Below are 43,701 nucleotides of genomic sequence, written 5' to 3'. Positions count from 1 at the left end.
CCCGCTTCGGCGGGGTTTTTGTTTTGCGGCTGGGAATGGGGAGTGGGGAATCGGGAATGGGCAAAGGCGCCTCCCGTGAACTCGCCCTGTCCTGGTTGCGTCAGGCAATGCAGTGATGGATTTTGCCGATCTGTGGCTGCGACATAGAATCGTCGCCGCGGCGATGGCTCGCTTTTCCCATTCCCGATTCACCATTCCCCATTCCCGGTTGTTATCCATGAAACTCGTAGACGAAGCGGAAATCCAGGTCACGGCCGGCAATGGCGGCAATGGCTGCATCGGCTTTCGCCGCGAGAAGTTCATCCCGCTGGGTGGGCCCGACGGCGGCGACGGCGGCAATGGCGGCAGCGTGTGGCTGGTCGCCGACGAGAATCTCAATACCCTGGTCGACTTCCGCCACCAGCGCGCGTTCCGTGCGCAGCGCGGCGAGAACGGCATGGGCCGGCAGATGTACGGCAAGGCCGGCGAGGATCTGACCATCACCGTGCCGGTCGGCACCGTGGTGATCAACGTCGAGACCGACGAGGTCATCGGCGACCTGGTCGCGCACGGCGACCGCCTGCTGGTCGCGCAGGGCGGCAAGGGCGGCCTGGGCAACATGCATTTCAAGAGTTCGGTGACCCGCGCGCCGCGCAAGGCGACGCCGGGCGAGGAGGGCGAGGAGCGCACGCTCAAGCTGGAGCTGAAGCTGCTGGCCGACGTCGGCCTGCTCGGCTTCCCCAATGCCGGCAAGAGCACCTTCATCCGTGCCGTGTCCGCGGCGACGCCGAAGGTCGCCGACTACCCGTTCACCACGCTGTATCCGAACCTGGGCGTGGTCAGCGTCGAGGCCTATCGCAGCTTCGTGATCGCCGACATTCCCGGGCTGATCGAGGGTGCCGCCGACGGCGCCGGCCTCGGTGCGCAGTTCCTGCGCCACCTGCAGCGCACCCGTCTGCTGCTGCACCTGGTGGATCTGGCGCCGATGGAGGGTGGCGTGGATGGCGTGTCGCCGACCGAGCAGGTGCGGGCGATCGAGCGCGAGCTGCAGAAGCACGACCCGGAGCTGCTGGCCAAGCCGCGCTGGCTGGTGCTGAACAAGGCCGACCTGATGTTCGAGGACGAGGCGCGTGCGCTGGCCGAGCAGGTCGTCGCCGAGCTGGGCTGGACCCAGCCCTGGTACCTGGTCTCGGCGCTGGGCCGCGAAGGCACCTGGCCGATCATGAAGGACGTGATGGCGTTCTTCGACCGCCAGCGCGAGGAGGCGCTGGAGGCGGCCGCCAATGCCTCCTGAGCGTCGCGCCGTCCCGCGGCGCGCGGGGCAGGGCGACGCGCACACGAAAAACCCGGCCGAGGCCGGGCTTTTTCGTGGTGCTGCCGGAAGCGTGGGCGCTTCCGGCGTCGACGGCGGCCGATCAGGCGGCGGTCTTGATCGCCTTGATGCGGGCGCTCAGGCGGCTCTTGTGACGGGCAGCCTTGTTCTTGTGGATCAGGCCGCGCGAGCTGAAACGGTCGAGGATCGGCTGGGCGATGGCGAAAGCGGCTTCGGCGCCGGCTGCGTCGTTGGCGTCCAGGGCCTTGATGACCTTCTTGACGGCGGTGCGCAGCATCGAACGCTGAGCCGTGTTGCGCGCGTTGCGCACGACGGTCTGCTTGGCGCGCTTCTTGGCGGACTTGATATTGGCCACGGTGGTGGTTTCCTGGAAAGCTGTGTGGTGGATAAAAACAAGCGGGAGAGTATGAAGCGTCCGAATATTCGCGTCAAGTCAATTGTCAAGAGGGCTGCCGCATGAGCCAGCCGCGCATGCTCCGCGGGCTGCTCTCCTTCAGCAGCATGACCATGGTCTCGCGCGTGCTGGGACTGGTGCGCGACCAGGCCATCACCATTTCCTTCGGCGCCAACGCCACCACCGACGCGTTCTGGGTGGCGTTCCGCATTCCCAACTTCCTGCGCCGGCTGTTCGCCGAGGGCTCGTTCGCCACCGCGTTCGTGCCGGTGTTCACCGAGGTGAAGGAAACCCGCCCGCACGCCGACCTGCGCGCACTGATGTCGCGGGTGTCCGGCACCCTGGGCGGGGTGCTGCTGCTGGTCACCGCGCTGGGGCTGATCTTCACCCCGCAGGTGGCGATGCTGTTCAATCCTGGCGCTACCGACGACCCGGCCAAGTTCGGGTTGATCGTCGATCTGCTGCGGTTGACCTTCCCGTTCCTGCTGTTCGTGTCGCTGACCGCGCTGGCCGGCGGTGCGCTCAACAGCTTCCACCGCTTCGGCCTGCCGGCGCTGACCCCGGTGATCCTCAACCTGTGCATGATCGCAGGCGCACTGTGGCTGGCGCCGCGGCTGCAGGTGCCGATCCTGGCGATGGGCTGGGCGGTGCTGGTGGCCGGCGTGCTGCAGTTGCTGTTCCAGTTGCCGGCCTTGCGCGGCATCGACCTGCTGACCCTGCCGCGCTGGGGCTGGCGGCATCCGGACGTGCGCCGGGTGCTGACCCTGATGGTGCCGACGCTGTTCGGTTCCTCGATCGCGCAGATCAACCTGCTGCTGGACACGGTGATCGCCTCGTTCCTGTACGCCGGCTCGCAGAGCTGGCTGTCGCAGGCCGACCGCTTCCTGGAGCTGCCGCTGGGCGTGTTCGGTGTGGCCCTGGGCACGGTGATCCTGCCGGCGCTGTCGCGGCACCACGTCAAGACCGATCGCGCGGGCTTTTCCAGCGCGCTGGACTGGGGACTGCGCACGACCTTGCTGATCGCGGTGCCGGCGATGCTGGGGCTGATGCTGCTGAGCCAGCCGTTGGTGGCGACCTTGTTCCAGTACGGCAAGTTCACCGCCTTCGACACGCGCATGGCGGCGATGTCGGTGTTCGGGCTGAGCTTCGGCCTGCCGGCGTTCGCCCTGCTCAAGGTGCTGCTGCCGGCGTTCTATTCGCGCCAGGACACGCGCACGCCGGTGCGCGCCGGCGTCGCCGCGCTGGTCGCCAACATGGCGCTGAACCTGTTGTTCCTGGCGATCCTGTACCAGTTGTGGGTGCCGGCGGAACTGCGCGCGCAGGGCGTGCGTGCGGCGCTGGCGGCGGTGCCGGGCCTGCACCTGGCGCTGGGCCTGGCCAGTGCGGTCGCCAGCTATCTCAACCTGTCGCTGCTGTGGCGCTGGCTGCGCCGCGACCAGGTCTACCAGCCCAAGCCGGGCTGGGGCGGTTACCTGCTGCGGCTGGGCCTTGCCTGTGCGCCCATGGTTGCGGTGCTGCTGCTGGGTCAGCATTGGCTGCCGGCGTTCACCGGCATGGACAAGTGGCACCGTATCGGCGGCCTGCTGCTGCTGGTCGGCGGCGGCGGCGCGGTGTACCTGCTGGCCTTGCTGGCGCTGGGGTTCCGGCCGCGGGATCTGCGCGAGCATTGAAGCCGGGGTTCGGGACCCGGGACCCGGGACCCGCGAGTGCCAAGCGCTTGCGATTGCATTGTGGGAGGGGCTTCAGCCCCGACGGGCCTTCCCGGGAAAGCCCGTCGGGACTGAAGTCCCTCCCATAGAAAGTGATCACTTTGTTTTTGCCGGATCGCCTGGCGGCGGTCTGGCTCCGCACGCCGATGCTGCCGTCCCGGGTCCCGGGTCCCGGGCCAAGCCCCCACCCGCTATACTCGACGGTTACGCATCATCGACCGGCGCTTCCTGCGCCGGCGCTTCGGACCGAGGAATGAGCAGGCTGTTTAGAGACGTCGAGGGCGGGACCCTGTTCCCGCAGGGAAGCGTGGTCTGCATCGGCGCCTTCGATGGCCTGCACCTGGGCCACCGCGCGCTGGTGCGGCAGGCGATCGCGCGCGCGCGCGAAGCGGGCGTGCCGGCGGTGGCGCTGAGCTTCGAGCCGCTGCCGCGCGAGTTCTTCGCCCCGGCCGCGCCGCCGCCGCGGTTGACCCTGGCCCGGGCCAAGGTGCAGGGCCTGCTCCAACTCGGCATCGACAGCGTCGGCCTGCTGCGCTTCGACCGGCGCATGGCCTCGATGAGCGCGGAGGACTTCGTGCAGCGCGTGCTGGTCGAGCGCCTGCGTGCGCGCGAGGTCTGGATCGGCCCGGCGTTCCGCTTCGGCCACAAGCGCGGCGGCGACATCGCGCTGCTGCGTGCGCTGGGCGCCCAGCATGGCTTCGCCGCCGACGAGATCGCGCCGGTGCACCTGCGCGAGGAGCGCATTTCCAGCACCCGCATCCGCGAGCTGCTGGTGGCTGGCGAGTTCGCCCATGCCGCCGAACTGCTCGGCCGCCCGTATGCGATCGGCGGCCGCGTGGTGCGCGGCAAGCAGCTCGGGCGCACGCTCGGCTATCCCACCGCCAACCTGCGGTTCGCCCGCACCCCGGCGCTGTCCGGCATCTACGCCACCTGGGTGCACGGGGTGGCGGCGCAGCCGTGGCCGTCGGTGTCCAGTTTCGGCACCCGCCCGACCGTGCAGGGCGTGGAGCCGCTGCTGGAAGCGCACCTGTTCGATTTCCAGGGCGACCTGTACGGTCGCCACATCGAGGTGGAGTTCGTCGCCAAGCTGCGCGACGAGGAAACCTTTGCCGATCTGCCGGCGCTGACCGCGCAGATGCACCGCGACGCCGCGCTGGCGCGGCAACTGCTCGCTGCGCCTGCTGGCGCGGGCCTGCCGCCCGTGTCCGCCGCCCCGCGCGCGGATCTCCCCCTGAAGACCACCGACCGGTAACTGCCCGTGACCCAGGACTACAAAGCCACCCTCCATCTGCCGGCGACCGAGTTCCCGATGCGCGGCGACCTGCCCAAGCGCGAGCCGGACATCCTGGCGCGCTGGGAGAGCGAGGGCCTGTACACGCGGCTGCGCGACAACGCCCAGGGCCGGCCGCTGTTCGTGCTGCACGACGGCCCGCCGTACGCCAATGGCGCGATCCACCTCGGGCATGCGGTCAACAAGATCCTCAAGGACATCATCGTCAAGTCCAAGTACCTGTCCGGCTACGACGCGCCGTACATTCCGGGCTGGGACTGCCACGGCCTGCCGATCGAGATCGCGATCGAGAAGAAGTTCGGCAAGGTCGGGGTCAAGCTGGATGCGGTTGAGTTCCGGCAGAAGTGCCGCGAATACGCCAACGCGCAGATCGACATCCAGCGCCGCGACTTCAAGCGCCTGGGCGTGATCGGCGACTGGGACAACCCGTACCGCACGCTGGACTTCCATTTCGAGGCCAACGAGATCCGAGCGCTGGCGCGGATCGTCGAGAACGGCCACCTGACCCGCGGCGTGAAGCCGGTGCACTGGTGCTTCGACTGCGGTTCGGCACTGGCCGAGGCCGAGATCGAGTACGCCGACAAGCAGTCGCCGACGGTGGACGTGGCCTACACGGCACGCGACGGCGCGGCGCTGGCCGCCGCATTCGGTGCGACCCTGCCGGACGGTGCCGAAGTGGCCGTGCCGATCTGGACCACCACGCCGTGGACGCTGCCGGCCTCGCTGGCGGTGTCGCTGGGGCCGGAGCTGGTCTATGCGCTGGTCGAAGGCCCGGCCCGCGACGGCCGCCGCCGCTGGCTGGTGCTGGCCGACGCGCTGGCCGAGCGCGCGCTGCAGCGCTACGGGGTGGATGAGGTGGTGGTGCACGGCCGCGTCGCCGGCGTGGCGCTGGAACACCAGGTGCTGGCGCATCCCTTCTACGACGAGCGCGACGTGCCGGTGATCCTCGGCACCCACGTGTCCGACACCGACGGTACCGGCGCGGTGCACACCGCCCCCGGCCACGGCCAGGAGGACTACGTGGCGGTCAAGCCGTACGGGCTGCTGGAGCGCTACGGCGCGGCGCAGATCAACCCGGTGGATGCGCGCGGCGTGTACCTGCCGTCGACCCCCGCGGTCGATGGCACGGAACTGGCCGGGCTGCACATCTGGAAGGCCAACGACGTCATCGCCGACCTGTTGGCCGCGCGTGGGCTGCTGCTGGCGCGCGCCAGCATGGTCCACAGCTATCCGCATTGCTGGCGGCATAAGACCCCGATCGCGTTCCGCGCCACCCCGCAGTGGTTCATCTCGATGGAGCAGGCCAACCTGCGCGCCGAGGCGCTGCAGGCCATCGAAGGCGTGCACTGGTACCCGGCCTGGGGCCAGGCGCGCATCGCCGGCATGGTCGCCGGGCGCCCGGACTGGACGATCTCGCGCCAGCGCACCTGGGGCGTGCCGATCGCGCTGTTCGTGCACCGCGAGACCGGCGAGCCGCATCCGCGCAGCACCGAGCTGATGCGCCAGGTCGCCGACCGCGTCGAGGAGGGCGGGGTGGACGTGTGGTACGCGCTCGACGCCGCCGAACTGCTCGGCGACGAAGCGGGCGACTACGAGAAGATCACCGACATCCTCGACGTCTGGTTCGATTCCGGCGTCACCCATGAGGCGGTGCTGACCGAACGCGGCCTGCCCAAGCCGGCCGACCTGTACCTGGAAGGCTCCGACCAGCACCGCGGCTGGTTCCAGTCCTCGCTGCTGACCGGCGTGGCGCTGGACCACGCGGCGCCGTACCGGCAGTGCCTGACCCACGGCTTCACCGTGGACGAGCACGGCCGCAAGATGTCCAAGTCGATGGGCAACGGCATCGAGCCGCAGGACATCATGAAGACCCTCGGCGCGGACATCCTGCGCCTGTGGATCGCCTCGGCCGACTACAGCAACGAGATGTCGCTGTCGCAGGAAATCCTCAAGCGCAACGCCGACGCCTACCGGCGCCTGCGCAACACCGCGCGCTTCCTGCTCGGCAACCTGCACGGCTTCAACCCGGCCGTGCACCTGCGGCCGCTGCCGGAACTGGTGGCGCTGGACCGCTGGATCGTGCACCGCGCCTACGAGGTGCAGGAGCAGATCAAGGCCGCCTACGCGCGCTATGACTTCGCCGCCATCGTGCAGGCGCTGCTGAACTTCTGCAGCGTGGACCTGGGCTCGCTGTACCTGGACGTGACCAAGGACCGGCTGTACACGATGGCCGAGGACTCGCTCGGCCGGCGCTCGGCGCAGACCGCGATGTTCCATGTGGCCGAGGCCTTCGTGCGCTGGATCGCGCCGATCCTGAGCTTCACCGCCGACGAACTGTGGGGTTACCTGCCGGGCGCGCACCTGGGCAACGTGCTGTTCGCCACCTGGTACGAAGGCCTGGCGCCATTGCCGGACGACGCGGCGCTGAGCGCGGCCGACTTCGAGCAGTTGCTGGCGCTGCGCGAGCAGGTGGCCAAGGTGCTGGAGCCGATGCGCGGCAACGGCGTGATCGGCGCTGCGCTCGAGGCGGAGATCACCGTCGCCGCCGACGCCGCCACCGCGGCGAAGCTGCAGCCGCTGCAGGAAGAGCTGCGCTTCCTGTTCATCAGCGGCGACGTGGTGGTGCGCGAGGCCAGCACCGACGAGATCTTCGTCAGCGCCCAGGCCACCGAGAAGCCCAAGTGCGTGCGCTGCTGGCACTACCGCGCCGACGTCGGCGCCGATCCGGCGCACCCGGAACTGTGCGGCCGCTGCGTCAGCAACATCGAAGGACCGGGCGAGGAGCGCCGCTGGTTCTGAGTCCCGTCCCCGGCCACGCGACTGCGTCGCCGGGGCCAGCGGCGGTGCCGTGGCTGCGGCGCCGGCCGTCCTCCCTTTCCTTCTTCGCCCAAGGCGGACTTCCCGCATGACCGCACGACCCAACCCCTCCGCCCTGATCTGGCTGCTGCTGTCGGCCGCGGTGATCGGCCTGGACCAGTGGAGCAAGGCCTGGGTGCTGTCCAGCCTGCCCGAGTTCACCGCCGTGCCGGTGATCCCCGGCTTCTGGAACTGGTACCGGACCTACAACACCGGCGCGGCATTCAGTTTCCTGAGCCAGGCCGGCGGCTGGCAGCTCTGGTTCTTCACCGCGCTGGCGGTGGGCATCAGCGCCCTGCTGGCCTGGTGGCTGGCGCGCACCCCGCGCGGCGAGTGGCGCAGCGCGCTGCCGTACGCGCTGGTGATCGGCGGGGCGATCGGCAACGTGATCGACCGGCTGATGCACGGCCACGTGGTCGATTTCATCCAATGGTACGTTGGCGAGCACTACTGGCCCTCGTTCAACATCGCCGACTCGGCGATCGTCGCCGGCGCCATCGGCATCGCCCTGTTCGGCGTGTTCGACGGCAAGGCGAAGCGAAAAGCGGGATAATCGGTGCCACTCTCCCTGTCGAAGCGCCTGGCCCCCTGCGGCCGGCGGATCTAGCCAATGGATGTCCTGCTCGCCAACCCCCGCGGCTTCTGCGCCGGCGTCGATCGCGCGATCGAGATCGTCAAGCGCGCCATCGAAACCCTGGGCGCGCCGATCTACGTGCGCCACGAGGTGGTGCACAACCGCTTCGTGGTCGACGACCTCAAGCAGCGCGGCGCGATCTTCGTCGAGGAACTGGACGAGGTGCCCGACGGCAACACGGTGATCTTCAGCGCCCACGGCGTGGCCCAGGCGGTGCGCCAGGAAGCCGAGCGGCGCGGGCTGAAGGTGTTCGATGCGACCTGCCCGCTGGTGACCAAGGTGCATTTCGAGGTGGCCCGGCACTGCCGCGCCGGCCGCGACGTGGTGCTGATCGGCCACGCCGGCCACCCCGAGGTGGAAGGCACGATGGGGCAGTGGGACCGCGAGTGCGGCACCGGCCGCATCTACCTGGTCGAGGACATCGAGCAGGTCGCCACGCTGGACGTGCAGCAGCCGGAGAACCTGGCCTACACCACCCAGACCACGCTGTCGGTGGACGACACCCGCGGCATCATCGAGGCGTTGCGTGCGCGCTACCCGGCGATGCAGGGGCCGAAGAACGACGACATCTGCTACGCCACCCAGAACCGCCAGGACGCCGTGCGCGACCTGGCCAAGGAGTGCGACCTGGTGCTGGTGGTCGGCTCGCCGAACAGCTCCAATTCCAACCGGCTCAGCGAGCTGGCGCGGCGCGACGGGGTGGAGTCCTACCTGATCGACGGCGCCGACGAGATCGATCCCGCCTGGATCGCCGGCAAGCGCCGCATCGGTCTGACCGCCGGCGCCTCGGCGCCGCAGGTGCTGGTGGACGGGGTCATCGCGCGGCTGCGCGAACTCGGCGCCGACGGCGTGTCGGAACTGGCGGGCGAGCCGGAGTCGATGGTGTTCGCGCTGCCCAAGGAACTGCGGTTGCGGCTGGTCGACTGACGGGGCGTTCGGTCGCGTGTTCGTACGCTGGATGGGCGTATCTGTCGCGGCGCGCGTAGGAGCGGCTGTCAGCCGCGACGGGCGTTCCCGGTAAAGCCTGTCGCGGCTGATCCCCGAAAAGGGGACAAGAGCCGCTCCTGCGAGATGACGTGATGTGGTGCTGCCGCGTGGCAAGCGCCACGGCTTACTGGCGCTGCATGCCCTGCGGCCGCCCCTGCGCATCGAAGTCGATGCCCACGGTCACGCGATCGCCTTCCACGCCATCGGGCATCCAGCGCAGGCGGCCGCGCCGGCCCACCAGCACGTACACGTGATCCACCTTCTTCGGCTCGGCCTGTAGCGCCTCGCCCTGTTCCTGCAAGGCCGTGGCCACCCGGTAGGCGCCCTCGAAATCGATGTCCTGCAGCGCGGCGGTGTCGGTCGCCGGCTTGAGGAACGGCCCGAACATGCGCGGATTCACTGGCGCATCCTTGTGCCAGGCCTCGTCGTGGAAGCTGTATTCGTCCACGTGGTCCGGCTGCGCGGGGTCCAGCAGTTCGAGTCCGATCCGGTTGTCGTAGAAATGCACGGCATGGAACACGCGCAGGTCGTGGCCCTGCAGATCGGGCAGGGCCGCCAGTGCCTGTCGCGCCGCGCGCAGTCGCTGCGGGTCGAACAGCAGGTTGCCGCGCGGTGCCGGCGTCGGTTCCGGCGCGGTGTCGGCAGCACGGGCAGTCGGGGTCGGCGCCGCCAGCGATTGCGGCCTGGAGGGGGCCTGCAGGCCAGTCCCTGGGCCCGCCGCCTGCAGGGTGGCGCGGATGGTGTCCCAGGCGCCGCCGGCGAAGGCGAGGCCGCCGAGCAGCAGCACCACGCCGGCGAAGACCAGTGGGGTGGGCGGCGTCTTCATGGCAGCTCCAGGTCGGCGCGGGTGGGGTGTTGCGGGTCGTACAGCACCGACACCGTCTCGCGCGGCAGTTGTCCGATGTCGAGCAGCGACACGAACCGCCGCATCGTCGCCTCGTGCGGGTTGCCCGACGCGTCTTCGAACGCCACGCGGAATTCCACCTGCGGCTGCTCGTTGAGGGTGGTGCCGGTCTGGCGCACGTCCAGCACCCGCGCACGCGCGCGCAGGCCGCGGTACTTCAAGGTCTCGTCGGTGGCGTTGCGGCGGATCACGCGCAGGATCACGCGCAGCGCCAACACGTAGCCGTTGAGCACCAGCGCACTCATCAGCAGCGGGTGGTTGAAGGTCAGGAAGGTCCAGCCCAGCCCGCGGTTCTGCAGGCGCCAGGCCACGACGTAGCCCGCGCCAACCAGGACCACCAGCAGCACGGCGCCGGCCGCACGGCGGCACAGGCTGGCGCGGTCCAGAGCCGGCTCGGCGTCCTCCAGCACCAGGTTCGGGGTGGTTCCCGGCGTGGTGCTCAGCCGCAGCGGCACGGTGCGTCCGCTCTCGAAGCGGCGTTGCGCCGGCTTGCGGTCCACGATCAACACGGTGTCGCGGATGGGCGTGCCGGACAGGTTGTCGAAGGCCAGGGTCAGCGACAGCTGCGGCCATCCCTTGACTTCGACCCCGCTCGGGGCGGCGCGTTCGATCACCGCCTCGCGGCGCACGCCGTGGGCGAGCAGCTGGCGCACGCGGTGCAGGGCGCGCCCGGGCATGAGCAGCAGCGTGTCCAGGTAGGCGTAGAGCAGGTGCAGCCACAGGCCCAGCGACAGCGCCAGCAGGGTCAGAGCCCATGCGGGCGTGCTGGGCTGGGCCAGCACGCGTGGCCAGTCGCTGGCGAAGTAGAGGATGCAGGGGAAGGGGATGGCGAAAAACAGCAGGAACGCGAGCCAGAACCAGGCGAACAACTTCACGATGAGCAGGGGGATGGGACGACGGGGGCGGGAGGGTAACCCACCGATTGCGGCGCGCGCGCGAAGGCCCGGGCAGCGATTGACCCCGGCCCGGGCCGACGCCTAGAATTGCCAGTTCCGCCGGAATAGCTCAGTCGGTAGAGCGGCGCATTCGTAATGCGTAGGTCGCAGGTTCGACTCCTGTTTCCGGCACCAATTGCATGAAAAGCCCCGGCCTTGGCCGGGGCTTTTCTTTGTGTGGTGTTGGAACTCATTGACTGGAAAGGGATTTGCGCCGAACTAGGTGCTTGCCAGCTTCATTGCCGCTTGGCACGGATGGTTCGCGTTCTTGAGGTGCATCCGAGGAACTGCCAGCAATTCGGCTTCGGGGGAGCTTTATGGCGTGCATCACCAGCAGTACTATTTAATCGGCAGCGCTAGAGTTGATCCGCGATCAGAGGGCCAGGACGTATGCCTGCTAAAGCGATTTGGCGACCGGCAAAGGCCAAGGACTATCCCGCTCTTGGCGTATGCGTCTATTGTGGCGCGACAGAGCAGTTAGAGAACGAGCACATTTTGCCAGAGAGCCTCTCGGGCGACGCGCTGGTTCTACCGAAATCAAGTTGTAGGCAATGTGCTGTGATGACAAGTGCCTTTGAGGGACGTTACACAAAGCAGTGCATCCGCATCTTCCGCGAAGTTATTGGCGCTCCGACAAAGAGGCCAAGAGAGCGCAAGGACCACATAGGGCTTTGGCTCGCCGATAGGGAGGACGGAGAGATTCGTCCATTGGGGCGCAAGCAAGAATTTGACGTCGAAAGTGTCCCGGCAGTCTACATCGCACTCACTATGCCACTTCCAACGATCATCAGTGGCGTGGAGGATACTCCGGCGCTTGAGTTTCAATTGTGGGCTTGGGGGAGTTTTGATCCAAGACTCTTCACTGAATTCCAAGGAGGGGGCAGTATTCATCTCGCTTCTATTCATCCTGAATCGTTTTTGAGGATGCTTGCGAAGATTGCACACTGTTTTGCAATAGCCGAGCTTGGCGTCGGTTCGTTCGCGCCGCTCTTGCTTGACATCATCAAAGGTAAAGAGCTTTTGTCTAACCGGCTGATCGGTTGCTGGCACGAGGATGTACCGCCAAGCGATGCACTTCACGAGATTCGGGTCGATTGGGTGGATGGGGAGGCAGGGCGAATACTTGTTTGTTCACTTCGATTGTTCTGTGCGACAGGGTCGCCACGCTACTTGATAGTCGTGGGTAGTGAGATGATCAAGCATGATTGATATGTCCTGGGAGTAATCGATGTGTTGTACTTCGAGCCGTGGGTAGGGGAGGATTATCAGGCAGGCGGGAACCTGCGGTGTCGCTTGCTGCTTCTGGGCGAGTCTCACTATGGAGTCGCTGAGGACTATCTGCCTAGCTTCACCATTTCTCGCGTCAAAGAGTTAGGTGTCGAGCAGGGTGGGCACTTCTTCTTCAATCGAGTGCAGAAGACGATTCAGGGGCCAAGTGCGCCCACCTTCGATGTGGCTGCAAGGTCAGCGTTTTGGGAAGGCGTAGCGTTTGCGAATTTCATACAGGAGTTTCCTGGTTCAGCCCACAATGTTCGGCCAACTACGTCTCAATGGAAGGCTGGGCGATCTGCTTTGCCTCAGCTGCTGGGAATGCTCAAGCCCGACTACATGGTCGTGTTTGGTAAAGGCGTTGGCCATTGGCTTCCGGATGTTAATTGCGCTTGCACAGTCATTCGCCATCCATCTTCTCGCGGCTTTAGTCCGTCTACGTGGCATCCGGTTGTGCGAAAGGGCTTGGATACCTACATGGAAGGCAGATGAGATGCGTTGGATCTTACTCGGGGGGATAAGTGTGTCTGTTGATAAAGTCTTGTGGGAAAAGCTCGTTGAGCTTGCGAGATCCCGTTCCTTGGCAACCTATGGGGATGTTGCCCCGTTGGTCAGTTTGGACATGGGCAGAGAAGAAGATCGTGAGGAGATTGCACGCAGACTTGGCGACATTGTTATCTTCGAGCATGCGAATGGGCGTCCAATGTTGACCGCACTGGTGGTTCACAAGGGGGGCGACAACAACCCCGGTGAGGGATTTTTCTCAGCTGCTGAGGGAATTGGGGCCTTTAGCGGGTCCCGGCAGCAGATCAAAAGGCTTACCTTCTGGGTCAACCAAGTGACGCTGGTTCACAACTATTGGTCTGGAAGCGCTTAGTCCCTATTCAAAGTTGAGATTGGTTGCGGACGATCCCCATCTAATTGGCGCCTCGCAAACTGTCCTAAATTAGTCTCATCGCCACTTGGACCACGATCAATGTGGTCGCCGGTTATGCTAATCGAATCGTCGTGCGGCATAGCCCCACCCACGAGCGCCCTACGAACCAGGGCGATCAAGTTCGCGGACTGATTCTGTGTGCAGCGCGCTGAGCAAGGCTTGGATGGTGCTGATCGTCGGGAGGCGTCATAAATTAGAACTCAGTCCAACAGTTGACGATTGATCGTGCTCGGAACCAAGTCCGCCAAATTTTTGCTGAATACGTTCAGTCGGATTTTTCAGTGCTCCCGAAGTTCAAGTCCAGTACCTGCACAGACGGAACGCTGCTTGACAATCACCTTAAAATCTGGGTCTTAGCAGTGCGTCAGTACCCTGATCGCATTCAATCAATTTCCCGTGGCTGCTGCTCCTTGGGAGCATCGAGATCTGCGTGCTGACAATGGAGCTTTGGTGGCGCTTTGTGCGACGCAGGTCCGTGCGCGCAGCGGCCTGCGACGCCGTGTCGCAGGTGGGTGCGGCAATGTGTCGCACATAAAAACGCGGCCTGGCGCCCGCCCGGGCTTGTCAATGACTTCCGGAGTTGCCGCACGGCAGCATAAAATGCGTCGTTGATCGCGCATGCCGGCCCGGATGCCGCGGCGGACGCGGGACAGCCCACTCTACGGCGCCCCGCCTCACGCTCCCGCGCGGTTCGCATCCCCTACGCAATTGGATCGTTCGATGATTCCGTTGAAACAACTCCGGCGCTCGCTGCGCTCCGGTCTGTTGCTGCTGGCCGCACTGCTGTTGGCCGGCTGCAACTCGGCCATCCTCAACCCCAAGGGTCAGATCGGCCACGACGAGAAGACGCTGCTGATCACCTCGGTGGTGCTGATGCTGCTGGTGGTGATCCCGGTCATCGTGATGACCCTGGCCTTCGCCTGGCGCTACCGCGCGTCCAACACCAAGGCCCGCTACGAGCCGAACTGGTCGCACTCCACCGCGATCGAGGTGGTGGTGTGGTCGATCCCGTGCATGATCATCCTGGTCCTGGCGGTGCTGACCTGGCGCTCCTCGCATGCGCTGGATCCGTACAAGCCGCTGGATTCCAAGGTCAAGCCGATCACCATCGAGGCGGTGGCGCTGGACTGGAAGTGGATGTTCATCTACCCGGAGCAGGGCATCGCCACGGTCAACGAGATCGCGTTCCCGGTCGACACGCCGCTGAACTTCAAGATCACCTCCGACACGGTGATGAACTCGTTCTTCATCCCGCACCTGGGCACGCAGATCTACGCGATGGCCGGCATGGAGACCAAGCTGCACCTGATCGCCAACGAGCCGGGCGAGATGTTCGGCCTGTCGGCCAACTACAGCGGCCACGGCTTCTCGAAGATGGGCTTCGCCGCGCATGCCACCGACCGCGCCGGTTTCGACGCGTGGGTGGCCAAGGTCAAGGCCTCGCAGAAGACCCTGGACCAGGCCGAGTTCCAGGTGCTGGCGGCCAACCGCAACGACAAGGCCGCCTACCCGGTGACGTACTACGCCTCGGTGCAGGACGGCCTGTTCAAGTCGTTGATCGACAAATACATGATGGGCAAGGGCCACAAGATGGAAGGCCACGACGCTCATCCGGCATCGGCTGCTGAGCCGGTCGCCATGTGCACTTCTGGAGACAAGTGATGCTAGGCAAACTCACGCTCGAGGCGGTTCCGTACCACGAGCCGATCATCATGGCGGCCCTCGGCGGCGCCGGCCTGCTCGGCCTGCTGGTGGTGGCCGCGGTCACCAAGTACAAGCTGTGGGGCTACCTCTGGAAGGAGTGGTTCACCTCGGTCGACCACAAGCGCATCGGTGTCATGTACATCGTGGTGGCGCTGGTCATGCTGCTGCGCGGCTTCGCCGATGCGGCGATGATGCGCACCCAGCAGGCGATCGCGCACGGCGGCAACGAAGGCATCTTCCCGCCGCACCACTACGATCAGATCTTCACCGCGCACGGCGTGATCATGATCTTCTTCATGGCCATGCCGTTCATGACCGGCCTGCTGAACCTGATCGTGCCGCTGCAGATCGGCGCGCGCGACGTGGCGTTCCCGTTCCTGAACTCGCTGAGCTTCTGGCTGTTCGTGGCCGGCGCGGCGCTGGTCAACATCTCCCTGGGCGTGGGCGAGTTCGCGCAGACCGGCTGGCTGGCCTACCCGCCGCTGTCCGGGCTGGAATACAGTCCAGGCGTCGGTGTCGACTACTACATCTGGGCGTTGCAGATATCGGGCCTGGGCACATTGCTCACCGGCATCAACTTCTTCGTGACGATCATGCGCATGCGCGCGCCGGGCATGACCCTGATGCGCATGCCGATCTTCACCTGGACCGCGCTGATCACCAACATCCTGATCATCGCCGCGTTCCCGATCCTGACCGTGGCGCTGGCGCTGCTGGGTGCGGACCGCTACCTGGGCACGCACTTCTTCACCAACGACGGTGGCGGCAACGCCATGATGTACGTCAACCTGATCTGGATCTGGGGCCACCCGGAGGTCTACATCCTGATCCTGCCGGCGTTCGGCATCTTCTCCGAGCTGATCGCCACCTTCAGCCGCAAGCGCCTGTTCGGCTACACCTCGATGGTGTACGCGACCTCGTGCATCGGCGTGCTGTCGTTCATCGTGTGGCTGCACCACTTCTTCACCATGGGCTCGGGCGCCAACGTCAATGCCTTCTTCGGCATCACGACGATGATCATCTCGATCCCCACCGGCGTGAAGATCTTCAACTGGCTGTTCACCATGTTCCGCGGCCGCGTGCACATGACCGCACCGGTGCTGTGGACCATCGGCTTCATCATCACCTTCGTCATCGGCGGCATGACCGGCGTGATGCTGGCGATCCCGGCGGTGGACTTCGTGCTGCACAACAGCCTGTTCCTGATCGCGCACTTCCATAACGTGATCATCGGCGGCGTGGTGTTCGGCTACCTGGCGGGCCTGACCTACTGGTTCCCGAAGGCGTTCGGCTTCAAGCTCAACGAGAAGCTGGGCAAGGCCTCGTTCTGGTGCTGGATCATCGGCTTCTTCATCGCCTTCATGCCGCTGTACGTGCTCGGCTTCATGGGCATGACCCGGCGCATGAACAGCTACAACCATCCGGAGTGGGCGCCGTGGCTGATGGTGGCCGCGGTGGGTGCGGCGATCATCGGTACCGGCATCTTCCTGAACCTGGTGCAGATCGGCTACAGCATCTGGAAGCGCAAGGAGAACATGGACCTGACCGGCGACCCGTGGGATGGCCGCACCCTGGAGTGGGCGACCTCCTCGCCGCCGCCGTTCTACAACTTCGCGGTGCTGCCGCACATCGACGACCGCGACCAGTTCTGGGAAGACAAGCTCAAGGGCAAGGGCTGGCCGCGTCCGGCCAAGTACGAACCGATCCACATGCCGCGCAACACGGCGGCGGGCTTCTGGATCGGCGCCTTCAGCATCGTCCTGGGCTTCGGTCTGACCTGGCACATCTGGTGGATGGCGGCGATCGGTCTGGTCGGCATGATCGGCAGCTTCATCGCGCGCACCTTCGATGACGACATCGATTACTGGGTCCCGGCGGAGGAAGTGGAGCGCATCGAGAACGCGCGCTTCGCCCTGCTGGAACAGCAACACGCGGCCAACGCCGCAAAGGCGGTCTGAACCATGGCTTCCACGACGCTCGATTCCCACGCCGCCCACGCGGGCGGCCACGACCACGACCACGAACACCACGACGCGGGCGGCAACACCGTCTTCGGGTTCTGGGTCTACCTGATGAGCGACTGCCTCATCTTCGCCGGCCTGTTCGCCACCTATGCGGTGCTGGCCGGCGCGACGGTGGACGGCCCGACCGCCAAGGAACTGTTCGACCTGAAGTTCGTGCTGGTGGAAACCTTCCTGCTGCTGTTCAGCAGCCTGGGCTTCGGCCTGGCGATGATCTCGGCGAACAAGCGCAGCATGGGCGGCCTGTACGGCTGGCTGGCGGTCACCGCCGCGCTGGGCCTGGGCTTCCTGGGCATGGAGCTCTACGAGTTCCACCACCTGATCGAGGAGGGCGCCGGCCCCGGCCGCAGTGCGTTCCTGTCGGCCTTCTTCACCCTGGTCGGCACCCATGGTCTGCACGTGGCCTCGGGCCTGCTGTGGATGACCGTGCTGGTGATCCAGATCGCGAAGAACGGCCTGACCCCGCGCAACATGACCCGCCTGGCGTGCCTGAGCCTGTTCTGGCACTTCCTGGACGTGATCTGGATCGGCGTGTTCACCATCGTCTACCTGCTGGGAGCGCTGTAATGGCCAACCATCATTCCTCCGACACGCACGCCGAGCACGGCCACGGCGGCGGCCTGAAGTCCTACCTGGTCGGCTTCGTGCTGGCGGTGATCCTGACCGTGATCCCGTTCGGCATGGTGATGAGCGGGGCGTTCCCGCGCGGCGTCACCGTCATCGTCATCGCGGTGCTGGCCGCGGTGCAGATGCTGGTGCACCTGATCTACTTCCTGCACATGGACCGTTCGGCCGAACAGCGCTCCAACGTGCACGTGGGCCTGTTCTCGCTGCTGATCATCGGCATCGTGGTGGTCGGCTCGCTGTGGGTGATGCACAACCTCAACGTCAACATGATGCATTGAGGGCGGCACCGCCGCAGGTTCGCGAAGGCCGCCTCCGGGCGGCCTTTTGCGTTCTACGGTCCGGTGCGGCCGCCCTGGAAGTTGCAGATGGCCGATGGGCGCGCCGCCGTCAGCTGCGGTCCGAGCCGAGCGTCGCGGAGAGTTTCAGCAGGACCTGCGCGTCTTCCGCGCTGAGGCGGTCGAGCAGCCAGGTTCTGACCGCGGCGGCGTGGATCGGCCGCGCCGCGGCGATCTTCTCCCGGCCCAGGGCGGTGATGGCCACCGTCACCACGCGCGGTTCGGCGTCGCTGCGGCGGACCAGGCCGCGCGTCTGCATGCGCGTGAGCTGATGCGACAGCCGGCTCTTGTGCCACCCCATGGAATCGGCGAGCGCCTGCTGGCGCAGCTCGCCCTTGCCCAGGTCCACCAGCCGCGACAGCACGCCGAAGTCGCTGCCGGTCAGGCCGGCGTGGTCGGCCAGGTCCTTTTCGACGGCGGCCATCACCGTCTGGCCCATCTGCTTGAAGGCGTGCCAGATCGCCAGTTCGCCTGCGGAGAGTCGTGCGTGTTTCATGCGGTCACCATAGGCGGCGCTGGTTGACATGGCAACCCGAAGAGCGTACTTCTAGGTTGACGTGACAACCTTTGCGTGGCCGCTGGCAGGCGTGCGATGCCAGCCGAGCGGACACGCGCTTCCTGGAGGCGATGGCGATGTCTGCAATGACGTTCGCAGGTGTGGATGTGGTGATGACCGGTGGCAGCGACGGTATCGGGTTCGGCCTCGCGCGGCGCTTTCTGGCCGCGGGCGCAAACGTGCTGGTCACAGGCCGCGATGCAGGCAAGCTCGACCGCGCGGCCCAGGCCGCGCCCGGTCTGCAGACCCTGGTCAACGACATCGGGGTCGCCGAAGAGCGCGAGCGACTGGCGCAGTACCTGCGAGCGCGGCATCCCGGGCTGCGCGTGGTCGTCAACAACGCCGGCATCCAGCGGCGTGTCGCGCTCGCCGACGACCAGGCGCCCTGGGCCGAGCGCCAGCGCGAGATCGACATCCTGTTCGCTGCCGTCGTGCATCTGAACCATTTGCTGGTCCCGCTGTTGCTGCAGCATGGCGAGCCTGCACTGATCGCCAATGTCTCCTCAGGCGGCGCCTTCGTTCCGCAGCCGTTCGCCCCGGTCTACAGCGCCTGCAAGGCCGCGCTCCACAGCTATACGCGCAATCTCCGCTTCGCGCTTGCCGCGACGCCGGTCAGGGTCGTCGAGATCATTCCGCCCGCGGTCCGCACCGCGCTGGCGGGCCCGGGCATGGCCCATGGCGCGGACCTGGACGACTTCTGCGACGCCATCTTCGCCGGCCTCGCGGCGGGGCAGGCCGATGAGCTCGGCTTCGGAATGACCGATTCGGCGGAGTTTCGGCAGCGTCTCGACGTGGAGCGTGCCGTGTTCGATGGATTCTCCGGGCGTTTTCCCGTTCGCAGGTACTGAAGCGGCGGCGCCGGTGCAACCGGCGCGCCGGGGTGGTCCCGCTCACGCCATGCAAGGCGCGTCGGTGAGTTCGCACAACGGCAGCCAGGTCGCCACGCCGTCGCTGTTGCGGATCAACAGGCCCAGTTGCCCATGTTGCTGCAGCGGCTGGGCGTAGACCGGCGCGATACCGGGTGCCGCGTGGGTGGGCGCCGCCGCCGTTGCCGGGAAGGCGCTGGCCAACAGGGTCTGCGGCCGTGCCGCGCGCAAGGTGGCGACCAGGCCGGCCGGGTCGCCATGCAGCAGCGCGTGGTGGCATAGCGCAAGCAGGCAGCCTTCGTCCTCGCGTGGGGCGGCGACGGGCCGCGCCGGCGTTTCTGGCGGTGCGACGCGCACGCGCTGCAACAGGCGACGCAAGTGCTGGCGCGAGGCGCTTTCGCTGCGTGCCGACAGCGCCGCCAGCTCGGCGTGGCGAAAGTCGAACGCTTCGGCGAGCAGCACCAGGGCCACGTCGCCGGGCGGCAGGGTGCGCACCAGGTGGGCCAGCGCCTGTGCGACCGCGTCGCGGTGCAGGGCGTGCTGCGCCGGTTCTTGCGTCGGCCCGGCCTCCAGCAGCGCCGGATCCTGTGCGGCGCGTTCCAGCACGCTGCGGTAGCGGGCGCGGCGGCGCAGGCGGTCGATGCACAGGTGCCGCAGCACCGTGGTCATCCATGCGTCGCCGCCATTCGCCGGCAACGGCCCCTGGGCGGCACGCAGATAGGTCTCCTGCACCAGGTCCTCGGCGTCCTGGCCCTGGCCGAGCCAGCGGTGCGCCAGGGCCAGCAACTGGCGGCGCAGCGCCTCGCCGTCGGCCGGCGTGGGCGTGTCGGTCGGAGATGTCACGTCGCGGCCCCGTCGTTCGTTGGGAGGGACACCCACCATACATGGAGACAGGCCGATGCTGCGTTCCGACGAAACGTCCCCCGCCGCGCCCTCCGCGCAGTCGCCGTCCGCCGCCTTCCTCGAGGAAAAGGCGTTCCGCGCGCGGACCCTGCTGCTGTTCGGCACCATCACCGACGCCAGCGCCTACCAGACGGTACGCCATCTGCTGGCGCTGGATGCCGAGTCCGATGCGCCGATCGCGATGATCGTGTCCTCGCCGGGCGGGCATCTGGAATCCGGCGACGCCATCCACGATGCGCTGCGCTTCATTTCCGCACCGGTCGACATGATCGGCTCGGGTTGGGTCGGCAGCGCGGCCACGCACGTGTTCCTGGGCGTGCCGCGCGAGCGCCGGGTGTGCCTGCCGCAGACCCGGTTCCTGATCCATCAGCCCAGCGGCGGCGCCGGCGGCCCGGCCAGCGACATCGCCATCCAGGCCAGCGAGATCCTCAAGGCGCGCGCCCGCATCGCCAAGGTCATTGCCCGCGAGACCGGCCAGCCGCTGGAGCGCGTGGAGACCGACATCGAGCGCGACTGCTGGATGTCGGCGCAGGAGGCGATGGACTACGGCCTGGTCTCGCGCATCGTCCAGCGGCGCAGCCAACTGGCCAGGCGCTGAGGGCTTCGGCCAATGCGGCAGGCGCCGTGCGCGGCGATCGCCGCGGGCATGACCTATGGCATGGCACGCGGCGGCGGCGCAGGCATAGCATGGGAGTTTGCCTGTCCGCTGTCGTTCGCCCCCTGGAGATCCCATGAACAAGTCCACCGCCTGGATGGCGCCGTTGCTGCTGGCCGCCACTGTCGCGTTCCAGGCCACGGCGCAGACCGCACCGCCGCGCGACGTGCCCTTCGCCGGTACGTTGAAGATCGATGTCGATGCCACCGATCTGGCGCACCGTATCTTCCGCGTGCGCAGCACAATCCCGGCCACGCCGGGGCCGATGACCCTGCTGTATCCGCAGTGGATCCCCGGCAACCATTCGCCGACCGGTCCGATCGACAAGCTCGCCGGGCTGACGATCAAGGCCAACGGCAAGGTGTTGCAGTGGACGCGCGACCAGTTCGACGTCTATGCGTTCAAGATCGACGTGCCCGCCGGCGTCAGCGAGATCGTCGCCGAGTACCAGTTCCTGTCCTCGCAGGGCGACGGCCAGGGCCGGGTGATGATGACCCCGGAGATGCTCAACCTGCAGTGGAACACCACCGCGCTGTATCCGGCCGGGGTGTACGCGCGCAACATCAAGGCGCAGGCCAGCGTGACCCTGCCGGCTGGCTGGAGCTACGCCACCGCGCTGGAGACCGCCACGCGCAGCGGCGATACGGTGACGTTCAAGCCGATCGATTTCGACGACCTGGTCGATTCGCCGATGTTCGCCGGCAAGTACTACAAGCGCATCGTGCTGGACGACAAGGGCAAGGCGCCGGTGGCGCTGAACGTGTTCGCCGACAAGCCCAAGTCGCTGGAGGCCAAGCCCGAGCAGGTCAAGGCGCACGTGGCCCTGGTGCAGCAGATGGACAAGCTGTACGGCGCGCGTCACTTCGACCACTACGAGTTCCTGCTGGCGTTGACCGACAAGCTCGGTGGCATCGGCCTGGAGCATCATCGCTCCAGCGAGAACAGTGGCCCGCTCGACTACTTCACCGAGTGGGACAAGAGCTGGGAGATGCGCGACCTGCTCGCGCACGAGTTCAACCACTCCTGGAACGGCAAGTACCGGCGCGGCGCCGACCTGGCCACGCCCAACTTCAACGTGCCGATGGGCGACAGCCTGCTGTGGCTGTACGAGGGCCAGACCCAGTTCTGGGGCGAGGTGATCGCCGCGCGCGCAGGGCTGTGGACCCAGGACCAGGCCCGCGACATGCTGGCCAACGTCGCCGCGGTCTACCAGCGCGGCCGTCCCGGCCTGGCCTGGCGCGCGCTGCAGGACACCACCAACGACCCGACCATGTCGATGCGCCGGCCGCGCGCCTACCGCAGCTACCAGTTGAGCGAGGACTACTATTCCGGCGGGCAGATGGTCTGGCTGGAGGTCAACGCCAAGCTGCGCGAGCTCAGCGGCGGCAAGCGCTCGCTGGACGATTTCGCCAAGGCGTTCTTCGGCATGCACGACGGCGCCTGGGACGTGAACACCTACACCTTCGACGACATCGTCGCCACGCTCGATGGGATCGCCAAGTACGACTGGGCGAGCCTGCTGCGCAGCCGTCTCGATGCGCACGGGTCGCTGGTCGGCGGGATCGAGGCCAGCGGCTGGAAGCTGGTCTATACCGATCAGCCGAACGCGGCCAGCAAGACCTCCGAGGTGCGCAACAAGAGCCTGGACCTGAGCTACTCGCTGGGCCTGAGCCTGGACGAGCAGGGCCGGGTGCAATCCGTGCTGTGGGACAGCCCGACGTTCAATGCCGGCATCATCGCCGGCAACCGCGTGGTCGCAGTCGGCGGCCGCGAGTACAGCGCCGAGGCGCTCAAGGACGCGGTCACCGCGGCCAAGGGCGGCAGCACGCCGATCGAACTGCTGGTCAAGCGCGGCGACCGCTACGACACCGTGCGCATCGCCTACTACGGCGGCCTGCAGTATCCGCACCTGGAGCGCATCGCCGGCACGCCGGATCGCCTGAGCGAGTTGTACAAGGCGCGTTGAGGGCGGCGAGCGCGATCGCCGCCCGGCGCTTTGGTGTGCCGGTGCGCGGTGCGGCGACGGCGTCGTCGTACTGGCGCGTGTCGCTTGCGGCGCTTGCGCGCACGATGCTCATTGTTTGGTCGCCACCGATGGCGCAGTCCATGCGAAGCCGTTCCTGCAGCGAGCGCAGCACCGTGCGGGAGCGGCCGAGGTGGCCGATCTTCTTTGCGAGGACGAGGTCAGGCGGTGAAAATCAATGTGGTCGGCACCAGCGCAAGCGGGAAAAGCACACTCGCCAGGCTGATCGCCAAGGAACTTGCGATTCCCTATGTCGAAATGGACAGACTCTACTGGCGCCCGGACTGGCAGGGGACCCCGGACGATGTGTTCCTGAAAGAACTGGAGCGTGCCTTAGCCGCCTCTGCCGACTGGGTGCTGGATGGCAACTACAACCGGACGCGCCCCGTGAAATGGCGCGACGTGGACCTGGTGGTGTGGGTGGACTATGGATTTTTGCGCACGCTGTTCCAGGCTGTCGCCAGAGCGTTCAAACGGGCCTGGCACAAACAGGAGCTGTGGCCCGGTACGGGAAATCGCGAGAGTTTTCGCCGCGCGTTCTTTAGCCGGGAGTCCATCATCATCTGGATGCTCAAGACCTGGCGCAGCAACCGCGCGCGCTACCAGGCCGATCTGCACAACCCGCAGTACGCGCATATTCGCTTCGTGCGCATTAGGCGACGGGAGCAGGCGCAACACCTGCTTGCTGCCTTGAAGGCGCGCTGACGGCCTCCCTGCCGCGACAAGCGAAGAGGACATCGTCCCGGGCAGAATCGGTCTGACCCGACGTCGGCGCCACAGGCTGCCTCCTGCTGCCGCCTGGCGGCCGTGCGCGGGCGATTTGGGTCATCAGTCGCGGGGAAACGCAGCAGCGTCCGCCGTACATCGTCGTCGCTGCCGAGTGCGCGACGCCTTCCCGGCGCCGCGTTACCGGCTGGGGAAGCGAGTGCGATGCGGCACCTGGCGCCGCGTCGCGGACGCTGAGACCGCCAGCCACTATGCTGATGCATTGTCTGAGCGGACCAGAAGCAGATGGCGAAAGCGAAAACGGCCTATGTCTGCGGCGAGTGCGGCGCCGAGTACAACAAGTGGCAGGGCCAGTGCACCGAATGCGGTGCCTGGAACTCGCTGAGCGAGATCGTGCTGGAGAGCGCGGCCACGGCCAAGGCGCCGGCCGCGGCGCGGCGCAGCGGCTGGGCCGGCAAGGCCGAGACGCCGAAGATCACCGCGCTCAAGGACGTGGAGCACCGCGACCAGGCGCGCGTGTCCACCGGCATCGGCGAGTTCGACCGGGTGCTCGGCGGCGGCCTGGTCGAGGGCGCGGTGGTGCTGATCGGCGGCGACCCCGGCATCGGCAAGTCGACCCTGCTGCTGCAGGCGCTGGCGAAGATGGCCGGCACGCTGCCGGTGCTGTACGTGACCGGCGAGGAATCGCTGGGCCAGGTCGCCGGCCGCGCGGTGCGCCTGGACCTGCCGCTGGACGGCCTCAACGCGCTGGCCGAGACCGGCATCGAGCACATCCTGCAGCACGCCAGCGCGGCGCGGCCCAAGCTGATCGTCGCCGACTCGGTGCAGACCCTGTGGACCGAGGCGCTGACCGCCGCGCCGGGTTCGGTCAGCCAGGTGCGCGAGAGCGCGGCGCGCCTGGTGCGCTACGCCAAGGAGACCGGCACCGCGGTGTTCCTGGTCGGCCACGTCACCAAGGAGGGCGGCATCGCCGGCCCGCGCGTGCTCGAGCACATGGTCGATGCGGTGCTGTACTTCGAGGGCGAGAGCGGCAGCCGCTTCCGCCTGCTGCGCGCGTTCAAGAACCGCTTCGGCGCGGTCAACGAACTGGGCGTGTTCGCGATGGGCGAGAAGGGGCTGAAGGAAGTCTCCAATCCGTCGGCGATCTTCCTGTCCGGCGGCAGCGCGCACCAGCCCGGCAGTTGCGTGATGGTCACCCGCGAGGGCACGCGGCCGCTGATGGTGGAAGTGCAGGCCCTGGTCGATGCCTCGCCGCTGTCCAATCCGCGGCGCGTGGCGGTGGGCCTGGAACAGAACCGGCTGGCGATGCTGCTGGCGGTGCTGCACCGCCATGGCGGCATCGTGGTCGGCGACCAGGACGTGTTCGTCAACGTGGTCGGCGGCATCCGCGTGCAGGAGACCGCGGCCGACCTGCCGGTGCTGCTGGCGGTGCTGTCGTCGCTGCGCGATCGGCCGTTGGCGGAAAAGACCATCGCCTTCGGCGAGGTCGGCCTGTCCGGCGAGATCCGCCCGGTGCCCAATGGCGAGGACCGGCTGCGCGAGGCCGCCACGCACGGCTTCAAGCGCGCCATCGTGCCCAAGGCCAATGCGCCCAAGACCGGTACGGTCAAGGGCATGGAGGTGATCGCGGTGGAGCGCCTGGCGCAGGCGCTGGAAGCGGCGAGCGAATAGGCTGCGGCGTCGGCGGGCAGCGGCGCGTCGTCCCCGTGTACTGCGTCGCTTCGAATCGCGATGCGGTGGTGCGCGCGCGAGTGCGGCCCACGTAGACGCGTGGCCGCATCGCGCGGCCTGGTGTGGAGATTTCCGATCAGCATCGTCAGCGGCAATGCATCCGCTCGCTGCACGTCGATGCGCGCGACCGGCCGCAGGTCGCAGCCGGCGCCTCTTCTTCGGTAAGGCGAACGGCGCGCGTCGCCACGCGCGCCGTTGCCGTTGCGGTGCCGCAGACGCGATGGCGCCCGCGGTTCCGTCAATCCTTGCGGTACACCACGCCGAGCTTGTCGATCTCGTCGCCGTCGCGGCCGGTGAAGCCGGCGATGTGCCAGCCGCTGGGCGCGGTGAGCGTGTAGGTCTCGGCGGTCGGCGTGCCGGCGCTGAGGCTGCGGCCCTGGTTGGTGCGCAGGCTCAGCGAGAACAGCCGGGTGTGGCCGTTGTACTGGCCCACGCTCAGCGTGGCCGAGGTCAGCCGCTCGTTGCTGCCCAGGCGCAGCGTGACCGCGTCGCCGCCGCTGCCGCCGTGGGCCAGGGTGCTGCCGTTGTCCAGGCCCAGCGCGATGCCGTCCAGGCGCGAGGCGCCGCGCAGGGTCACGCTGGCGATGGTGCGCTGCTCGGCGCCCTTGGCGATGTCGTTGAACGGGGTGCCGTGCGGGCCGCCGAACTGGTCGCTGGTGCGCACGGTGGTCCCGACCGCCCAGCCGAACTGCGCGGCCAGCGGGTAGTGGTCGGACAGCGGCTTGCCGTCGCTGTCGTAGAAGTTGCCGTCGTCGAGCTTGTAGCGGTTGGCGACCAGGGTCAGCTGCGGCGCGTCGCGGTACAGGATCTTGTCCACCACTTCGCAGTCGTTGGTCGGCGGGGTGCCGCACAGCAGCGGCGCGGCGCCGGCGGCCGGGGCACTGCCCTTGACCAGTTCCACCCAGGTATCGGTCAGGCCGTTGGCGGAAATCAACGCACGGATGTTGTCGTCGGCGCGGGTGTAGCGGGTGTTGGAGTCCATCATCACCAGCACCGCGTTGCCCGCCGACCAGGTCTGGATGAACTGCGACAGCTGGCTGATGTTGGCGCGCCGGGCGGCCAGGTCGGCGCTCTCGGTGCCGGCATTGGGGTGCGCGTTGTACACGTCCAGCAGCACGCCGTCGTCCAGGCGCACGCGCATGTAGCTGAAGCCCTTGGGGGTGAGGCAGTCGGTGCCGTTGCACTTGTCCCACTTGATGCGGGTGAAGTCGTCGAAACGGTAGTTGCTCAGCGTGTTGAGGCCGTCGCCGATCGCCGCGCCGCCGCTGGTGGGCGTGCGGTAGGGGTGCTTGTCGCCCGCGTACAAGGTGGCGTGATAGTTGAAGTCTTCCTGCACGTTGATCAGGCCGTAGGGCGCCAGCTTCGGTGCGATCTGGGCGGTGTTGGCGGCCGGGTTGCTGCTGGAGATGCCCTGCGGCAGGCCGGCGACGTTGTAGGTGAGCACGTCGAGCACGCCGACGTCCGATTGCGCGTGGACCACGCCGGCGCAGGCCAGGCTCAATCCGATGCCGTAGCTCACGAGGGTGCGTAGATGCTGGATCATGAATCGCCTCTTGCGGGTTGGGAGGAACAGCGGGTGGCGCGAGCGCCAGGGGCGGTGCCGGAAGGCACCGATGCCGCCGCGCGACCGGCCGGGGCCGGCGCACGTGGCGTCATGGGGTCAGGAACTGCGGATCGAGCGCGGCCTCGACCGCGGCGGCGAAGGCGGGCAGCGGGCAGTCGTAGGCGGCGTCGGCGCGGCTGCACTGCGGGATGAACACGGGCGACTCCAGTGGCGGCGCCTGCACCGTCAGCGCGCGGCGTTCGCGCAGTTGCGCCAGGCTCTGCGCGGTGTAGCGCAGGCGGATCACCCGTTCGCCGTCGGCGCGGCGCCAGCGCTCGAACACCAGCGCGCCGCCGGGCACGGTCTGGTCGGGCTGGTAGCCGGGCAGTTGCCAGTGCAGGTCGAGCATGCCGGCCAGCAGGGTCAAGGTGCCGTCGTGGCCGGACAGCACCACCAGCCGCGCCGCGCCGCCGATCGGTTCGGCCCGCGTGGCCTGGCCGCTGCCGTCCAGCAGCGTCGCCAGCAGCCGCGCGGCCAGCGGCGAGGCGGCCATGCGCGCCACCGCCGGCGCGCGCAGGCGCAGCGCGAACTCGGCCTGGTGCGGGGCGAAGGCGCGCAGCAGGCTGGCCTCGTCGACGCCGCGCCAGCCCAGCGCGGCGAAGTCCTGGCCGTCGGCCCAGGCCATCAGCAGGCTTTCGCTGAGGCCGGAAGCAGTCGAGGCCGGGCCTTCGATGCCGGGGATCGCGTCCTCGGCATCGCCTAGCCGCGCCGGCACCGCATCCAGGCGCAGCTTGCCGCTGCCGGCGTCGGCCGGGCAGGGCCGTTGCGCGCACTGCAGCAGCAGTTGCTGCAGGCTGTCGATGGCATCGGCCTGGGCCGCGTTCCAGGCCTGCGCATCGCCGCCGATGCGGCCGGCGATGGCCGCGCGCATCTGCGCCACTGCGGCGGGAGTGCGCAACGCGGGCGTGCCGTCGAACAGCGGATCGGAGGCATCGTCGGCGACGCTGTGCACCGGATTGGCGCAGCCCGGGGTCAGCGTGCTGGCCAGCGCCTGCGCCGAGGCGAGGGTGCGTTGGGTGCGGTTGGCCCAGTAGTACGCGGCCGCGCAGCCGTCGCCGGCGAACAGCCCCAGCGGCGCATAGCGGGCGCGGTAGTAGGCGCCGAACAAGCGTTCCAGCGCCGCGCCGTTCGCGGTGAGATACCCGGCGGGCACCGCGAAGCGCGGCCAGGGGCGCGCCGAGTAACGCTCCAGTTGCTCCGCGCTGGACATCGCCGCGCGTACGCCGTGACGCTTGAGGATGACGACTTTTTCCAGCGTGTCCGTCGCGGCCGCTTGCGCACGTGCGGCGGTGCAGGCCAGTGGCGCGAAGGCGAACAGGACGAGGGTGGCGAGGCGCGGCAGCGATGGCATCGGCAAGCTCCAGGCAGAGGCGGTACGCCGCGCGCGGCGGTGGGCGGCGCACGGTGCGATGGCCGGCGCCCGCGGCGATGCAGGCCGCGGGGCGGGCTGGCTGCCGCGCGTGGGCGGCAGCGCGGCGGATCAGAAACGTGCGCGCAAGCCCACCGACCAGGTGCGGCCGTAGTCGGTGTAGCCGCCGAACAGGCGGTCGCCGACGTACTGGCGCTGCACAGCGCCGGTGAGATTGATCGCGTTGACGAACACCGACAGGGTGTCGTTGACCTTCCATGCCACGTTCGCGTCGAGGCTGCCGAACTTGTCGCTGTTGAGCGTGGCGACGTTGGCGGTGCCGACCGCGTTGACGATGTCGTCGCTCCAGCCATAGCTCACCCGCGCCATCAGCGGTCCTTTCTCGTAGAACAGCACCGCGTTGTAGGTGTTCTTGGCCACGCCTTCGAGGCTGTCGGTGAAGGTGCGGCTGCCGTCGCGATAGGTGGCCTCGCTGTCGGTCCAGGTGTAGTTGAGCTGCATGCCCAGCCCGTCCAGCGGCGCCGGCAGGCCGGCGAAGACCTGCTGGTAGGCCACTTCCACGCCCTTGACGCTGGCCTGGCTGCCGTTGGTCTTGGACGAGAGCAGGTAGGTCTGGCCCTGGTACTGCAGGTTCGACATCTGGGTCTGGATGAAGCGCGAGATGTCCTTGTAGAACACGCCGCCGGTCAGCGCCGAGGTGCCGTCGATGTACCACTCGAAGGTCAGGTCGTACTGCCAGGCCTCGAACGGACGCAGCGACGGATTGCCGCCGCTGGCGGTGAGGATCTCGCCGCTGGAATTGAAGGTGAGCTTGGACGACAGGTCGGTGAGGTCGGGACGGGTGATGACCTTGGCCGCGGAACTGCGCAGCACCATGTCCTCGCGCACGTCCCAGGCCGCGTTGAACGAGGGCAGGGCGTTGCTGTAGCTGCGTTCGAAGTGCACCGGTTGCGCGCTGCCGTTGACGTCGGCATGGCCGTCGGTGGTCTGCTCGGTGCGCACCAGGCGCACGCCGAGGTTGCCGCGCAGCGCGCGGCCGGCCAGGTCGCCGCCGAAGTCGGCCATCGCATAGGCCGAGCCGATCTTCTCCTTCACCTCGTAGGAGTTCTGCAGGTCGGCGCTGTTCGGCGTGTCGACCAGGTCCGCGGCGGTCGGCCAGGTACCGAAGAAGCGCGATTCGATCGGCGCCAGCCACTGCCGGGGCAGGTTGCCGTTGGCGTCGGTCAGCATGTCGTCCACCGGCAGCGCGGTGAAGTTGCCGGCCGGGAAGCGCACCCCGGCGATGCTGGTCAGCAGCAGGTCGGCGCGATCGTAGGTGCGCGAGCGCTGCCGGTACTTGGCGCCGAACTTGAGCTCGCGGAAGAAGCCGTCGCCGAGCGCGCGCTTGGCGTCGAGCTGCAGCGCGTCCTCCTTGTCGCGCGCATCGATCTCGCGCCACTCCAGGCGGCGCCCGGCCACGCTGGCCGGGTTGGTCGGGTCGAAGCCGTTGGTGAAGCGCCAGTCGGGCACGTCGTCGCCATCGGCCTGCGGCATGTCCACGCGCATCGTCAGGGTGGTGCCGCTGCGCAGGCGCGTGCGCCGGATCGGATCGGAGTCGTAGCTGTGCGCCTGCGAGTGGAACGCCACCGCGCCCAGCGTCCACGCATCGCCGCTCCAGGTGCTGGACAGGCGCGCGCTGCGGTTGTCGTCGGTGATGCCGGAGGTCTCGCGCGAGATCTGCACCTGGCCGTTGCGGTAGTCGAAGCCGGCGACGCCGCCATGCGCCACGCGCAGGTTGCTGAGCTTGGCCAGGCTGTCGAAGCCCACGCCCAGGCTGTATTCGTCGTAGTGCACGGTCTGCTTGGCGTAGAGCAGGTCCAGGTTGGTTTCCCAGGCCGCGCTCGGTTTCCACTGCAGCGAGGCGGCGATGCCGGTGCGTTCGCGCTGCTCCAGTTCCAGCGTCGGGCGCAGGCCGGTGGGCACGTAGTTGGCGCCGGGCACGCCCGGCACGCCGTCGCGGTAGTAGTCCCAGCTCACTTCGTTGACCCGGTCCTGGCGCAGGCTGCGCTGCGAGTAGGCACCGGACAGCAGCAGGCCGAAGGTGCCGTCGGCGTTGACCCAGTTGAACAGGCCGGACACGCGCGGGTCGTTGGCGTGGGTGCGCTGCGCCTGGCTCGACTCCAGCGACACGTTGGTGAGCGTTTTCCCCAGTTCCAGCGGGCGGAACGTGCGCACGTTGACGATGCCGCCGATCGCGCCTTCGTCCAGGTCGGCGGTGGGGCTCTTGATCACGTCCAGGCCGGCGACCAGTTCCGCCGGCAGGGTGTCGTAGCGGAACTGGCGGCCGGTCTGGCCGGAGGTGCGCACGTTCTCGTTGACCGCCATGGTCTGGCCGTTGAGCGTGGTCACCTGGAAGTTGGGCCCCAGGCCGCGCACGCGCACGTACACGCCTTCGCCGCGGTCGCGCACGATCGACACGCCGGGCACGCGCTGCAGCGCTTCGGCCACGTTCTGCGCCGGCAGCTTGCCGATGTCCTCGGCGGCGATCACGTCGACCACGCTGTCTGCGTAGCGCTTCTCGCGCAGCGCGGCGCTGAGGCTGCCGGCGTAGCTGCCGAGCACCTGGATGCTGTCCAGTTGCTTGACCGGCGCATCCGCCGACGCCACCGGTGCCGGCGTCGGTGCGGCCGCCATCGCCGCCGGTGCAGTGGCCGCTGTTTCCGCCGGCGCGCTCGCTGCCTCGATCGTCACCGTGGTCGGGGTGAGGAAACGGTAGCGCAGGCCGGTGCCGTCGAGCAGTTGCTGCAGCGCCTGTTCCGGCGCGGCGCCGGCGCGGCTGCCATGGGTCTGTGGGTTGCCGGTGCTGCCGGCGGCATACACGAACTGCAGGCCGGTCTGCCGCGACAGCGCATTGAGCGCGCGCGCCAGCGGCTGCGCGGGAATCGCCTCGACCGCGATGGGCGCGGTCTGCGCGCCGGCGACGCCGGCGTGCAGGGCGAGGGCGATGGAAAGGAACAGGGTGCGGCGCATCGTCGGGTCCTGTGAGAGCGGGGGTGGTGGTGCGCGCGGCATCGCCCATGGGCGTTTGCCTGCGCTGTCCCCGGACTACGAGGCGCGACGACGAAGATCGGGCACCGTTTTTCGATGAATTTTCTGTGACACGTGCGTGGGGGTGCTGGCTTCGCGTGCGCGCACGGATGCGTGCGTGCACGATGCATGTGACGCGCTGATGGCGCGCCGGCCGTCTGGTTTGAAGGATGCGTGCGCCGCGCAGTGCGCGCGACGCAGCTGCCGCGCTACTGCAGGCGCGCCTGTATCGGCGTGCGGCTGCGCACGTGGACGCCGTCGGCGCTGGTGCGCACCTGCAATGTCGGCTGCGCATCCAGGAAGGCGCGCAACGCGGCGACGTCGTCGCCACGCAGGTTGCCGGTCAGTCGCATCGCCCCGGCATCGGCGTCGTCGATCAGCAGGCGGGTGCGGTTGAGCCGGTTGAAATCCTCGGCGACATTGGCCAGCGGTTCGTCGCGGAACACGATGCGGTGTTGCCACCACGCGTGCATCGCCGCGACGTCCTCGTTGCCCAGTTCGACCCGGCCATCGGCGGTGTCGATGCGCGCGCTCTGGCCGGCGCCGAGATCGGCCAGCATGGGCTGTTGCGGACGGTCCTGGCGCCAAACGTGCACGCGTCCGGCCGAGACCTCGATGCGCGCCTGGTCGGGGTGCAGGGCGATGTCGAAGGTGGTGCCGATATCTTCCACGCGCAGGCCGCCGGCCTGCACCTGCAGCGGGCGCCGGTCGGCGGCGACCACGAAACTGGCCTGGCCCTGCAGCAACTGCAGCTTTCGGCTCCAGGGGGTCAGCGTGGCGCGTACCTGGGTCTGCGCATTGAGCCGCACCGTGCTGCCGTCGGCCAGTTGCACGCTGCGTTGTTCGCCGAGCGCGGTGCGGTAGGTCTGGCTGCGCGGCCAGGCCCAGCCGACCAGCACCGCCACCGCGCACACCGCGGCGGCCGCGGCCAGACGCCAGCGCGGCGCGGCGTGGGCGCGCGCCGCACGCGTTGGCGCTGCCGCTGTCGCGCGCCGCGGCACGGGCAGGGCGATGACGTTGCCGCTCGCCGCGCCATCGGCGGTGTCGTCGCTGGCGAGCAAGGCGTCCACGTCCAGGTCCATGCTGCGCAGCGCCTCGCCGAGTTCGCCGGCCACGCGCTGCATGGCCAGATACTCGCGCAGATGCTGCGGCGAGGCGGTCAGCCAGTCCAGCAACTGCTGTTCCTGTTTCGCGTCCAGCGGCTGCATGCGTTGCACCGCATGCCAGTGCGCGGCATCGGCGATGGCACTGCGCGAAGAGAATGTGCTGTCGTTCACCCGCGATCCCCGCGGTCGGCCAGGGCGCGGCGGCAGGCCGACAGCCCGCGCACCACATGTTTCTTGACCATGTGCGGCGACACGCCCATGCGCTCGGCGATCTGCTTGTAGCTCAGCCCGTCGCGGTACTGCATCACCAGCACCGCGCGGGTGCGCGCGGGCAGCTCGGCGAGCAGGGCCTGCAGGTGCTGCTGGCGCTGCCGCCGGTGTGCGCTGTCTTCCACGTCGTCTCCCGCCGCCAGCAATTGCGAGAACTGCTCCATCTCGTCGATGCGCAGCGGCGCCTGCCGGCGACGCGCGGCCTGTTCGCGCGCCAGGTTCTGCGCGACGGTGTACAGATAGGCTTCGGGATTGGCGATGGCTTCGCCCTGCTGCCGATGCGCGCGCAGCAACCGCAGATAGGTTTCCTGCACCATGTCCTCGGCGTCTTCGCGTGCGCCGCGGCGCACGAAGAAGCCGCGCAGCACCGGGCCGTGTTCCGCGAACATGCGCGCCCATGCGCGTTTGGGGTGAGCCGCCACCGAGCCTGCCTTGTCCCTGGGGTGCGGGGCAGGCTAGAAGCTGCAGATGACGGTTCGGTGACGTTTGGGGGCGGTCCGTGTGGAGCAAGGCGGTGTTCGCCACTTCCTGCGGGAGTCGCCTGTCATGCAGCCGCGACGCGCGACGTGATGTGCGTTCCGATGGCGCAATGCGTCGGGACTGAAGTCCCTCCCACAGTGCGCACGGCGGGCTCGCCGCCGCTCCTGCGAAGGCAAGGTGGATGCATCCCGCCGCGACCGCTAATGCGAATCGCGCGCCACCGCGTCGCCGCTGCCGCCCACCAGGAAATCCAGGTCGGCGCCCAGGTGCGCCTGCTGCACGTGCTCCACGTAGAGCTTGCTCCAGCCGCGCGGCGGCGCCGGCGGCGGGGTCCATTCGCTGCGTCGGCGCAGCAGTTCCTCGTCGTTGACTTCCAGGTGCAGCGCGCGGCCGGGGACGTCGAGTTCGATGATGTCGCCGTCGCGCACCAGCGCCAGGGTGCCGCCGGCGGCGGCCTCCGGCGAGGCGTGCAGCACCACGGTGCCGTAGGCGGTGCCGCTCATGCGCGCATCGGAGATGCGCACCATGTCGGTGATGCCGGCGCGCAGCAGCTTCGGCGGCAACGGCATGTTGCCGACCTCGGCCATGCCCGGGTAGCCGCGCGGGCCGCAGTGCTTGAGCACCATGATGCAGTCGGCGTCGATGTCCAACGCCTCGTCGTCGATGCGCGCCTTGAAGTCCTCGATGCTTTCGAACACCACCGCGCGCCCGCGGTGCCGCAGCAGGTGCGGCGAGGCGGCCGACGGCTTGATCACCGCGCCGTCCGGCGCCAGGTTGCCGCGCAGTACGGCGATGCCGGCCTCCGCGCGCACCGGCGCGTCCAGCGGGTGGATCACCTCGCGGTTCCAGCACGGCGCCTGCGCCACGTTCTCGCCCAGGGTGCGGCCGTTGACGGTGCGCGCGTCCAGCGCCAGTTCGCTGCCGAGTTCGCGCATCACCGCCGGCAGCCCGCCGGCATAGTAGAAGTCTTCCATCAGGTACTGGCCGGACGGTTTGAGATTGACCAGGCACGGCAGCCGCGAGCCGAGCCGGTCCCAGTCGTCCAACTGCAGCGGCACGCCCACGCGGCCGGCCAGGGCGAGCAGATGCAGCACCGCATTGGTGGAGCCGCCGATCGCCGCATTGACCTTGATCGCATTGGCGAAGGCGTCGGCAGTGAGGATCTGCGACATGCGCAGATCCTCTTCCACCATCTGCACGATGCGCCGCCCGCTGAGCCGCGCCAGCCGCGCGCGGCGCGCATCCACCGCCGGGATCGCGGCGTTCTCCGGCAGCGACATGCCCAGCGCCTCGACCATGCTGGCCATGGTCGACGCGGTGCCCATGGTCATGCAGCTGCCCTTGGAGCGCTGCATGCAGGCCTCGGCCTCGACGAAATCGTCCTGGCTCAGGGTGCCGGCGCGGACCATCTCCGACATCTCGATCACGCCGGTGCCCGAGCCCAGCGGTTGCCCGCGCCAGTTGCCCGACAGCGACGGCCCGCCGGACACGCCGATGGTCGGCAGGTCCACGCTGGCCGCGCCCATCAGCAAGGACGGGGTGGTCTTGTCGCAGCCCATCAGCAGCACCACGCCGTCCAGCGGATTGGCGCGGATCGATTCCTCCACGTCCATGCTGGCGAGGTTGCGGAACAGCATCGCGGTGGGGCGCATCTGCGTCTCGCCCAGCGACATCACCGGGAACTCCAGCGGGAACCCGCCGGCCTCGTACACGCCCTTTTTGACGTGTTCGGCCAGTTCGCGCAGGTGGCCGTTGCACGGGGTCAGTTCCGACCAAGTGTTGCAGATGCCGATCACCGGGCGGCCATCGAACATGTCGTGCGGATGGCCGGCGCTCTTGAGCCAGCTGCGGTAGTAGAAGCCCTGCTTGCCTTCGCGCCCGAACCACGCCTGGCTGCGGCGCGGCGGTTTGCTGGGTGAGCCCATGTCGGCGGATTCCTCGAGTCCAGGACGCCGGGATCCGCCTTGTGCGCAAGCCGCCCCCGGATGCTTTACGCCGGGGATGCTAGCGGGCATATTGATACGTGAAAAATAGCAAATATCTCCGAATGGATATTTGTTTTCATATATCGAAATCCTATCCACCTAGAGCGAAACGGCATGGACAACTCGGCAAGCGCAGCGCCTTCCCCCCTCGGCAACGCAACCTACGGCAGCCTGCGCGGGCGCCGCGTATTCATCACCGGCGGCGGCTCCGGCATCGGCGCCGCGTTGGTCGAGGCCTTCGCCGCGCAGGGCGCGCAGGTGGCCTTCGTCGATGTCGCGGCCGAGGCCAGCGCCGCGCTGGCCGAGCGGCTGGCCGCGGCCGGCCTGACCGCACCATGGTGGCGTCGCTGCGACGTGACCGACGTGGCCGCGCTGCAGGCGGCGATCGGCGAGGCGGCGGCCGAACTGGGCGATTTCCACGTGCTGCTCAACAACGTCGGCAGCGACGATCGCCACGCGCTGGACGCGGTGACCCCGGAGTACTGGGAGCGCTGCGTGTCGATCAACCAGCGTGCGGCGTTCTTCGCGATCCAGGCGGTGGTGCCGGGCATGCAGCGGCTGGGCGGCGGTTCCATCGTCAACCTCGGCTCCACCGGCTGGCAGAGCAAGACCGGCGGCTACCCGGTGTACGCCACCGCCAAGTCCTCGGTGAACGGCCTGACCCGGGGCCTGGCGCGCGACCTGGGTGCGTCGCGGATCCGCATCAACGTGCTGACCCCGGGCTGGGTGATGACCGAGCGCCAGGTCACCCTGTGGCTGGACGAGGCCGGCGAGCGCGAACTGGCGCGCAACCAGTGCCTGCCGGACAAGGTGATGCCGGAGGACATCGCGCGCATGGCGCTGTTCCTGGCCTCGGACGAGGCGCGCGCGATCACCGCGCAGGAGTTCGTGGTGGATGGCGGCTGGACCTGAGCGCGGTCGCGCGGCCGGGCGTCGCGGGGGCACCGGTTCGGGCAGGGCAACAGCGGAGGCGGTATCCGGCTTCGCTCGTCGGGGCTGAAGCCCCTCCCACAAACAGCCGGGCGCTGCTGCTGGGCGGCGCGTTGTGGGAGGGACTTCAGTCCCGACGCGATCAGCCGTCCGCAGGCAGCGACGGCGGGGTCGCCGTCACGGCGACACCGTACACCGTGGCCGCCGCCTCCTGCAGCGCCTGCAGCACGATCCGCGCGCCCGGCGACAGCAGCCAGTCGCGGCGGGTGATCAGGCCGAAGGCGTCCATGCGGCAGGACAGCGCCACCGGCACGATCGCGACGCTGCCGTGGTCGGCGAAATGCCGGGCCACGTCCTCCGGCACCACCGCCAGCGCGTCGCCATGGCGCAGCAACTGCGGCAGCACCACCAGCGCCGAGGTCTCGATCACCCGCTTGGGCGCCTCCAGCCCGGCGTTCTGGAACATCAGTTCGAAGCGGTGGCGCAACACGCTGCCGTCCGGCGGCACGATCCACGGTGCCTCGGCCAGCACCGCCAGCGTCGGCGCCGGCGCCGCCAGCAGCGGATGGCCGGGGCGGGCGATGGCGCAGACCTTTTCCTCGGCCAGTGCCTGGTAGTGCAGGTGGCGCTTGTCGTGCCGCGCGAACAGACGCGCCACCACGATGTCCAGCTTGTTCTGCGCCAGTTGCTCCAGCAGCACGTCGCTGCCGTCCACGCGCAGGCTCACCCGCAGCAGCGGATGCTGCGCGCCGACCTGGGCCAGCGCCGACGGCAGCAGGCTCATCGCCGGCCCGGCGATCGCGCCGACGCCGACGCTGCCGGCATAGCCGGCCTTCAGCGCCTCGATCTCGGCGCCGGCCTCGCCGAGGCTGGCCAGTGCGATGCGCGCGTGGCGGATCATCGCCTCGCCGTACCAGGTCGCGCGCATGCCGCGCGGCAGGCGCTCGAACAGCGGCACCGCCAGCATGTCCTCCAGGTCCTTGAGCAGCTTGGAGGCGGCCGGCTGCGACATGTTCAAGGTCTCGGCGGCGCGGTGGATGTTGCCCTCCTCCTCGATCGCCAGCAGCAGCATCAATTGCCGGGTCTTCAGGCGGGCGCGGACGAACCAGGGCGGGGCGGCAGGCATGGCGCTCACAGCGATACGAATGTTCGTATACGTTAAGCCAAAACCGATATTTGTTGCATATAGGTCGTCCGGCCAGAATAGGTCGGGCGCATCGCGCCGCGCGTGTCCCGCGCCGCCCGCTGCGCGTCCGCATTCCGACAGGCGACCGATGCATGCGATTGATCCAGTTGCTCGATGACGCCGGCACGCCCGGCGTCGGTGTGGTGGAAGACGACGGCCGCCAGGTGCGGCTGCTGCGCGAGGTGGCGTCCACCTATGCGCTGGCCAACGCGGCGCTGGCCGCCGGCGCCAGCCTGGAGGCGCAGGCGCAGCAGCTGCGCGGCGAGCGCGTGCTCGACTACGCCGCGCTGCTGGCCGCTGGCCGGGTGCTGTCGCCGCTGACCCATCCGGACCCGGCGCATTGCCGCGTCACCGGCACCGGCCTGACCCACCTGGGCAGCGCCGCCACCCGCGATGCCATGCACCAGAACCTGCAGCAGCAGGCGGCGCAGGGCACGCTCACCGATTCGATGAAGATCTTCCAGCTCGGCGTGGACGGCGGCATCCCGCGCGACGGCCAGCCCGGCGCGCAGCCGGAATGGTTCTATAAGGGCGACGGCAGCAGCCTGGTCGCGCCGGGCGCGCCGCTGCCGTCGCCGGACTTCGCCCTGGATGGCGGCGAGGAGCCGGAACTGGTCGGGCTGTACGTTATCGGCGCCGACGGTGTGCCGTACCGGCTTGGCTTCGCGCTGGGCAACGAGTTCTCCGACCACGTCACCGAGCGCCAGAACTACCTGTACCTGGCCCATTCCAAGCTGCGTGCCTGCGCGGTCGGCCCGGAGCTGCGCTGCGGCGCGTTGCCGCGGGACCTGCGCGGCCACAGCCGCATCCGCCGCGGCGATGCGGTGATCTGGGAGAAGCCCTTCGTCACCGGCGAGGCCAACATGTGCCATTCGCTGGCCAATCTCGAATACCACCATTTCAAGTACGCCGCGCACCGCGTGCCCGGCGACGTGCACCTGCATTTCTTCGGCACCGCCACGCTGAGCTTCGCAGATGGCGTGCAGGCGCAGCCCGGCGACCGCTTCGAGATCGAACTGGCCGAGTTCGGCGCGGCGCTGGTCAATCCCTTGCAGCGCGTCGACAGCGGATTCGCCCTGGGCGGCGTGCGCGCGCTGTAGAACCGCACGGAGGTAGGCATGACCCGACGTTTCCAGAGCTACATCGACGGCCGCTGGGTGGCCGGCGACGACCTCGCCCCCGACGAGAATCCGTCCGACCTGTCGGCACCGGTCGGCGAAGCCGGCAGCCTCGACGCGGCCACGGTGCGCGAGGCGATCGCCGCGGCCAACGCGGCGCAGTCGGCGTGGGCCGCGAGCACCCCGCAGCAGCGCGCCGACGCGCTGGACGCGGTCGGCAGCGAGATCCTGGCGCGCAAGCAGGAACTGGGCGCGCTGCTGGCCTCGGAAGAGGGCAAGACCTTGCCGGAGAGCATCGGCGAGGCGGCGCGCGCCGGGCAGATCTTCAAGTTCTTCGCCGGCGAGGCGCTGCGCATTCCCGGCGAGACGCTGGCCTCCACCCGGCCCGGGGTCAACATCGAGATCACCCGCGAGCCGGTCGGCACGGTCGGCATCATCGCGCCGTGGAATTTTCCGCTGGCGATCCCGGCGTGGAAGATCGCGCCGGCGCTGGCCTACGGCAACACCGTGGTGTTCAAGCCGGCGGAGATCGTGCCCGGCTGTGCCTGGGCGCTGGCCGAGATCCTCAGCCGCGCCGGCCTGCCCAACGGCGCGTTCAACCTGGTGCTCGGCAGCGGCAGCACGGTCGGCCAGGCGCTGGTCGGCGAGCGCGGCATCGATGCGCTGAGCTTCACCGGCTCGGTGCCGACCGGCAACCGTCTGCTCAAGCAGGCCGCCGAGCGCGGGCTGAAGATCCAGTTGGAGATGGGCGGCAAGAATCCGCTGGTGGTGCTGGCCGATGCCGACCTGGACCTGGCGGTGGAGATCGCGGTCAACGGCGCCTACTTCTCCACTGGACAGCGCTGCACCGCCTCGAGCCGGCTGATCGTCGAACGCGCGGTGCACGACGACTTCGTCGCGCGCGTGCGCACACGCCTGGCCGCGCTGAAGATCGGCCATGCGCTGGAGCCGGGCGTGGACATCGGCCCGGTCGCCAGCGCCAGCCAGTTCGAACAGGACCGCGACTACCTGCGCATCGCCCGCGAGGAAGGCGCCGAGCTGCTCTACGGCGGCGAGGCGCTGGAGTGCGCGCACCGCGGCTACTACCTGCGCCCGGCGCTGGTGGCCGCGCAGCCGCAGCACCGCATCGCCCGCGAGGAGGTGTTCGGCCCGGTCGCCGCGGTGCTGGTGGCCGACGACTACGAGCACGCGCTGGCCCTGGCCAACGACACCGAGTTCGGCCTGTGCGCCGGCATCGCCACCCGCTCGCTGAAGCACGCCACGCATTTCAAGCGGTACGCGCAGGCGGGCATGGTGATGGTCAACCTGCCCACCGCAGGCGTCGACCCGCATGTCCCGTTCGGCGGACGCAAGGCCTCCAGCTACGGCCCGCGCGAGCAGGGCCGGTATGCGGTGGAGTTCTACACCACGGTCAAGACGGCTTACACATCCGCACCATGAACTGATCGAATCAGTGCACGCCGGCCTGGGAGGGTGGGCGGCGCGTCGCGGCCCCCGGGCCGCGTCCGCCGCCAGCGTGCCATCAACGAGGAGGGGCTATGCACAAGCACACGTCGGGAATGCGGGCGCTGGGAATCGCGGCACTGCTGGGGATGGCGCTGGCCGCCTGTTCCGGCGGCGGCAAGGACGCCGGCAAGGCGCACGGGCAACTCACCGTCGGTTTCAGCCAGGTCGGCGCCGAGAGCGAATGGCGCACCGCCAACACCGCCTCGATCAAGCAGGCCGTCGCCGATGCCGGCATGAAGTTGAAGTTCTCCGATGCGCAGCAGAAGCAGGAGAACCAGATCAAGGCGCTGCGCTCGTTCATTGCCCAGCGCGTGGACGTGATCGCGTTTTCGCCGGTGGTGGAGTCGGGCTGGGAGACGGTGCTGCGCGAGGCCAAAGCCGCGAAGATCCCGGTGGTGCTGACCGACCGCGCGGTGAAGGTATCCGACGACAGCCTGTACGTGACCCTGATCGGCTCGGATTTCGTCGAGGAAGGGCGCAAGGCGGCGCGCTGGCTGGTCGAGCGCTCGCCGCTGAAGGACGGCGACAAACCGGTGCGCATCGTCGAACTGCAGGGCACCGTCGGCTCGGCGCCGGCGATCGATCGCACGAAGGGCTTCAAGGAGATCCTGGCGGCGCATCCGCGCTTCCAGATCGTGCGCTCGCAAAGCGGCGATTTCACCCGCGCCAAGGGCAAGGAAGTGATGGAGGCGTTCCTGAAGTCGGAGGGACGCAACATCGACGTGCTCTACGCGCATAACGACGACATGGCGATCGGCGCGATCCAGGCGATCGAGGAAGCCGGCCTGAAGCCGGGCAAGGACATCCTGGTGATCTCGGTGGACGGGGTGAAGGGCGCGTTCGAGGCGATGCAGGCCGGCAAGCTCAACGTCACCGTCGAATGCAATCCGCTGCTGGGGCCGCAACTGGTGCAGGCCATCCGCGACCTCAAGGCCGGCAAGCCGCTGCCCAAGCGCATCGTGGTGGAGGAGTCGCTGTACACCCAGGACCAGGCCGCGGCCGAACTGCCCAAGCGCAAGTACTGAGGCCGCGCGCATGCATCCGCTGGTGCTGGAGGCGCAGGGACTGAGCAAGGCCTACGCTGGCGTGGCCGCGCTGGAGGACGTGGCGCTGCGCCTGCGCGGCGGCGAGATCCACGCGTTGATGGGCCAGAACGGCGCCGGCAAGTCGACCCTGATCAAGCTGCTCACCGGCGTGACCGCCGCCGACGCCGGGCGCATCGCGCTGGACGGCGCGGTGGTGGCGCCGGCGTCGCCGCAGCAGGCGCAACGGCTCGGCATCAGCACCGTGTACCAGGAAGTGAACCTGTGCCCGAACCTGTCGGTGGCCGAGAACCTGTTCGCCGGCCGCTACCCGCTGCGCGGCTGGCTGCGGCGCATCGACTGGCGCCGGGTCGAGCGCGAGGCCGAGGCCGGCCTGCAGCGTTTGGGCATCGCCATCGACGTGCGGCGCGCGCTGGGCAGCTATCCGGTGGCGGTGCAGCAGATGGTGGCCATCGCCCGCGCGGTCGGCGTGTCGGCGCGGGTGCTGATCCTCGACGAACCCACGTCCAGCCTCGACGAAGGCGAGGTGGCCGAACTGTTCCGGGTGATGCGCGCGCTGCGCGATGGCGGCATGGCGATCCTGTTCGTCACCCACTTCCTGGACCAGGTGTACGCGGTGGCCGACCGCATCAGCGTGCTGCGCAACGGCCGCCTGGTGGGCGAATACACGCCAGATGCGCTGCCCGCGCCGCAGCTGGTCGCGGCGATGGTCGGGCGCGCGCTCGACCCGGCCAGCGCCGCGGCCGCCGCGGTGCGCGCGGCCGCGCCCGAGGACACGGCGCCGCTGCTGCAGGCGCAGGGCCTGGGCCGGCGCGGCCAGTTGCAGCCGGTCGACCTGCAACTGCGTCAAGGCCAGGTGCTGGGCCTGGCTGGCCTGCTCGGCGCCGGCCGCACCGAACTGGCGCGGCTGCTGTTCGGACTGGACCGTGCCGATCGCGGCCGCGTGGCGATCGACGGCCGCGACGTGGCGCTGCGCGGCCCGCCCGACGCGATCGCCCACGGCCTGGCGCTGTGCCCGGAAGAACGCAAGACCGAGGGCATCGTCGCCGAACTGTCGGTGCGCGAGAACATCGTGCTGGCGCTGCAGGCGCGCATGGGCCTGCGCCGGTTCCTGGCGCCGGCCGAGCAACTGCGCATCGCGCAGGGCTACGTGGACGTGCTGGGCATCAAGACCGCCAGCCTGGAGACGCCGGTGGGGCTGCTGTCCGGCGGCAACCAGCAGAAGGTGGTGCTGGCGCGCTGGCTGGCGACGCGGCCGCGGCTGCTGATCCTGGACGAACCCACCCGCGGCATCGACATCGCCGCCAAGCAGGAGATCATGACCCGGATCCTGGCCCTGGCCCGCGAGGGCATGGCGGTGCTGTTCATCTCCGCCGAGGTCGCCGAGATCGCGCGTATCGCCGACCGCATCGCGGTGCTGCGCGAACGCCGCCTGGTCGGCGAACTGCCCGGCGGCTGCGGCGAGCGCGCGATCTTCGAGCTGATCGCCGGGAGCGCGGCATGAGCGCCACCGCCACGCCCGACACCACCGCATCGCACTGGTCGGCGCGGCTGCGCGCGCATCCGTTGTTCTGGCCTCTGGCGACGCTGGCGGTGCTGCTGCTCGGCAACGGCCTGTTCGACCCGGGCTTCCTGAGCCTGCAATGGCGCGACGGCCACCTGTACGGCAGCCTGGTGGACATCGGCAACCGTGCCGCACCGCTGGCGCTGGTGGCGATGGGCATGACCCTGGTGATCGCGGTGCGCGGCCTGGACATCTCGGTCGGCGCGGTGGTGGCGATCGCCGCGACGGTGGCGGCATGGATGATCGGCGGCGGCGAGCACAGCCGCTTCCCGCTGTGGGCGGTGCTGCTGGCACCGCTGCTGGTGGCGGCGCTGTGCGGGCTGTGGAACGGGCTGCTGGTGGTCAAGGTCGGCATGCAGCCGATCATCGCCACGCTGATCCTGATGGTGGCCGGGCGCGGCATCGCGCAGCTGATCGGCGACGGGCAGATCCTCACCATCTACTATCCACCTTATTTCTATCTCGGCAACGGCTTCCTGCTCGGCCTGCCGTTCGCCTTGTTCGTGGTCGCGGCGGTGTTCGCGGCCTTGCAACTGCTGCTGGGGCGCACCGCGCTGGGCCTGTTCGTGCGCGCCATCGGCCACAACCCGCGCGCGGCGCGGGTGGCGGGCGTGCGCGCGCGGCTGATCGCGGTGCTGCTGTACGTGTTCTGCGCGTTCAGCGCCGGCCTGGCCGGGGTGCTGATCAGCTCCAACGTCAAGAGCGCCGACGCCAACAACGCCGGGCAATTGATGGAACTGGACGCGATCCTCGCGGTCACGCTCGGCGGCACGCTGCTCGATGGTGGCCGCTTCAGCCTGGCCGGCAGCGTGATCGGCGCGCTGATCATCCAGACCCTGACCGCGACCATCTACGCCTTCGGCGTGCCGGCGCAGGTCACCATGCTGATCAAGGCGCTGCTGGTGTTCGCGGTGATGCTGCTGCAATCGCCGACCTTCCGCGCCCACCTGCGCGGCTGGATCCGGCGGCCGCCGCCGCAGGTGCGGCCATGAGCGCGGCGGCTCCACGCCCGGTTGGGTCCGGCCTGCGCAAGGCGGCGGGCGTGCTGCAGGGCGCGCGCCTGCCGCTGGCGATCACCGTGGCGCTGTTCGTGGCCATGC

At 68.6% G+C, this 43,701-nt stretch carries 36 protein-coding genes and 1 tRNA gene (1 of these 37 cut by a window edge); 25 read left to right on the top strand and 12 right to left on the bottom strand.

Going from position 1 to position 43,701, the window contains the following annotated elements:
• The first annotated feature begins 217 nt into the window (after positions 1-217).
• On the top strand, positions 218-1,273 hold the full coding sequence (gene cgtA, locus CEK65_RS00835; RefSeq protein ID WP_152180459.1) for an Obg family GTPase CgtA: 1,056 nt from the start codon (positions 218-220) through the stop codon (positions 1,271-1,273).
• A 121-nt stretch (positions 1,274-1,394) separates the two neighbouring features.
• Here the strand turns inward: cgtA and rpsT are convergent, their stop codons facing one another.
• Positions 1,395-1,667 (bottom strand): 30S ribosomal protein S20, encoded by a 273-nt coding sequence (gene rpsT / locus CEK65_RS00830; RefSeq protein ID WP_010341167.1) that lies wholly within the window; start codon positions 1,665-1,667, stop codon positions 1,395-1,397.
• A 116-nt stretch (positions 1,668-1,783) separates the two neighbouring features.
• Between rpsT and murJ the strand changes: the two genes are divergently transcribed.
• The 5 genes from murJ (at position 1,784) to ispH (ending at position 9,123) form a co-directional block, all read left to right on the top strand.
• Entirely contained in the window at positions 1,784-3,376 is a 1,593-nt protein-coding gene (gene murJ, locus CEK65_RS00825) for a murein biosynthesis integral membrane protein MurJ (RefSeq protein ID WP_152180465.1), read from the top strand.
• A 292-nt stretch (positions 3,377-3,668) separates the two neighbouring features.
• A complete protein-coding gene (locus tag CEK65_RS00820) occupies positions 3,669-4,667 on the top strand; it encodes a bifunctional riboflavin kinase/FAD synthetase (protein WP_152180458.1) in 999 nt (332 codons plus the stop codon).
• Between the two features lie 6 nt (positions 4,668-4,673).
• The gene (gene ileS, locus CEK65_RS00815; RefSeq protein WP_152180457.1) at positions 4,674-7,505 is read left to right on the top strand and encodes an isoleucine--tRNA ligase; all 2,832 of its coding nucleotides are present in this window, start codon (positions 4,674-4,676) and stop codon (positions 7,503-7,505) included.
• Between the two features lie 106 nt (positions 7,506-7,611).
• The gene (lspA, locus tag CEK65_RS00810; protein WP_017907394.1) at positions 7,612-8,115 is read left to right on the top strand and encodes a signal peptidase II; all 504 of its coding nucleotides are present in this window, start codon (positions 7,612-7,614) and stop codon (positions 8,113-8,115) included.
• 57 nt (positions 8,116-8,172) lie between these two features.
• Positions 8,173-9,123 carry a 4-hydroxy-3-methylbut-2-enyl diphosphate reductase gene (ispH, locus tag CEK65_RS00805; protein WP_017907393.1) on the top strand — a complete coding sequence of 317 codons (951 nt, stop codon included), beginning with the start codon at positions 8,173-8,175 and terminating at the stop codon, positions 9,121-9,123.
• Positions 9,124-9,307: 184 nt separating this feature from the next.
• Here ispH and CEK65_RS00800 read toward each other — a convergent pair whose 3' ends face one another.
• Together CEK65_RS00800 and CEK65_RS00795 are read right to left on the bottom strand one after the other, a co-directional pair.
• On the bottom strand, positions 9,308-10,009 hold the full coding sequence (locus CEK65_RS00800) for a hypothetical protein (RefSeq protein WP_152180456.1): 702 nt from the start codon (positions 10,007-10,009) through the stop codon (positions 9,308-9,310).
• Positions 10,006-10,962 carry a hypothetical protein gene (locus CEK65_RS00795; protein WP_152180455.1) on the bottom strand — a complete coding sequence of 319 codons (957 nt, stop codon included), beginning with the start codon at positions 10,960-10,962 and terminating at the stop codon, positions 10,006-10,008. Before CEK65_RS00795 ends, CEK65_RS00800 begins: the two co-directional genes overlap by 4 nt.
• Before the next feature lie 119 nt (positions 10,963-11,081).
• On the opposite strand from CEK65_RS00795, the gene CEK65_RS00790 reads away from it, so the two are divergent.
• From CEK65_RS00790 to cyoD, 7 genes are all read left to right on the top strand, one after another.
• Positions 11,082-11,157: transfer RNA gene (locus tag CEK65_RS00790), tRNA-Thr, on the top strand.
• Positions 11,158-11,412: 255 nt separating this feature from the next.
• Entirely contained in the window at positions 11,413-12,231 is an 819-nt protein-coding gene (locus CEK65_RS00785) for a hypothetical protein (RefSeq protein ID WP_152180454.1), read from the top strand.
• Between the two features lie 583 nt (positions 12,232-12,814).
• The gene (locus CEK65_RS00780; protein ID WP_152180453.1) at positions 12,815-13,168 is read left to right on the top strand and encodes a hypothetical protein; all 354 of its coding nucleotides are present in this window, start codon (positions 12,815-12,817) and stop codon (positions 13,166-13,168) included.
• A 780-nt stretch (positions 13,169-13,948) separates the two neighbouring features.
• A complete protein-coding gene (gene cyoA, locus CEK65_RS00775) occupies positions 13,949-14,890 on the top strand; it encodes a ubiquinol oxidase subunit II (RefSeq protein WP_010341159.1) in 942 nt (313 codons plus the stop codon).
• A complete protein-coding gene (gene cyoB / locus CEK65_RS00770; RefSeq protein WP_152180452.1) occupies positions 14,890-16,890 on the top strand; it encodes a cytochrome o ubiquinol oxidase subunit I in 2,001 nt (666 codons plus the stop codon). Before cyoA ends, cyoB begins: the two co-directional genes overlap by 1 nt.
• A gap of 3 nt (positions 16,891-16,893) precedes the next feature.
• Positions 16,894-17,520, top strand: a complete 627-nt coding sequence (gene cyoC / locus CEK65_RS00765) for a cytochrome o ubiquinol oxidase subunit III (protein WP_017907389.1) — start codon at positions 16,894-16,896, stop codon at positions 17,518-17,520.
• The gene (gene cyoD / locus CEK65_RS00760) at positions 17,520-17,858 is read left to right on the top strand and encodes a cytochrome o ubiquinol oxidase subunit IV (RefSeq protein ID WP_010341155.1); all 339 of its coding nucleotides are present in this window, start codon (positions 17,520-17,522) and stop codon (positions 17,856-17,858) included. Before cyoC ends, cyoD begins: the two co-directional genes overlap by 1 nt.
• Before the next feature lie 109 nt (positions 17,859-17,967).
• On the opposite strand, the gene CEK65_RS00755 is transcribed toward cyoD, so the two are convergent.
• On the bottom strand, positions 17,968-18,411 hold the full coding sequence (locus tag CEK65_RS00755; protein WP_152180451.1) for a MarR family winged helix-turn-helix transcriptional regulator: 444 nt from the start codon (positions 18,409-18,411) through the stop codon (positions 17,968-17,970).
• 137 nt (positions 18,412-18,548) lie between these two features.
• Between CEK65_RS00755 and CEK65_RS00750 the strand changes: the two genes are divergently transcribed.
• The gene (locus CEK65_RS00750; RefSeq protein ID WP_226980427.1) at positions 18,549-19,319 is read left to right on the top strand and encodes an SDR family NAD(P)-dependent oxidoreductase; all 771 of its coding nucleotides are present in this window, start codon (positions 18,549-18,551) and stop codon (positions 19,317-19,319) included.
• Between the two features lie 42 nt (positions 19,320-19,361).
• Here CEK65_RS00750 and CEK65_RS00745 read toward each other — a convergent pair whose 3' ends face one another.
• Positions 19,362-20,180: a sigma-70 family RNA polymerase sigma factor gene (locus CEK65_RS00745; protein ID WP_152180450.1), complete on the bottom strand. Its 819-nt coding sequence runs from the start codon at positions 20,178-20,180 to the stop codon at positions 19,362-19,364.
• A 55-nt stretch (positions 20,181-20,235) separates the two neighbouring features.
• Between CEK65_RS00745 and CEK65_RS00740 the strand changes: the two genes are divergently transcribed.
• From CEK65_RS00740 to radA, 4 genes are all read left to right on the top strand, one after another.
• On the top strand, positions 20,236-20,838 hold the full coding sequence (locus tag CEK65_RS00740; protein ID WP_152180449.1) for an ATP-dependent Clp protease proteolytic subunit: 603 nt from the start codon (positions 20,236-20,238) through the stop codon (positions 20,836-20,838).
• Positions 20,839-20,992: 154 nt separating this feature from the next.
• Positions 20,993-22,861 carry a tetratricopeptide repeat protein gene (locus tag CEK65_RS00735; RefSeq protein WP_152180464.1) on the top strand — a complete coding sequence of 623 codons (1,869 nt, stop codon included), beginning with the start codon at positions 20,993-20,995 and terminating at the stop codon, positions 22,859-22,861.
• 225 nt (positions 22,862-23,086) lie between these two features.
• Positions 23,087-23,623, top strand: a complete 537-nt coding sequence (locus tag CEK65_RS00730) for an adenylate kinase (RefSeq protein WP_152180448.1) — start codon at positions 23,087-23,089, stop codon at positions 23,621-23,623.
• A 306-nt stretch (positions 23,624-23,929) separates the two neighbouring features.
• Positions 23,930-25,315, top strand: a complete 1,386-nt coding sequence (radA, locus tag CEK65_RS00725; RefSeq protein WP_017914782.1) for a DNA repair protein RadA — start codon at positions 23,930-23,932, stop codon at positions 25,313-25,315.
• A 298-nt stretch (positions 25,316-25,613) separates the two neighbouring features.
• Here radA and CEK65_RS00720 read toward each other — a convergent pair whose 3' ends face one another.
• From CEK65_RS00720 to CEK65_RS00695, 6 genes are all read right to left on the bottom strand, one after another.
• The gene (locus CEK65_RS00720; protein ID WP_152180447.1) at positions 25,614-26,918 is read right to left on the bottom strand and encodes a jacalin-like lectin; all 1,305 of its coding nucleotides are present in this window, start codon (positions 26,916-26,918) and stop codon (positions 25,614-25,616) included.
• Positions 26,919-27,027: 109 nt separating this feature from the next.
• Positions 27,028-28,329, bottom strand: coding sequence for a histidine-type phosphatase (locus CEK65_RS00715; protein ID WP_152180446.1), 1,302 nt, complete (start codon positions 28,327-28,329; stop codon positions 27,028-27,030).
• Between the two features lie 129 nt (positions 28,330-28,458).
• On the bottom strand, positions 28,459-31,356 hold the full coding sequence (locus tag CEK65_RS00710; protein ID WP_152180445.1) for a TonB-dependent receptor: 2,898 nt from the start codon (positions 31,354-31,356) through the stop codon (positions 28,459-28,461).
• 266 nt (positions 31,357-31,622) lie between these two features.
• Complete coding sequence (locus CEK65_RS00705; RefSeq protein ID WP_152180463.1) at positions 31,623-32,621, bottom strand: FecR domain-containing protein; 999 nt, start codon at positions 32,619-32,621, stop codon at positions 31,623-31,625.
• A 65-nt stretch (positions 32,622-32,686) separates the two neighbouring features.
• Positions 32,687-33,211 (bottom strand): RNA polymerase sigma factor, encoded by a 525-nt coding sequence (locus CEK65_RS00700; protein WP_193314653.1) that lies wholly within the window; start codon positions 33,209-33,211, stop codon positions 32,687-32,689.
• 258 nt (positions 33,212-33,469) lie between these two features.
• Positions 33,470-35,194, bottom strand: coding sequence for an IlvD/Edd family dehydratase (locus CEK65_RS00695; RefSeq protein WP_152180443.1), 1,725 nt, complete (start codon positions 35,192-35,194; stop codon positions 33,470-33,472).
• A gap of 174 nt (positions 35,195-35,368) precedes the next feature.
• On the opposite strand from CEK65_RS00695, the gene CEK65_RS00690 reads away from it, so the two are divergent.
• A complete protein-coding gene (locus CEK65_RS00690; RefSeq protein ID WP_152180442.1) occupies positions 35,369-36,166 on the top strand; it encodes an SDR family oxidoreductase in 798 nt (265 codons plus the stop codon).
• Positions 36,167-36,326: 160 nt separating this feature from the next.
• Here CEK65_RS00690 and CEK65_RS00685 read toward each other — a convergent pair whose 3' ends face one another.
• Entirely contained in the window at positions 36,327-37,310 is a 984-nt protein-coding gene (locus tag CEK65_RS00685; RefSeq protein ID WP_152180441.1) for a LysR family transcriptional regulator, read from the bottom strand.
• A gap of 152 nt (positions 37,311-37,462) precedes the next feature.
• Between CEK65_RS00685 and araD1 the strand changes: the two genes are divergently transcribed.
• From araD1 to yjfF, 6 genes are all read left to right on the top strand, one after another.
• Positions 37,463-38,470, top strand: coding sequence for an AraD1 family protein (araD1, locus tag CEK65_RS00680; RefSeq protein ID WP_152180440.1), 1,008 nt, complete (start codon positions 37,463-37,465; stop codon positions 38,468-38,470).
• A gap of 18 nt (positions 38,471-38,488) precedes the next feature.
• Positions 38,489-39,928, top strand: coding sequence for an aldehyde dehydrogenase family protein (locus tag CEK65_RS00675; RefSeq protein WP_152180439.1), 1,440 nt, complete (start codon positions 38,489-38,491; stop codon positions 39,926-39,928).
• A 98-nt stretch (positions 39,929-40,026) separates the two neighbouring features.
• Positions 40,027-41,019 carry an ABC transporter substrate-binding protein gene (locus tag CEK65_RS00670; protein WP_152180438.1) on the top strand — a complete coding sequence of 331 codons (993 nt, stop codon included), beginning with the start codon at positions 40,027-40,029 and terminating at the stop codon, positions 41,017-41,019.
• A gap of 10 nt (positions 41,020-41,029) precedes the next feature.
• Complete coding sequence (locus tag CEK65_RS00665; RefSeq protein ID WP_152180437.1) at positions 41,030-42,541, top strand: sugar ABC transporter ATP-binding protein; 1,512 nt, start codon at positions 41,030-41,032, stop codon at positions 42,539-42,541.
• Complete coding sequence (locus CEK65_RS00660) at positions 42,538-43,593, top strand: ABC transporter permease (RefSeq protein ID WP_152180436.1); 1,056 nt, start codon at positions 42,538-42,540, stop codon at positions 43,591-43,593. The genes CEK65_RS00665 and CEK65_RS00660 overlap by 4 nt, the downstream gene beginning before the upstream one ends.
• Positions 43,590-43,701 carry the 5' portion of a galactofuranose ABC transporter, permease protein YjfF gene (yjfF, locus tag CEK65_RS00655; protein ID WP_152180435.1) on the top strand. Its footprint extends 914 nt past the window's final position, so 112 of the gene's 1,026 nt are visible here — the first part of the coding sequence; the start codon lies at positions 43,590-43,592; the stop codon falls past the right edge of the window. Before CEK65_RS00660 ends, yjfF begins: the two co-directional genes overlap by 4 nt.

Source organism: Xanthomonas sp. LMG 12459 (assembly GCF_009192905.1).
Lineage (GTDB): Bacteria > Pseudomonadota > Gammaproteobacteria > Xanthomonadales > Xanthomonadaceae > Xanthomonas_A > Xanthomonas_A sontii.
The sequence above is the reverse complement of the archived record's forward strand: the minus strand, read 5'-3'. Positions and strand labels throughout refer to the sequence as shown.

Bases quoted from the DNA above. Each gene is read 5' to 3' on its own strand.
- cgtA (WP_152180459.1), top strand. From the start codon at position 218: ATGAAACTCGTAGACGAAGCGGAAATCCAGGTCACGGCCGGCAATGGC.
- CEK65_RS00665 (WP_152180437.1), top strand. From the start codon at position 41,030: ATGCATCCGCTGGTGCTGGAGGCGCAGGGACTGAGCAAGGCCTACGCT.
- CEK65_RS00685 (WP_152180441.1), bottom strand. From the start codon at position 37,310: ATGCCTGCCGCCCCGCCCTGGTTCGTCCGCGCCCGCCTGAAGACCCGG.
- cyoC (WP_017907389.1), top strand. From the start codon at position 16,894: ATGGCTTCCACGACGCTCGATTCCCACGCCGCCCACGCGGGCGGCCAC.
- CEK65_RS00715 (WP_152180446.1), bottom strand. From the start codon at position 28,329: ATGCCATCGCTGCCGCGCCTCGCCACCCTCGTCCTGTTCGCCTTCGCG.
- CEK65_RS00800 (WP_152180456.1), bottom strand. From the start codon at position 10,009: ATGAAGACGCCGCCCACCCCACTGGTCTTCGCCGGCGTGGTGCTGCTG.
- CEK65_RS00755 (WP_152180451.1), bottom strand. From the start codon at position 18,411: ATGAAACACGCACGACTCTCCGCAGGCGAACTGGCGATCTGGCACGCC.
- cyoD (WP_010341155.1), top strand. From the start codon at position 17,520: ATGGCCAACCATCATTCCTCCGACACGCACGCCGAGCACGGCCACGGC.
- CEK65_RS00720 (WP_152180447.1), bottom strand. From the start codon at position 26,918: ATGATCCAGCATCTACGCACCCTCGTGAGCTACGGCATCGGATTGAGC.
- CEK65_RS00820 (WP_152180458.1), top strand. From the start codon at position 3,669: ATGAGCAGGCTGTTTAGAGACGTCGAGGGCGGGACCCTGTTCCCGCAG.
- cyoB (WP_152180452.1), top strand. From the start codon at position 14,890: ATGCTAGGCAAACTCACGCTCGAGGCGGTTCCGTACCACGAGCCGATC.
- CEK65_RS00740 (WP_152180449.1), top strand. From the start codon at position 20,236: ATGCTGCGTTCCGACGAAACGTCCCCCGCCGCGCCCTCCGCGCAGTCG.
- CEK65_RS00690 (WP_152180442.1), top strand. From the start codon at position 35,369: ATGGACAACTCGGCAAGCGCAGCGCCTTCCCCCCTCGGCAACGCAACC.
- CEK65_RS00710 (WP_152180445.1), bottom strand. From the start codon at position 31,356: ATGCGCCGCACCCTGTTCCTTTCCATCGCCCTCGCCCTGCACGCCGGC.
- CEK65_RS00695 (WP_152180443.1), bottom strand. From the start codon at position 35,194: ATGGGCTCACCCAGCAAACCGCCGCGCCGCAGCCAGGCGTGGTTCGGG.
- CEK65_RS00785 (WP_152180454.1), top strand. From the start codon at position 11,413: ATGCCTGCTAAAGCGATTTGGCGACCGGCAAAGGCCAAGGACTATCCC.
- CEK65_RS00735 (WP_152180464.1), top strand. From the start codon at position 20,993: ATGGCGCCGTTGCTGCTGGCCGCCACTGTCGCGTTCCAGGCCACGGCG.
- CEK65_RS00705 (WP_152180463.1), bottom strand. From the start codon at position 32,621: ATGCAGCCGCTGGACGCGAAACAGGAACAGCAGTTGCTGGACTGGCTG.
- ispH (WP_017907393.1), top strand. From the start codon at position 8,173: ATGGATGTCCTGCTCGCCAACCCCCGCGGCTTCTGCGCCGGCGTCGAT.
- CEK65_RS00750 (WP_226980427.1), top strand. From the start codon at position 18,549: ATGTCTGCAATGACGTTCGCAGGTGTGGATGTGGTGATGACCGGTGGC.
- CEK65_RS00660 (WP_152180436.1), top strand. From the start codon at position 42,538: ATGAGCGCCACCGCCACGCCCGACACCACCGCATCGCACTGGTCGGCG.
- murJ (WP_152180465.1), top strand. From the start codon at position 1,784: ATGCTCCGCGGGCTGCTCTCCTTCAGCAGCATGACCATGGTCTCGCGC.
- CEK65_RS00670 (WP_152180438.1), top strand. From the start codon at position 40,027: ATGCACAAGCACACGTCGGGAATGCGGGCGCTGGGAATCGCGGCACTG.
- araD1 (WP_152180440.1), top strand. From the start codon at position 37,463: ATGCGATTGATCCAGTTGCTCGATGACGCCGGCACGCCCGGCGTCGGT.
- CEK65_RS00675 (WP_152180439.1), top strand. From the start codon at position 38,489: ATGACCCGACGTTTCCAGAGCTACATCGACGGCCGCTGGGTGGCCGGC.
- radA (WP_017914782.1), top strand. From the start codon at position 23,930: ATGGCGAAAGCGAAAACGGCCTATGTCTGCGGCGAGTGCGGCGCCGAG.
- cyoA (WP_010341159.1), top strand. From the start codon at position 13,949: ATGATTCCGTTGAAACAACTCCGGCGCTCGCTGCGCTCCGGTCTGTTG.
- lspA (WP_017907394.1), top strand. From the start codon at position 7,612: ATGACCGCACGACCCAACCCCTCCGCCCTGATCTGGCTGCTGCTGTCG.